This is a genomic window from uncultured Tenacibaculum sp. (genome assembly GCF_947498805.1).
Lineage (GTDB): Bacteria > Bacteroidota > Bacteroidia > Flavobacteriales > Flavobacteriaceae > Polaribacter.
Window position 1 is genome coordinate 1 of the sequence record NZ_CANMLT010000003.1, and the last position, 57,671, is coordinate 57,671.

Here is a 57,671-nt window from a genome sequence, read left to right on the forward strand (position 1 = left end):
CTCCTTAGCTCAGTTGGTTAGAGCATCTGACTGTTAATCAGAGGGTCCTTGGTTCGAGCCCAAGAGGGGGAGCAAAATAAACAAAGGCAACGTGGAAGCCGATAATTTCCACAACATACATATATTGTTCTACATGAACATTCCTCCTTAGCTCAGTTGGTTAGAGCATCTGACTGTTAATCAGAGGGTCCTTGGTTCGAGCCCAAGAGGGGGAGCAAAAAAAGTCTAACTTGTACTAGTTAGACTTTTTTGTTTTTATGATGTAATGACACTTCCTATTATTTGATCTAAATTGGTTTCTTCTTCAAAATCATGCAACCAAGTTGATGTTTCTTCATGATCTAAAAAACTGTTGAGTGCTTCTCGTACCGAAATTCTATTTTCTTGTGGTAATGCTTCTATGACGTCTGTTAAATTACTTAGTAAATGTATTGGAGATGTTTTTTCTTCATATAACTTAAAAGCTACTTTACCTGTAATATCTAAAAATTGTAAATAGTTTGCTTTGGTTGTTATGGGGGTACTGATTCCTAATCTTCCAAAAACTTCTTTTACTGCTCCCGAGGTTTGTCGTCCCCATAAACCATCTATCAAAATTTCTTCATTGTAAATATATTTTAGAGCTAATTGCACATACAACGTTTCAGATTTTGATGTTTGATTAAAGTCAACCGGAACACTAGTATCTACATGCCAATGGTCTTTATGATTAGGGTAATAATAGTTTAATACTATTCCGAAGTGTTTTCTTAAAAAAGACTCTATTCCTAAATACAGTTCTTTCTGATGAATAAAATTCAATGTAACCAAGGTTTCTTCCTGCCAAAAAATTGCATCTAAATCAAATGCTTTTCCATGCTTATGTTGCCCAGGTTTATTTACAAAAATACCTGCCGTTGTAATCAGCTCTGGAATTCCTAACGGACAGTGTTCAAATATTTCTTGTAAGGCATTTTCTAATATCCTTAAAAAACTTTCTTCTATTAAAAACTCTCTTTGCTCTCCTCTTGTTCCATAAGGATGATTGGTTAACCGTGCATAATGTAAAGGGATTCCATTGATATGATCTATTTTTTTCATTGTTTCATTTTTTTTGATTGCTTACCTATATGACAATATTGATTGATTTACCTTCTTTTGCATATTCTCTTTTTACACCTTCTAAAAGGTACTTTCTTTGAATTTCTTCCTTTTTATTAGCTATTGTTTTTAAACAGGCATATTGAATGATGTTTACAATATTTGCTCCCGTAATGCTATATTTCTTTGCTAATTCTTCTATGGAAATTGACGCTTCTAAAGAAATATTGTTCGGTAAATTCTTTTCCCATAAGGCTACACGCTCCTCATAATTTGGTGTTTCAAATTCTATGATATTGTGAAAGCGACGTGTAAATGCGGCATCTATATTGTTTTTAAAGTTTGATGCTAAAATGATGAGCCCGGGATGCGCTTCTATTCTTTGTAATAAATAAGATACTTCTTGATTTGCGTATTTATCATGAGCATCTCTAACATTTGTTCGTTTTCCAAAAATTGAATCTGCTTCATCAAAGAATAAAATCCAATCTTGGTTAATCGATTTATCAAATAGTTTAGAAAGATTTTTTTCGGTTTCTCCGATATATTTTGAAACTACCATAGATAAATCAACTCGATACACATCTTTTCCCGTATGCTTTCCTAATAAGCTTGCTGTTAAAGTTTTTCCCGTTCCTGGCGCGCCACAAAACAATACTCTATATCCTGGTTTTATCTTGTTTTCCATTCCCCAATCATTCATCAACACCATATGATAGTCCAACCAGTTTTCTATTTCTCGTACCTCCTCTAAGGTTTTTGTACTAAGTACTAAATCATCCCAATCCAATCCAGTTGAAATAAGACTTGCCGGAAAATCTTGACTTAGTTGTGGTTTTAATTCTTTACCTGTTAAAAACAAATGTGTGTGCTCTTCACTTAAAATTAATTTCCCACTTAAAAAGGGTTCTCCTTTGGGTACTTTTTCTAAGGATATGATTCCTTTTTTAAACAAAATACTTTTATATAGTAGAAATTCTGTTAAATAGGTTCTGTATTCTATGTCTTTTCCAGCTAAAATATACAGCGCTGTCTCTCCTGTAGGAATAACACCCCTATGGTTCTTTCCTTTTACTCCTCCAAACTCTGGAAAATCTCCTCCATGAGGTAAGAAATCAGATAAAATATCATTTACAAAACTCGGAGAAACATGTGGTAGCAATGCCAACATTAAAACGACTATTTCATCTGGAGAAAATTGATTTTCATAAATAAACTGTGATAGTGCCGAATTATCTAATTGAAATTTAAATTCTTTATCTTGAATTGGTTCTTCACTTAAATCAGACTTTAACCTCAACCTAATTCGATGTTCTAAATAGTTGTAAAAACTTGTTTCTATGATTGTTTCAATTGTATGATTGTTTACTTGCATAACCTGTTATTTTTTTGCCAAGAATTTTTTCTTTGTTTCTTCAAAACCTGCATCTGGTCCAACGGTAATTGATTTATCTGGTTGTACCTTAGTTGTTGGTTTGTTAGCTCTATCGTCGTCTTTTAACTCTGTTTTCACACCATCGGCAAACTCTTTACCTAAACCTGAAGATTTATAATTGATACTTAAAAACTTTGCTGGTACTTGTTTTAAATCCTTGTTTACTGCCGATTGAAGCGTGCTAATTAGCTTATCTTTTGCTCCCTGCATTGCTTTGTTTTTCACAAACTTTACTGTTTTTGGATTATCCTTTTTAAACTCTGTTTCTAACATCTTTTTTAGGTTTTGTGGAGTTGCATCGTCATCAGTTAAAGTGGCCGTAGCTGTTAGGTTATAATTTTCATCACTCTTCTTAAAGTGTGCAGCCATTTGATTCTCCACATTTAACATATCTTTTCTATTATAGTTTGCTGATGATGGGTGAATGTTTAATGCTGAGTTTTTTCCCGAACCTCCAAATTGATCTCCTATAATATGTGCATTATCAAATACGCTTGCACTATCTGTTTTTCCTCTTCCTATTCCTGATTTTTTATTAGAAAGATTTTTCCCTTCTACTTTACGTATTTGTCTTTTATCTTTAATATCTCCTGCCACTTCTTCATAACTAATTTCGATTTCAAATCGTGGTCCTGGTTTCCCATCAGAGGTTAAGGTATCGTAACCCGCATGGTATTTTCCTTTTGTATCACTCTTGAGTTCTATTTCTTTTGGCACAAAATTATCATGTGGAGCAATGTATTTCTTCTCTGCTCCTTCAACTAGTTTTCCACCATCTCCAGTACTTCCATCAACAGGTGTTATTGAAATTGTTTTGAGCCCTTTTACTGCTTTAACTCTTCCTATTTTAATTTCATCTAACTTTTCTGCGCTTTCTTTATTTACTTTTTTCTGAATAATCTTATAGGCAGTTTTTTCTTTTTTATCTCCTTCTAGTTTATATTTATTTGAAGGGCTATCTGGACTAATTAACTTCCAGAAAGTTTTAGACACCGTTCCGTCTTTGTTCACCACTTTTTTGTTTAACCAACTTAGCATTTTTGGTTTTTGCGACATGGTAGCTTCTTCCGCATTTCCTCCTTGAGCACTTCCAGAATCCGTAGCGTTATTAGGTGCAATTTTAATTTTAAAATCTACATCATTATCTTCTTTATCCTTCGCCAAAGGAGTTACCGTAACATCAATATTGATTCCTTTTTTTAATTGAGGTTGATATTTGTTTTCAAAAGCTTTTGCTTCTTTTTTCTTTCGCTTATGAAAAACTTCAAAACTCTCATCTTTCTTCGCTTTAACGCTCAATTTCTTTTTAATATCTCCTGCGATCTTTTTATGCTTGGCCTTGTCTTTTGCGGTTAGTTTCGCTGGCTTCTGGTTCTTATTATCATCCTTGATCTTTTTAGCTTGTCCTTTTTTAGGCTTTTTCTTTCCTAATATTTTATTGAACATCTTCTTCCCTTTAAAGATGATCTTCTTAATAGCCTTATCTATCTTTTTACGAACTTTTTTAATGATTTTTTGAATCTTCCCTGTTAAACCTGTTACTCCTACCAATGCTGCTAGAAAACTGATTAATACCGGAATCGCTTTAGCCAATGCTGTCTCTATTCCTTTAGCCACCGCTTTTACATTTCCAGCTGCCAAAGCTTTGATGCTATCTATAAAGGCTGTTACCAATTCAAAAATTTGCGCAGCCCTTTCTACAAAAAACTTTACAATATCAATGATCATCATTGCGGCTTTTACAAAAGCTCCTGCCGGACTCAGTAGTCCCATAATCCATTTAATTCCGGCCTCTACAACTTTAGTAATAATCATATCTCGAATAGCATCCATAACCATTTCTTTTAGGTTATTGAATTGCTCCTTGATATATTCCCAAAGCCCCATTACTCCATCTTTTTTAACAATTTGGAATATTTCCACTGCCTTTTCCATCCCCGCTACTACAGGCTCTCCTAAATATTTTACGGCTTTTTCTCTAAAATAATCCCAGGTAAGTCCTAACATTTGGGTTACTAAACTGAAAATCCCTGATAAACTGAACAAATTGTCTGGTAATGTGATTCCTACATTTCCTAAAGAACCTGTTAACCATTCTATCAATCCTTTGATCATGTGTTTTTTGATATTGTTTCCAAAATCGACAAAACCTTGTTTTATTCCACTAATTAGATTACTTAAGAAACCGATAGGGTCTGAAATAATTGCTCCTATAGCACTTGTAGCCGCTGCTAAAAGGTTGAGTAGTAAATCTTTTATTTTTAAGATGGTTTTTATGACTCCTGCCAATGCATTCAAAGCAGCACCAATCCACCCTGCACTAACACTTTCTTTTATTTCATCAAATTTTTCTTGTAGAGAATCTACATTTTCCTTGTAAGATTGTGCTAAGTCTGACGCTAATTCTTCTTGCTTTTCATACACAGTATCTTCTAAATCGGCATACTGATCGTTAAAATCACTAAAAGCATCTTCTGCTAATTTCTTTTGTGATTCATCTAAACTATCAAACTTTTCTTTTGATTTTTTCTTTCCTTCAGCAATTGCATCTAGGGCGCCATTTAATCCATCAGCAATAATGATAGATATATCATCTAAAACGGTATTCATTTTAGCAATGAATTTGTTCTTTTCTACTCTAAATAATTTATCAATAGCTTCGGTATCTTCTCCAAAAATCCAATCGTCAATTACGGTCCATCCGTAAATTTCTCCCAATCCGTCCTCTACATTTTTCTCAAATGTTTTTTGAGCGCTTTCTGCTTCTTCACTAAACTTTTTATCTACATCTTCTGATAATTTTTCTAAACTCTCGGTTACTGTTTTTTTAGTTGCTTCATAAATAGCCTCAAACTCTGCATAAATTTTCTCCTGCTCTGTTTTATCATTTGTTTTATTGGTCGTCTGATTTGCCAGTACATCATTCTCCGATAAAACCTTTGCTGCTTGCATTTGATCTAGCCCTTCTTGACTATTGGTAGCTGCAACTTTCTTTGCTACTCCTAATTGTGCTTGTTCTTTTTTACGATACTTAACCGGAGCTAATTTTGCTTCTGTTTGCGCAGTGTTTTTTTCTTCTAAAGCTCCTGTAAATTTTGGTTCATTAGATTTTGCTAATTGCTCATCGGTTACTTCATTTTCAGTCATGTAATCATCTAAGGACTGACTCTCTTTTTCCATAGAGATTTCTTCTGAAGTTTTTGGCTTTGGAATTGCCGCTTTGGCGTCTAATGGTTTCGGTTTTTTTCCAGGATCTGCTGTTGGTAAAGGTTTTGCTTCTAAAGTTGGTTGTCCACTTGCTGGAGCAGGTTTATCTGCCTCACTTTTCATTGGCCCAGCTAGTTTATCACTTTCAGAAGTTACTTGACCAGATATGTTTTCTTTAATCCCTTCAATAGGTTTATCTTCTCTAAACTCTTGTGCTTCGTCTGAATTTTTTGGTAAGTTTTTTTCTAAATCTTCTAAATTTTTCTCTAGAAGTTTTTTGAAGGATTCTGGTGTAAAAGGCTCTCGTTCTTTTTCCTTTTCTGAAGTTTCAGACATCGAAGCCTCATGGGCTTGTTGGTCATTTTTTTTAGCCTGCGTTTCTGGGGCAGCATGCCCTGCTTCCTTTTGCTCTGAAACTTTGGCATCTGGATCTGGGTGCTGTGACTTTTCTTCTTTTACCGCTTCGGTTTTTTTTATTTGTTTTTTAAATGCAGGATCATCTTCTGGTTTCGTAGGTGCTTTTGGTATTTTTTTCTCCGCAGCTTCTATCTTTTCTTTTGGTTCTTTCTTAGCACCTTCCTCCTCTTTTCCTTTCTTCTTATCAGCAGGTGCTCCTTTTACTGGAGTTGGTTTTGTTGCAGCAACATTTTGCCCTCCTTCACCCTTTGCAAGGGTTTTAGCTCCTTCTAGTTGTATTTTTTTTGCTCCTTTGGTTTCTCCTTTCTTTTTACCTAATGCATCCTTTACTATTTCTTCCTTTCCTACTTCTTTTTTATCCTTTTCTTTCCCAACTGTATCTACCGCTTTTTTAATGGTATCATTCTTCGGAGAAAAAAAGGATGATTGTTCTTTCTGAGAAGTTTTCTCTGTATTTTTTGAAAACTCTTTTGAAGCCTCTTCCTTTTTCTTCTCTGGCTTTACCACCTTCATTTCTGGTTGAATAAAAGCGCCTTTGCTCTTGTTTTTAAGAGCTGTATTAGAAGGTTGTGCAGTATTTTTTTTAGCAGTAAACATAGCCGATTATTCTATTTGAAATTCTTTTTTCTTCCCTCCTAAAACACCAGTATTAAATAACATCATAATAATGCTAACTAAAGCGTCTATATATTCTGTTATAGCTACTGTAGTTGAATACTTTGTTTTAGTTTTATCTTCCGCCATTGTTAATTAATTAGGTTCTTACCCTTACATCTCCTTGCAGGATACAATTGTGATTTGTACTTTCTACATTAAAGGTTAAAAAGTAGGTTCCGTTTGACAATCCTGTCCATGTTTTACGAGTAGGTCTTCGTACTGAAAAACGTTTTAATCCATGATCTGAATCGTATAAGGTTCCTACCTCCATTAATCCTATTTTGTAATCTGCATTTCCGCAGTGTGTGGCTCCTCTATCCCATTGTGCATTACAAAACACTGCTACACTTCCGTTGGTTACTTCAAACCTTCTCGATTCAAAATACTGATGTCTCATTGTGATGGTACTGTCAAAACCTCCTGATGCACTTGCTTGTTTTTGAATCATTCCTGTTTGTTGAATGGTATGAGTCAACTCATGAGCTAACAAAGTTTTTCCTTCTTTCGAATTTGGATTGTACTTTCCTTTATTAAAATAAATATCATTTCCATGAGTAAAGGCTTGTGCTCCTATACCAGCGCTCATGTGAGCTGCTTCTGAATCGTTGTGAATTCTTACTCTAGAGAAATCGGCTCCAAATCCGCTCTCCATTTCCGCACTTGTTTGAGTATCCATTTGCTGCCCTCCATTTCCTCTTCGCAGCCTTCCTTCTAAAAAACTACTTGAGCTTTTTTTATTGTTAGAGTTTTCCTTTGCTTGTAATGATTCTTCCTCTTCTTCTTTTTGTTGCACAGCTTCTTCTTCCTCCATTTTCTGTACTTTTTTCTCCTCCTTACAATCACCACATTTCTTTGATTGCACAGCCTCTTCCTCTTCCATCGCTTGTACTGCTTCCTCTTCTTCCATTTTTTGAACAGGTTGTTCTTCTTCCTGTGCTTTTTGTTGCACTTCTTCTTCAGCACCTTCTTTCTTTTGTACAAATGGTGTTATTTCAGACGCCAATGGTTTTTGCTGAACTTCTTCCTCTCCTTTCTTTTGCAACAAACCTGTATCCCCTTTTTTATTCACCACTTTATCAGCCATCTTATCGGCTTCAACTTCATATTTATCTCCGCTTTTCCCCATAGTTAGCTTCGGCTGAAAAAACATATTTTTATCTTCCTTAGCCTTATTGGGTATCTGTGTTTTTGGTTTCTTATCTCTAATAAACATGTTTCTTCATTTTTTTCTTACCAATCTGTAAATATCAAAGTGTTCATCCATGGTAACTTGCATAGACTGTAGTTCCAAGGTAATTTGTCTAGTAATATATCTTGTGTCTTCTTTTCTACGATTATATGAGGGTGTTCTTTAGTTAAATCTATCTTTCCCGTCCTTTGTAAAAACTCATTTCTAAGAAGATCTATCGAAGAGTTTTTTAAAGGCTCCCAATTTTGAAGTACAGCTTTCAGCATTTCTTCAGCTTGTTGCTTTATGCTTTCTGAAAGCTTCACATTTCTTTCAATAGGTTGCTGAATCGGAATATTACAAATGAACTTTTCAAACAATAAATTGCTTTCAAACTGTTGTTCTTTTTTTGTTGCTATATAATGTAGTAAATGAACCGCTTCATTAGGTTTTATAATTTGGTTAGATTCATTTAAAAAACCACATGCAGTAAATAGTTGTTTTAAAAACGGATGCAATAGAATTAAACCTGCATTTTGCACCAAGTATGTTTTAGGTGCTTTTGTTTTTTGAATGGTATGATTTAGAACTTCTTCTATTTTTTTATAGGAATCAGTTCTTTCCAGTCTATTCTCTAATGATGATAATTGCTCCTTATTAGTTTTTACCACTACATCAGTGTCAATATTTTCATTAATATTCTTTTCGGTTTGCTCTTTTTTTCCTGTTGCTACACTATTAGCATCAGTGTTTACTAAAGCTTCTTTCTTAGACTTTTCTTTTCTTAAAGCATCTTCTTGTTCTTTGGAAACTTCTATATTTTCACTAAGGATATCTTCTTCAGTCTCTTTTTCTGTTATAATCTTCTCTATGTGTTTTGATTCTTTGTGTCTTTTTTCTTCCTCTTCTGAAAAAATTTTATTTAAAACTTCTACGTCTTTCTTATCTAACAATTCTTTTGAATCAATATTCGAAGTAAATTCAGCAAACGTTGGATAAACCTTTTGCATAGAATTATTAAAACCTTTTAATTCATCTATAACTGATATTGACGTATTCTTGTTTTCAAAGGCATCAATTTTTAGTTGAATATTCTTTGTTATTTTTTCTATTTCATCAGTTAAATATCCTTTTATAAAAATCTCCCAAACTTCTTCTCTTACAAACGATTTCGCAAACTTAAATTGAGTTATTGCAGATAGTATTTCAGCATAGCCACTTGGCTTTTGATAGACTCCTAAGAACAGGATTTGCAACTCCTCATCTAAAAACTGTTTAATCAATCTTTCTTTTTGATATGGATCTTTAATTGTTTTTAAGAAACGAGCTTCATAACCTTCGGTTTCGGTGAGTTCAAATAAAGTTTTCTTGGTAAACTCTACTTCTTCTTTGGAATTATCCCACCAAGCTGGTCTGCCTTCTTTCAAGAAATAAAAAAATGCATCTGCTTTAGATTTAATCAAAGGTTTTGATTCAATTACAACATTATGTACATCTGGTTGTTCTATCTGGTTTTCTAACTTTTTTAGAATTTGTTCTTTGATTTTTTGCTGAATTCTTTCTTGATTAAAAGAAGAAGTATCATCTCTTTTTAAGTCAACTTCTATATTCAATTTTGAAATCAATTGCACTTCTGTATCACTTTTTAGTCCTGCATTTTCCAGATAGGATGCTATCATTGGAAATATTTCTTGCTGCAAGAAAGTTTCCAATGAATTTTTATACTCATTGGCTACTTTTTTACTCTTTGTATTTACCTCAACAAATACTCTATTTATGATATGTTCTTGTTCTTGCAACATGGATTATTTTAACTTCCAAAAAGTTCGATTGTTTCTGCTCTTGTGTTTTTACCACAATCACTAATTACGGTTAATGAAACTCGTACTATTTCATTATTTACTTTTACAGTAACCGCAGTACGGGTTGTTCTTATAATTTCTTTACCATCGATATTCCAGATATATTCTTTTCCTATTTCTGAAGTATTGGTTAATACCAACGCGCCTGTTTCAATATTAAATTTGTGCGTGAAATTTGCTATGGCCACATCTTTTAAAGTAATTTCTTGAGTTACTGAAGTACCTACAATTTGTACGATTACTTTTCCTGCTCCAGTGACTTCAGATAAGGCTGGGATAAATTCCCATCTATTCGTTTCTTTATTAAAACGTACTCCTTTACCTTTTAACAGCATTCCTTTGAAGTTTGGATCTACCGCTATTGGATATGCCTTTTCATCTTGCCAACAAAACTCAGTATACTTCATCTTAAAGATAAATTCTGGGTACTCAACTTCTTTTGTGATACTCGTTGTAGAAATACATCCGTTTTTACTGGTTACCGTTAACACTACTTTAAAGGCGTTTTCTCCTCCCTCTTTAAGCACAAAACCTGGAATAAATAATTCTGTATCTGATTCTGCTGTTTCTGTTTTCCATGAGTATTTAAGTGATAACGGATCTACATGATCTGGAATTACAGGTTGGAATGCTCCTTCGAATATTAGTTGTCCGCCTTTCCAATAGTAATTAGCTTCTTTTCCTTCAGTTATAGAAATCTGAATTACTTCATGAATTGTTATTTGTGCATTTGTTTCCTGTCCATCTTCTCTAAAAGTTAATACTTGATCGAATGCTTTAAAGGTTACTGCATCAATAACTAGTTCGTTATTTTCAATGGTTACGCCTTCTATTTGTCCTTCTACAGTAATAGTTCCATTGACTCCTGTAAATGGTATTCTGGCTTTCTTTTCTACCATAGTATCAAAGCAATATGACGATATGATTCCTAATTCTGATGGTGTAAATATTTCAAACACTATGGTTTCTATTGCAATCGTTTTGTTACATGGTCCTAAAGAAATTTCTAAACTTGGTGTGATTGTATTCTTTTCACCGATTGGTAACATATAGGTTCTTACCAACTTATTATTTATGGGCTTTTGTATGGTTTTATTACCATCTCCAAAGAAATCCCAACCATACTTAATTTGACTTAGTAATTCATCACTTATTCCTTCAATATTTTCCCAAACCAATGCATAGGTTACTTCTGCCTGTGATTTGTCATCATTGTAATTTATAGATGCAACAGTTACTTTTAAATTGATATCTGGATATACAATTATTTTACAATCAGTTGGTTCATCATTTACTGTGAAATTGATTTCTTTTCCTAAGAAGCTCTTATCAATTTTGGTGACATCTAATTTTGTTTTTCCATCCCCCTCATCTTCAAAAATTCCAGAGACTAATTCTTCTGGAATCAATGCTTTTACAATACCATCTATAGGTCGTTTGGTAAATACCAACGGTTCTATATCTTCTTCTTTTAAACAGATATAATCTACCGGTAAACTCAAAAATGGTGGTTCTTTCGGTACAATGAAATTAATAGGAGCACAATCTGAACAACACATGTATGGTAATGAGAAATCTGCTACTACTGTATTTCTTAAGGTTGCATTGCTAACAACCACCTCATTTTCATCAAAAAATAATTGTTTGTTGGTTCCTAAAATATTTGGATTGAACATTTGTAAATAGTACTCATTCTTTGGAACCAGCTTATCTTTTATCATAATTCGCATTCCAACAGTACCGTCTTTATACATTAAAGTTTCCTTTGCATTTACAACATCAGACAGCCCTGCTCTAGACCAAGTTCTGTTTAAAAATGCTGAAAAATTGCTTACCGTGTCTGCTAAAGTTTTTCCTACTAAAACAACATCCTCTCCAAAGAAATATTTGTTTTTAAAGTCTAAATAACTTCTATCTATAAATGTAAAATGTATGGTGGAACTCTTATCCCATAATTGAATAGCTCCTCCATTTTTGAACTCTTTTCTATTCTTTCCTAACACCCCTTTTTCTGATGTAAAGAAATCATCATTGAAAAATTCAATTTCTTGTTCAGTAACGATTGGTTGTTCTCTAAATCTTAATTCTAAAACAACATTGTCAAAGGTGTTTTTATCTGCTGCATTCTCTGTAACATATACCATTACAAAAGTTCCTCCTGGAATAACTCCTGCTTTATGTTCTAATCCTGGATGATGCTTTACAAACTCCGACAATTGAATCTTTTGTAAAATTTGAAGTTTTCTTTTCTCTATTTCAGCTAATAAAGTTTCTAACTTTTTTCCTGAACAACATACAATTGACAATTGATTCACCAATAAGCCAAGAATCTGTTTAGTGGTTGGTTTTAAGGTTGTGCTATTATATCTTGCTTGTAGTTTTTTAACTTGTTGACATAACTTTTCTATGGTTAGCTTATAGCTTTGAATAATGACATTGCTAACATCTTTTATATTTATTGGAACTTTTTTATCCAATACATAGGCATGAATCAATGTTTCTGTAACATCTGTTAAGATGAATTCACTCAATTCTGGTTCATTGATCCAAGCTTCACTCTCTTTTATTTTTGTGGTTTCTTTTTCTAGTTCTACGATAATATCACTGGCAGATCCTTCTTTCTTTTTATCAAAAACTTTATCTATTAAAAAACCAATACTATCTTCTTCTCTGGTTAGACTTTCTTTAACAATATTGGCTTTATCATACCTATACAATGCTTCTTGATCTAAGATCAATGATTCTTTGGAGATCCCCTTTAATTCTTCCGATAAATTAACCTCCTCATTAAAATCCGCTAATGGACTCGCGATTAACTCTTCCTCTATTAGTTTTTCTTTTCTTGTTATTTTATCTGTTACTATATTCTCTTTCGGATTGCTTAATTTAAATGCAGAAAATGTTTTACTTACTTCAGAAAGAATACAGTTTTGTTCAGTTTTCCATGCACTTAAAAGCATTTTCAAATCGTCAAACTCACATTCATAGTCGTTTATATTTATGTTTTGTTCGGTAGCGTTTATAGAAAGGGCTTTCACATCAAAACTCAATCCATTATCTCTCTTCAGCTTATCTATTTTTGCCAAAGCTTCTCGATACATTTTTCCTTGATGTCCTTCTATTCTATAAAAATCATTTTTGTCAATATTATAGGCTAATGGTTTTTGAATAGGTAAGGCCTTTTTCAAATTACCTTTGTGATAGCTTAAGTTTTGATTGGCTCTATAATTGTCTGTTTTCGTAAAATCCCAGTTTTCTAATAACAATGAAGAAACGTTGTAGTAAAACGGAACCGCTTTTTCACTTAAACAGGTATGTGCTTGCGATGGTGTAATTTCTACTTCCTCGGTTTTCGAAGTTCCTACATAACTATGTGCTATTAAAATGGCTCTATTTAATAGACTAATTACTTTTTGTAAGTTCTTGTTTTCATGACCTACAATAGTCGATTTATAAAAACGGTGTCTTAATTCAGGGTAGACAACCGTACTATCAATCTTTCCTAACATTAAGTGTTTTGGAAATGCTCCAATGTTTGGACAACAAGCTACATTTATATGTAACAATAAGTCTTTGATTTCATTATAAGTATCTATTAAATCTTTAAATAAATCGTATCTATATTGAAAGTCTAAAGGAATGGCTAATGCACTAAAATTAAACAGTGATTTTATTTTTGCCGTGATGGATTGTTTTCCAAATTTAGATAACAACACATCATATCCTAAGATTAAATCTGTTGTGATACTCTCATCTTTTATAACAGTATCAAATTGTTGTTTTATAGAAGTAAATGTTTTGGTATTGTAATCTTTCAACACGACTCTTCTCGCTTCAACTACAGGTAATGTATCGTTAATTTTATACCAATCATGTTCATGAAAAATAGTATCTTTTATGGCGATAGCTTCTAAATCTTCACAACGAACCAACAACACTCTAATATTGTTTATTTGCTCTACTCCTTGATTATCACAATTGATCTTATTACATAGCTCATCTTCTTTTGGATATTGCTCTACATACAATATCACCGCCATTTTTTTGATTTCTTCAAACTTCACTAAATCGGTGAACGAATCGTCTTTATGAACATGTAATTCCCATAGATCAAATTGATTTTTTTCTGAATCTAAAAACCTTGGGTATTTTGCTTTATCATCTTCAAACTTTTTGTAATATCGAAAAGTTTTTGTTTTTAAATTCTCTTCTAACAAGTCGAAAAATTGCACTAAATCTCCATCTGTAGTGACTCCAGTTCCTTGGCTTATTCGAATACTACTTACCGCTTTTTGATCTACTGTAAAAATCGGGTTCATTTGAAAACCGCATGCAATTCCAACTCCGCTTAAACCTAATCTTGACAAACGGTCTTGATCTTCAAAATAATCTATGAATGTATTTAATTGTTTTTCAGTTAATACCTGATTTGCATTAAACTTACTATACTCTGTTGTGATATCTTTTAGTTTAGCTTTCATACCGTTTCATTTTGGTTGTGCTATGTATAACACGCTATTTTTTATACTCTGTTTGGTTGTTTCTTTATGTATTCTTTTTCTACTCCTCGTCCGCTTCTTCTTTATTTTTCTCAAGACGTCCAATACTCGATTGTCCTAAAATTATTCGTCCGTCTAACGCCTCCTCTTCTGCACTACAATCTGTTAATCTACCTGTTGGATAAATTGTATTCAACTCTTGTATTGCCGCTATTAGATTTGGTAATTCGTTTTGTTTTGTTGGTTGTTCTTGTTCTAAACCTGTTTTGGCAAACAAGTATTTCTTATAGGCTTTTTCGAATCTTAAAAGGTCATTTTTATCATCTTTTACAATTCCTTTTCTATCTCCTACCCAACATATTCTTGGCAGTATATGTGATGGCAATTCTTCTCTAATTACATCTTCCATATATCTTCTGAAATCTGTATTCGAAAAGCGATAGGTAAATCCTGGAAGTACAATACTCACTCTATATGAATACGGGTCTATGGTACCACAATCAGCACAATCATCTGCACAAATAGGTAAAAAATGTGTTCCTTCCTTCTCAGCAACATCTGGTCGTAATAATATATGTTCCACTAAAAACATTCCTTCTTCGGTAAATTGACCTTTTAAAAAGGAGATGATCTCAAGAATTGCTTCCTTAATTTCTTCTACACTTTCATAGTACTTATATTGCTTTGCAATGATATAATCGGCACTGTTTTTTGGTTTTTCTGGATTTATTACATCAAAAGAATACTTTATTGGAGTTGCTGGATTAGCAGGTGAAGTTGTATGAATCCTTAGAAAACCTATGATGGTTTTATCTTCTATCTTTACTAAATCTTCAACTTCTTGTGCACTTGTTTGTACAATTTGTAATACTGCAAAATAAAGTTCTTCTACAGCTAGCGAAGTAGTGGCGTAGTTCTCTGTAGCGGATAGTAAAATATTCCCTTCATTATCTCTTATTCTCCATCTGTAAACTGTTTTTCCTCCACTTTCAAAGTCATAAACCTCAACACTTGTTTCGGTTAAGTTTCTTCTTCGTTCATTGGTCATCCCCATTAAACGTGCTACTCTCTTTTGAAAACCTGATACGTTTAAGGTATTCCATAAATCTTCTTTCTTTTGCTTGTAATAGTTAAATGCACTCCCTCTTTCTCTACTGATAGCGATATAGTCTTTTAAAAATGCCTCTTTGTTTCCTAAAACTATTTCATCTGTTGCTTTTCCATAAAGCGCCTTCATTAAAAAAGTATATTCTCCAAAACGTTCTGCAAAACGTGCTATTAAATGGTCTAAAATGGAATTCCTTCTTTCTATATTATTATCAAAATGATGTAGTAATAAATGTGTTAAATCTTCATCATTTGACTGAGGATATTCTGCTACAAGCTCTTTAAAATCTTTTATATCTTTTACTGCTTGGGTAAAATAGGACCGTGTTTCTTCCCCACTTACCGAAAGAATGGTTCTTACTTCAGATAAATGTTTAAAATAGCTGGCTAAAATTTGATCAAAAAAGGTTAAATAAGTTTTAAGCTGTTTTGCTTTTGCTCTTCTTTCATTGGTTACGTGTACCGAAAGTCCTTCTTGTCCAATTCCATAAGTATCTGGAAAATCATTTTGTATGGTGGTATAGTCATGTGAATCTAATGGAGTTCCTTTAGGTAAGGATAACTCTTTCTCTTCTTTATTAATTTTTTGAGATTGCCTTACATCTTCTTTTATATTATCTAAGTACTCAGCAACTCTATTTTCATTGATATTTAAAGGAAGGAATCCTTTGCTAAAATTGAAGGTGCTTTTATCACACAGTACCGGTTTTTTATCTGGATCTATACATACGACCCATTTATTCTGTTGAATTTTATTTGGGTCGCAATGCCCTACAGAAATATCTTTGATAAGCTTTACTCCTTCAATGTTCATAATGATTTTCATGACATCTGAAAGACGAACTTCTTTTCTTAATTCTGCTTCTTTTAATTCTTTATCATCGATAAATCCATTTGACAAAGTAGGTCCGTCAAAAATTTCATCAGTAGTATATCCTTTGTCTAACATATGAGTCACCCCATAGAAATTTAACGAAGGAGATAGGTAATTTTCTATTTCATATAAAATATGCGCTTTGACCTTTTCTTCATCAACTTCTGGAAAAACCTCAACATTGGCACATATAGCAATAGGTTGTTCTTCAACTTTTTTGATTTCTATTAAGTCTTCACATAAATTTCTATTTGCATGATATGCGGTTCTTATAGTACTAAAAATTTCTTCTCCATATCCTTCATCAAGATCTACTAGCAATGTGTACAATCCTTTTAAGGTAAACTTCTTTTGAAACTCTGGTAATAGGTTTTCAAATTCTTTATAAGAGAGTTTGTTGTTTTTACAATCTACATATACTCTTTTAGTATACTTTCGCAACCAACAATTCTTTACTCCTTTTAAATCTATAAAAAGCTTTCTGTAATCTAATTCGTTTATTGGTTTCGTTGGAAAAATTTGTGATGCTTTATAAAACTGAGCTTGTAAAGACAATTTAGCATCTTTTGATGCCAACAAATCTTCTAAAGGAGTGTTGATACGCATTCCTAAATCGGTAATGCCATAACACAACATTTCTAATATGGTAATTCCTGGATCATGCGAATTAAAATCGGTCCATAATTTACCTCCTAAATTTTCTAAGTATGAAATACCTTCTTTTCTTAGAAAATGGAATTCCAAATCATCATTTGTAGAAATATTCTTGGGAATGGTGATATGTTGATTTATAATTGACATGTTAACTTTATTTCTTGTTTGGTTCCTTTACAGGTAGTTAAAACTGTTGTTAGATTGTGATTTTTTGCAGAGACTAAAATGGATTTAGGATCGCTGGGTTCTATTTGATAAATGGTAGCATCTTCATTCATCGTTACATTCTGCAAATAATCTACATAGGGTAGTTTTTCTAAGTAATCAATCAATACGCTTTTATGAAGCATGACGTCAAAAGTTACTTCTTTGGTATCGTCAAATGCCCATGGCGATAAAAACTTGGTGATGTCTGTTTTTAATCTCTCTTTATAAAAACTTTCATCCAATCCTTCATAAAATTTTGCTTCTAAACCAATACGTACCTCCTCGTAATTTGGATTAATTACTTCTGCATTTACATGCAATGTATTTAGTGCATTGATATAGTTTTTTACTCGATTCAATGTTGCTTTACTTACTCTAGGTTGATAGATATCAAATACATTTTTATTTACCGTATCAGGAACTACCACTAGTGTAACATTACCTGCTGCCGTAAAGCTTGTTTTTGAAGTATGATTAAGGCATTTAACTTTATAAATCTCTGGGAACTCTTGAAGTATTAAATGCTCATAATCCCATAGTGTAATTGCTCTATTTTTATGACGTAAACGTTCACTTATTCTTCTATAGAAATTAGTATCAGATTCTTCTGCACTTCCTCCAAAAGCATTATAAGGTTGATTTACCGATTTAATCTGTGGAATTCTAGTTACCATCTTCTTTATGGTTCCACTTGGCAATCCTTCTTTTAAATGACTAACTTCATTATCGTTATTCTCAAATGTTGCAACTACTGCTTGCGAATGTATATTGATTGTTTTACAAACTGCATCAAATGATTTATTCATTTGTGCTTTTATCCAAACATATCCTTCAGGTAAAACTGTATTTGTGGAAGTTGCTTCTCTTGGAATAGAAAACTTAACGATTCCCGATTTTAAAAAATTATCTGTACTGTTAGTAATCGTATTGTTTTCAAGATTTTTCCACTTATTATCACATAAAACGGACCAGCTAATTTTTTCATTGTCTTCAAAACTTTTTGCTTCTGGGTTTTCACTTCCTTCTAAAACTTGTACTAATAGTGAAACACTTTGTTGAACTTCAACATTTTCCAAGCCAATAAACAGATGTCCTCCAATACAATATCTTGGTACTAAAAAAGTTTGAATAATATCTTTATCAAAAATGTCTTTAATCCCTTTTTCTTTTTGCTGATATTCCTTTATTGCATAGTTCTCTTCATGTTGTCCGAAAGGATGTTTATGAAATAGCTGTATACGATTGTCTTCTATGGAAGCTTCCGACACTACCAATTTTTCCTCTGCAATATAATCTACCGTGATACTTTCTACTAAAGGTGTGTAAGGCTCATTTGGAAGATTAATTTCTTTATCATCTGCACTTACTGCTAAAGCATATAACTTAGGATACCTGTTATGTAAAAAAGACGTTTCTATTGATAGTTGTAATCCTTCTGCTTTATCTATTTGATATGAATTACTGGTATTCTTGGTTGCAATTGTAGCCGTGTAAAAGATTTCTTCGGTGTCTCCATCTCCTACCGTTTGTTTTTTAAATAAATCTATAATTTCTCCAGCGGTTTCTTTTCCTGAACCTCCAGAATGCAACATTCTTTTTTCTGCGGTAAAATAAGTTTCATTTCCTACTATCAAATTCGCATTTTGTCCCAATTTCAACGTATCTGCATATGATTGAATAGAGGTGTAACTACTACTTTTTAAATAAGCTTGATACCAAGTTTTAAAATCCTCTGGAGTATTTTTCCATTGTAAATTAACAGTGAAGTCATTCCATTTTTTCGTAAACGCTTCTTGATATCCTACTTTGAAATTTGATCCTTTAATAGGTTGTGTTGTAAACGGATGAAAAGGTTTATTGGGTCTTAATTCCCCATTATCATTTTCAATATGTACGGTTTGTACTCCCTTCACATCTGCTTTTATAGTGATTTCACTCACCGTATTATCAGCTATAAATCGGTAAAAATTATATCCTGTTTCATTGGAGATATCAAAAACGAACTGAACTAAAGGATGGGTAGTATTGTACTTTTGCAATAAGAATTCTTCTTGATAAGGCAGTAAGGCATCTGCATCAAAATCTAATTCAAAAGTGAAACTAATGGTATCTGTTATTGATAAATTTCCATCATTAATAGCATTGATTTTTGTGAGCGTTGGTGTAATCCATTTTTCCTTTCCACTTCCAAAAAGTTGTATTTGTTTTAATACCTCATTTGCTTTGAATGTTTCTTTTGAAAATTGTGCTCCGAATTTTATACTAATGGTTACTGTTCTATGCCCTTCTTGCAATAATAGCATCGGAGATGCAATCGAAAATCCTAATTGAGCATCTTGTAATTCATCTGCATTTTCATTACCTGCTGGATATCCAAAAGGATACCAATAAGGAGCTTCTTCTGGCAGTGGTTCTTTGATACCATCTTTAGTATTTGCTACCTCACTAATCTTTATCTTCTTTAAAGTATCGGTGTTTGAATTGTATACCGTTTTAAGTGCACCAACTGTGGCTTTGTTTACAATTAATTCTTCATTTGTAGTATATACCAACTGATTTCCTAAACCATCTTTTTTCGCATCTAAAGATGTACCCTCTTTAACTTGATGGGTTGAAATCTTTTTAGCCAATTCAAATATGATATGGGCTTGGTCTGGAATTGGAGCTCTCTTATTTACCTGTAGTATTTCTTTGTAATAAAAATCTAAATGGCGCTTGGTTAATTTATTAAATCGTTCTTTAGAGAATTCTAGCAGCTTTAAAAAGCATACAAATAATGCTAGATGTGGTGTTAATTCTGATGTTTTAGTTAGTTCTGATAGTTCTTTAGAAATATGTTCTTTTAACTTATCATAGTTTCTGGTTCCTCTAGCATTTGATGCATCAATTGAAACACTTGTATCTATCAGTTTTTTAAAAAACTCTTTCCAATTTCCTGTTGGGACTTCATGATTATCAGTTGAGAAGTAGTTTAGATTTTTTGAAAAATTATAGGCAAATAATACCCAATCCTCTATAGTAAAATCGTGCAACTCGAAATTATCTGGATTCAAAGCATCAATGAAGCGCTGCTCTTGTCCGGTTCCGTTTCGTTTTAATATGTTTGTAATGATTTTACTCATGTTTTTTAATTTATATCAGTTCCTTCACCTTTATAAAAAGGGAAAACAACATTGGTTCGGCTGTTTGTAGCTCTAATTCTATAATCTATTTTTATTACTAGTTTTCCTTCTAAAGGATCAGTTTCTGAAATGTCTATTTTTATAACATCTATTCTTGGTTCGTGATATAGAATTGCAGTTTCTATTCTTTCTTTAGCTAAGGTTATTAGGGTTCTGTCTAGTTTTTCAAAAAGTAGATCTTCTAAGTTACATCCATAACCAGGTAACATTACGCGTTCTCCTAAGCGGGTACTTAGTAATATTTCTAAACTACTTTTAATGTCCTCTTCTTCAGAGATCATCACAACTTCATTAAGATCTTCTGAAAATTCTGGCGGAAACCCCCAACCTATTCCTAAAAACGATTTTTTATTTTCCATTTTATCCTATTAATACGGTAAACTCTCCTAACACAATGGTTCCTCCATGAGAAGTACTATCTCCCATTCTTGCTGCTGGCATTCCTCCTATAAGTACAGTACCTGAACCTGCTATAATGGTGTCTGGAGGACCTACACAGGTTGCCATATCTCCTACTCTTGCAGCTGGCATTCCTCCTATTAATACTGTAGGTTCTCCGGCTGGTAAAATTGGACCTCCTACATGAGGTACTACTCCTGTTACCATTGGACATACATGCATGTCTGTTACTCTTGCTGCTGGTTGTCCCATTTCTTTAATTTATTTGTACTAATGATCCTTTTAATACTGCTATAGCACTCGTAGATACTTCTGCTCCAGCACTTCCTTCTGCTTTGAATTCGGCATTGGCAGCAATGCTTACATTGGTTCCTTCTATATTCACATCTCCCGATGCTTTTATAGAAATATCGCCTGCACTTTCCATCGAAATACCATCACTATTAATGGTAACTACATTTGAATTGTCATCTTCAATAGTAATAGCTCCTTCATCTTCGTCTAGTGAAATTACTTTCCCTGCAGGTGTTTCTATGGTGATGATTTTCTTATCATCATCAAACAGAACTTTCATTTCACTTCTGGTTATGATTCCTTTTTCGTGATTGTCATCTGCTGCCGTGATTGGTGATGGTTTGGCACTACTATGCAACATTCCTAAAACAATGGCATCATTAGGGTCTTGATTAATGAACCCTACGATTACCTCATCTCCTAATTCTGGACGAAAGAAAATTCCTCTATTCTCTCCTGCATCTGGTGATGCCACTCTACACCAAATTCCTTCTTCTTCATTATTGATTATTGGAATTTGCACAAGAATTCTATCTTCTCCATCTGGATCTTCCTCCAGTTGAGATACGATCCCTACTTGTAGTCCTTGAATGGCTGGTAATAATCCTGAAGCGGGTTTTGCAGATATTTCAAAAGTTTCTGAAAACCATTCGGTACTCAATCCAAATTGCGCATTGCATACCCAGTTTCCTTCCGAAATTACATGTTGAACTCCTGTTACATATATATTCCCGCTAAAACGATCTCCAACTCCTTCTAGTTTTAGAATTGTATTTGGTTTTACTGAAGGAATTCCTTGAAATTTTGCTCTTCCTCGTACTTTTGCTAATTGCTGAAATAACCATTTGGCATCTGCCCAATCCTGGAGTTCTGTATCGGTAACTGCTCCACCATGACGTAGTTCTAAATTTTCTAGTCCGATTACTTCGTTTAAATCACTTGCAGATAAATTTCCATTAAGACTCACGCTAGGATCTTGCCCTTCTACCTCAACCAGTTCTTGATCGGCATGATTCCATCCATAGGCAGCTACTTTTTGTACCTGATGGCGTGCATCAATTTCTGCATCAAAATCAAGTAGTGAACTTCCAAAGGTTACTGTTTCAACTTCCGATTGACCTACATCTGGTTTTGCAATTGTGATAGTTCCATCATCAACAAAACAAAGTTTCCCATTAGCCTGAGCTCTTGAGACTAAGAAATCCCAATCTGAAGCATTGTATTGCACTAATTCTGGATGACTGTGGTTTGTACTTTCTACATCGCTTGACAAGCCATATGTTCCAATAATTTCCTCAAAAATGTCGCTGTCGGTACTTTCGTAATAGTACTTACTTTTTCTACCAACGGTCATTTTTACGGCTTCATCTTTACACTCTACGATTAGTTGCGATGTATTTGCTCTAATTCTTAAGTTATGCTTGATTACAATTCCTTTAAAAATGATTTCCTCATCTGAATGATACCCAGCAGTAATTTCTATTTCCTTTCCTGGAATTAGTAATTCTTCATTGCTTAGTTTAAAATCTCTTGCTGAAGGATCACCGTCTATCAATACTATTTGAGCTGTTGGTATTTTGTTGGTTTCTTTAGAAACGGTAATACTTTTTACCTCATAAAGTTTTGATAACTCTTCTCCTTCTATTAGGACTTTAAAAGTGATTAAATCGGCACTTTTAGAAGTTTGTATGACTCCTGTATTATTCATTTAGGCAAACTTTTGTAATGGTGGAAAAAATAATTCCTGTCCTGGTTGTAATTTTCTGAATTGTGCAATCTTATTGACTCTTGCTACTTCCAAATAGTATTTCGAATCGCCATAAATACGGTGACACATTAGTGGTAATGTATCTCCTGCTTTTACCTTTCGATAATGGGTTAAATCTGGCGATTGATTGTTTTCTCTTGCTACACGAAGATCATCATCAATGGTTCCTTTGACCTTTAGTTTAGCATTGGCTCTCAATGGTGTTCCATCGGGTGCAAACAATCGATATTCTATGGCTAAGTCTACTAATGATCCTTTGAAAAGTAATGCACCCCATTTAATCATTAAATAGTATGGTTTGTGCTCTTCTCCGCTATAATCAAAAACAATTCTTTTAAAAGCTTCTATTTTATCAATGATACCATCTTTATAATTTGGTTCTCCATCGATTACTCCTGAACTATCAAACAATAAATCGAGGTCAAGTTCTTGCGGTGCAATTCTTGTAAACTTTGGCTGTGTAGCACTTGTTCCTTGTCCTTGCTGCTCTGAATACTCTGGTTTATAAGCAACCATATATTTTTCAGGGTTTACCAGTGTGGTAAACTCTCCATCGGCTACTTCGTCATTAAACTTTTCGTCTGTATAGGCTTTTATAACCAGTTTTTTTAATTCTCCTTGACTCATTATCGTTCTTTTTGTCTTTCAAGAATATCCATTACCTCTTCTACACAAGCAGCTACAATTGCCGCTGTATTATCGCTTTTTGCTCCACTTGGTTGCCCTTGTGGTTCTGCTTTTTCGTCTACATTAATTTTAATGTGTAATTCTTTGATGGTAATTGGCATTTTAGGCGACTTTAAAATAATTATAGGTTAACTCTAAGGTTTCTATCACTAGTTTACTTTCTTCAGCATTCAAATCCCCCACATTCCATTTCACTGGATATGCTTTTACAATGTTCCAAGTTTGCAACGGTTGATGGTCTTCTCCGAGTAATTTCACCGTAATATCTACTGGTTTAATCTCAAAATTCTCCAATGCTTTTTTACACCATTTTATCAATTCTGAATCTATGAGCATTCCTCTTTTTAAAACCAAGTTTGGAAACTTAGATCGTACCGGAATCTTATGCTTGAATCTGTTTTCTCCACCCTCAGTGATTTCTTCTGTTTCAAGATCTACTGATAGACCTGAAACAGATTGAAATGACACATCTTTGTCTTTAGTAGAAATTCCTTGAAATTCTACCTTAAAATGAAATCCTACGGGTGGATAGTAACTTTCCATTAGCTTATCATTGTTAATTTTTGATGAACGAATTCTGCCGTTTCAATAGCAATCTCATTTCCATCTGCTTTTAAATCGGTTGGAGTTACTTTAGTAACATAGGCATCTTGCGCTTTCCACGTTACTGCTGGCGCTCCGTTTTCATCTAATAAACTTATGGTTAGGTCTCCTCTAAACTGCTCTCCTCCTTCTTGGAAATAAACAGTTTTAGCCCACTGCTCATAAAATTGCTTGCTTTTATCTACAAAAGTTCCGCGCTTTACCGTGATGTTAGGATATTCGAATAACCCCGGTTGTTTACTCTTATGGTATTCGCTATCTGCTCCTCCACGATACTCTATCATCTTATTTTCAAAAGTTAATCCTGATACTTCTGTACAGTTAAACTTGGTATCTCCAAAGGTTACTTCAAAGGAAAACTTTGGAAGTGGATATAATTGTGCCATGATTTTCTAATTTTTAATTCTTGTTTGGTTAGTTAATTATGCCTCTTGCATTTTGTGAGAGAACTTAAGTATGATAAACTCTGCCGGACGTACTACCGCCATTCCAATTTCAACGATCATATTTCCTTCTAAAATATCTTGTGCTGTCATGGTTTCTCCTAATCCTACACTTACATAAAATGCTTTGTCTGGTGTTGGACCAGCTAAGGCTCCTACTCTCCATTGCTGCGTTAAGAAGTTATCAATCATTGCTTTTACGCGAACCCATGTATTTTTATCATTTGGTTCAAAAACAAATTGCTCCGTAGCTTTTTTAATTGACTCTTCTGCCATGTTAAAGAAGCGTCTTACTGAAACATATCTCCATTCGTTATCGTTTCCTGCTAAGGTTCTAGCTCCCCATACTAAGTTTCCTTTTCCTACAAAAGCACGGATAGCATTTACAGATTTACCTGCTTTGGTATCTACATTTAATCCTTGTTGTGCTTCATGTGAAATTGGAATTGATGGTGACGATACATAGTTTAATCCTACATTGGCTGGTGCTTTCCAAACTCCTCTATCAGAATCAACACGAGCATAAATTCCTGCCATAGTTGCACTAGGAGCTAACTTTACTGGTAACAACCCAATCTCTGATCGAATTTTGTTATATAAAGCATTATTGTCTGCTTTAATATCTGCTAATGTTGGTAAGCTTGTTACGCCTCCTAATCCATCAATTGCTCCTTTTAAAGCGAATAATTCATCTGCTGTTTTTTGCCCATCTAAATCAGTATACACTCCGTTATTGGTCATGTCTACCATATCTACAATTCCTAACAATCCGAAAACGTTTGGTGTTGTAACATTAAAAGTGTTGGTCAATTTCGTTTTGGTATCATCTTGCTGAAGTTTGAACAATCTCGAATGCAAATCGGCTAAAGTTGCTTCCAAATTTCCATCCATCCATGCATTCAAAGCAGTAGTTGTTGCATTTAAACCTACTTCACCTGAAGCTTCAGAATCGTCAATCAAATCATTAATTTCATTGGTAATTGCTTCTAAATACTCTATGATATTTCGTACACTTGCAATAGCATCATTTTTAAAACCTAAGGCTGTATCATTGTCTGCTGCATTGTCAATATTGTCTTCTGCAGCTACGATTGTTGCTAACAACTCTTCTAGTTTTGCTAAATCGATACCATCAATTGCTCCGGCTGCTTTTACAGATAAGCTTTCTTCTAATCCATTTATATCTATTTTAGACTCGTCATATGAGAAATCAATAATGGTATTTAAATATGGGAAGTATGCAGCTCCGTATTTTAAGTAATCTTTTCCTAAAGAAAGTTTACTTCTTAACGCCTCTACTGGATCTACATCATCTACTCCATCATTATACTCTGCATCTCTATAAGTATCAATAATGGTAAAACGGTCTTGTAATTTATTACATTGAGTCAATGCCAATCCGTATAAGCTATAAAAGTCTGCATCTGAAATTAATGAAGTTGCATCTGGAAAAACAATTAGCGTAACTTCATCTACTAACTCAACTGCATCTAACCCTTCTTTTAATCCGTTGAAGCCATTATTAGCAACTTCTTGTAAAATAACAGGATCGTTGTTATTATTAGTTCTTGCTGACGTGTACGTTCCTACTGAAGTAATATAACATGGTCCTCCTCCATTGGCAAAATACATTTGCATATTATAGTACATCTTAAATGGTGATGGTGTGTTTGGTTGCCCAACAATGATTTCTTCATTTGCACTATTTGGATTAGTTACATTGACTTGAATACTTGTTTCTTTTTCTGAAAAACCAAAAAATTCTTCGTACTCTAACATTGAAGTAATTCTCATAGGCTTCAATACTAAATCGTCATTTTCTTTTTTCTTCGCTTTTTCGGTATATCCAATAAATGCTGGAATTGCCGTTTCTACTTGAGCTACCGAAGGCGGAAACTTTACAATTTCTTCTACGTAAACTCCTGGTGTTTTGTAAGCTGACATAATTATTAATTTTAATTTTTGTTATATGAATATTTCTGAATAATAGTTCTGTTGTTCTTTGGTAATACTTTCTACACTAGGATTGGGGAAGAATATGGTTCCTTGCGGTTGGGGAGATACATCGGTTTTACCAATCTCTACCTTTCCATTTTGTGTTAAAGGTTGTTTTTGATTGGTAACCATGATGGTATTTTCTGATGGCTGATTATAGCGCCAAAATGTTTTCTTGTTTTCTATATAAATTTGAAAGTCTATCGTGTCTTTTAATAAACACTGTTTCATTAAGTCAAAGTTTCCAGTTTCTTCATCTTCAGTTGCAACATCTTCTGTGAAGTTTGTATTGTTATCTCCTGAAATCTTCAATTGTACAACTCCAATAATTTTATTGTTTTTAACACTCGCTATCGATTGATTTAAACTTTCTAAAATCTCTGTTTCTTCATCATCTAAAGGCAGTGCATTCTCTATCTTATTTTCAATAGTATCTATAACACTAGCCTCTATATTGGCTATACTAACTCTTTTAGGTGTTTGTGCTTGATCTTGATATTCTTTTTCTAAGTCGTATACCAAGCGTCTTGATTCTTTTTCTGTGAGTAAAAACGAATCCCATGTTTCAATTGAACCATTTGCATCAAAAACATTGGTAATCGATGTAGCATTGTTTGACAGATAATATAGTTGAGGTGAATTCTTCTCAATTACATCTGTATAATTTTCAAAATAACTATCTGCTATACGGATGTAAAAGGTCAATACTAAATCATCTGATAAGTTGATTATCGGGTGAAATCGTTCTACTTCTGTATTTCCTTCTTTACTATTTACTCTTAACGAACTAGTTAAAACTCGAATTCCTTTTAAGTGATTTCGTATTAACAATCGATAGTTTTTCACCAGCTTTTTAGTAAGTACATTCGGAACAATTTCTAAGAAGTGAGCAATGTTATAGTTTCTCTCTGTTTCTCTCTTATCTTCTTCAGACAACTCATCATTTGCATTTGCTGCATGGTATTTCTCTTCTCCTTTATCAAGAAAATAAGCATGTAATACATTTAGATTGAAAAGTGTTTTGTATACCATTTTAGTTATCGATTAATGTATTTTTACTTACTTCTGAAACTACTGATCCTTCTTTGGTAATTACATCTCTCTCTATTTCTAATAAAGTGAGTTTGTATAAGACTGAAGGAGCTTGTTTTCCACCTAATGTTCCCCAGATAAAATTGAGTTCTTCAAAAGTGGGTGTATATAGTTCTACAATGAATTTGAAACTTTTAATATTTTCAACTCCATCTACATTTTCATAATTGGAATTTGCTTGTGTGAATACTTTCTTTCCTTGAAAAAAAGCAATAATCTTTGTTAAACTTTTTAAAGATTCTGTGTAGGTAGATTTGTTTAGGCTAAAAAGTATAAATAGATTTAAAAATACTTTTGGATTTTTATACGTAACCGAAGTTCCATTAACGTAATTATTACGGGTGTTTTTTAAGGCAAATTCTTCTTGAATATTAATTAAAGACAAAGGAATATCTGGAAAATTTCCTTGAGGTGTTCCTTCTGCATTAGCTTCTGCAATATTGGCTAATCCAACGGCATTTTCATCAAGATAAACGTTCAATTCTTCCACAAGAATTTGTAGCATCTCGTAAATCATTATACTAAGTGAGTTTGGTTAGTTGTTAGTTGCTTTTAACGGTTTAACTAAAAGCATTGTAAAATTAGATACTCGAAGTGTTTCTAATCCCATTTAAAAACTCCATTTAAATAACTGATTTTTCTTCTGTTGCTTTAGGAAAAATAGATTTTAGAAAAGGGGAAAAACCCCGTGGTTTAGATTTTAAAATTAAATAACTTAAAAGGCGGTTTTACTGTTTTCTAAGTAAATTAAGGGGTTACACCTACGTGCCAAGAATTTTCAGGAAAAACACGGTGAAGAAAAATACATCACCATCATGTGTAAAATAAAGTCCTGTGGAGCAATCAAACTCAACACATGAGCAAACTTCAAAATAAATAAATCATTTTGGTCATAAATTTCCTCGAAATGACGAATATGAATATTGTTAGAAAAAAAACTTCTAATCTTACTATTTTTGCTCTTACAAGTAAAGAGAATGGATTTACCTATAAAGCTCCAACAAAAATTAGACAATCGAATTGCTCAAAATGCATATAGAAAATTGGGAGATCAGCATACTATAACTGACTTTTCTTCCAATGATTACATTGGCTTTGCAAGTTCTGAAGCTATTTTTGAAAAAACACATGAGTTTTTAACTAAAAACAAAATCAAAACTAACGGAGCTACTGGTTCAAGATTACTTTCTGGAAATCATTCTATGTATACCATCGTTGAAGAGCAATTAAATGCAGTCCATGCTACTGAAGCTTCTTTGATTTTTAATTCTGGTTATGATGCCAACCTAGGTTTTTTCTCCTCTGTACCGCAACGTGGAGATGTTATTTTATATGATGAATTTATCCATGCTTCTATTCGAGATGGAATTCAACTTTCCAATGCAAAATCCTATAAGTTTAAGCATAATAACATAGAACATCTCGAAGAAATGTTACTACGTTTCCAACAAGAAAACTCCTCTGTATTTGTAGTTACAGAATCTGTTTTCTCTATGGATGGTGATACTCCAGACTTAGTATCAATGGCTAAACTTTGTAATACCACTCAAGCTTATTTTATTATAGATGAAGCACATGCTTTAGGAGTCTTTTCAGACGGATTAGTACAAGAACTTAATCTTGTGAATGATGTCTTTGCTCGAATTATAACTTTTGGAAAAGGCTTAGGCTGTCATGGAGCTGCTATTTTAGGAGGTAAGGATCTTATTAACTACTTAGTAAATTTTGCGAGAAGTTTTATTTACACCACAGGACTTTCACCTCATGCATTAGCAACTATACAAACTGCATATACTTATTTAAAGAGTAAAAAAGGAAAAGAATTACAATTTCAGTTAACGGAGAATATCCTATTCTTTAAAAAAGAAACACAACGATTAAACTTAAATTTTATCGAAAGTGATTCTGCAATTCATTGTTGTATCATTTCAGGAAATGAAAAAGTAAAAGAGATAGCCTCTCAATTACAAAAAAATGGGTTTCATGTAAAACCTATTCTTTCTCCAACAGTTCCTAAAAATCAAGAACGTTTACGCTTTTGTTTACATTCCTATAATTCTAAAGAAGAAATTACAAATGTTTTAGAACAACTTGCTACTTTTGTTCTTTAAAAAGAAGTAGCCATGAGAGATGATTATACAGTTTTAGAAGTTTTTGAATACTCAACCGAAGCTCAAGTAATAAAATCTAAATTAGATTCAGAGGGATTTCAAACAATGTTAATGGATGAAAAAACTATTGACACTGACCCTTTATTAAGTCAAGCTATTGGTGGAGTAAAATTACTAGTTCATAACGATGATTTAAATGCTGCTTTAGATGTTTATAACGAAGTAAGAACTTATGAGAAAACATCCAACGGTAGTGATATTCATTGTATAGAATGTAACTCAACTAAAATTTTGGTAGCACCTCCTCAGCGAAAAAACTTTTTCTACATGCTATTTCCTTTTTTTGAAAGTAGAAAATTAATATGTAATGATTGTAAAACAATCTTTAAATGAAAAAATATTTTATCACAGGAATTTCAACAGAAGTAGGTAAAACAGTTGCTTCTGCCATTATAACAGAGGCCTTAGAAGCTGATTATTGGAAACCTATCCAATCTGGCGATTTAGCATATTCAGATACTCATAAAGTTGAAAAATTAATTTCTAATCAAAAAACTGTTTTTCATCCAAATGCATATGGATTACAAACACCAATGAGTCCGCATGCATCTGCAGAAATTGATGGGGTTACTATTGATATTACTAAAATAATAGAACCTTCTACAAAAAACAACTTGGTAATTGAAGGTGCTGGAGGATTGTTAGTTCCGTTAAACGATGAGAATACTTTGTTAGATATTCTTAAGTCAGAGTATAAAATCATTGTGGTTTCTCGCCATTATTTAGGAAGTATCAATCATACTTTATTAACGGTGAACTATTTAAAAGAAAGAGGTTTTGACGTGTCAATTCTCTTCTCAGGAAACGAACACCCTACCACCGAAAGCATTATTAAAAAGATGACCAATGTTCCTATTATTGGACGCATTGATGAAGAACCATATTTTGATAAAAACGTAATTAAAGAGTATGCCAACCTTTTTAAAGACAAATTATAACGTCACCCTGAACTCGTTTCAGGGTCCCATAATATTATGAAAAGAAGTTTTGTTTATATATTAACCAATAAGTACAGAACAACTTTTTATATTGGTGTTACATCAAATCTTTCTAAAAGGTTATTTGAACATCATAATGGAACTGCTTCTAAGTTCACTAAAAAATACAATGTAGTAGCTCTTGTTTATTTTGAAGAATTCTCAGACATTAATCAAGCTATTGCACGAGAAAAACAGTTAAAAAATTGGCGTAAAGAATGGAAAATAAATCTTATTAGAGAAATTAATCCAACATTAAGTACGTTAAAATACTAATTTGATGAGATGCTGAAACAAGTTCAGCATGACGTAAAAGAGAAATTATGAGTTTACAACAACGAGATAAAAAACACTTGTGGCATCCTTTAAAGCAGCACCAAACGCACCCTAATAGTTTAGGTATTGTAAAAGCAAAAGGATGTATACTTACTGATGAAAATGGCAATGAATATATCGATGCTATTTCTTCTTGGTATACTTGTATGTTTGGGCATTGTAATGATTATATTACCAGTCAGGTTTCAAATCAAATGCAAACATTAGATCAAATAATGTTTAGCGATTTTACGCATGAGCCTGCTGTAAAACTATCAGAAGAACTCATTAAAATTCTTCCGAAGAACCAAAACAGGATCTTTTTTAATGATAATGGTTCAACTGCTGTAGAAGCAGGAATTAAAATGGCCTTACAATACCATTTTAACAGAGGTGAAAAAAGAAATTTATTCATTGCTTTAGAAAATGGATTTCATGGAGATACTTTTGGTGCCATGTCTGTTTCTGGACTTTCTGTTTACAACGGTCCGTTTGAAGATTTTTTAATGCATGTAGAAAGAATTCCTGTTCCTAATGGAGAAAACAACCAAGCTATTTTAAAACAAATCAAAGAAATTACTTCTCAACAAAAAATAGCTGGATTTATATACGAACCCTTGATACAAGGAGCAGCAGGAATGAAAATTCATAAAGCTGAAGATCTAAATGTTATTTTACAATTCTGTAAGGAGAACGATATCTTAACCATTGCTGATGAAGTAATGACTGGTTTTGGTAAAACAGGAAATGACTTTGCTTCTAATGAAATCGACACTAAACCCGATATTATTTGTTTGAGTAAAGCCTTAACTGCAGGATTAGTTCCAATGGCAATTACTTCATGTACTGAAGAAATTTACACAGCTTTCTTAAGTTCGGATATTGCAAAAGGATTTTTCCATTGTCATACCTATTCTGCAAATCCTATTGCTTGTCGTGCAGCATTAGCGAGCATCGAATTATTACAATCTGAAGAAATCCAACAAAACATCCAATGGATTTCGAATGCTCATATCAATTTTGCTAAGAGTATTGAGAACCATGCTAAAGTAACCGAAGTACGTTCTAAAGGAGTAATTTTGGCAATTGATTTAAAAACAAATGCTAGTAGATATGGAAGTTTAAGAGATCAACTTTTAAAATCTTTTATGGATGAGGGAGTTTTCTTACGTCCTTTAGGAAATACTATCTACATTCAACCACCATACGTTATTACAGAAGCACAATTAAACAAGTTATATACAACTATTGAAAAGGTACTAAACCAATTATAAAATTATGAATTGTGAATTATGAATCGTTAAATTCATAATTCGCAATTAACTAGATAGCTTCTGGAAGCTTTTCATTTTGCAGTAAATTAATTTCTTCTTGTGTTTCCTTTATACGAACATATAAATCTTCATAAGTCCAAACACCATCTGTTTTAATTCCTCTTACGACTAAGGTACCCTCTCCTTTCTCTCCTCGAATCGGAATTGAAAAATCAACCTCACCATCATTATTCTTTAATGATATATTTCCTGATGGAATACCATATTTTTCAATATCATTTCCTAAATTTTCAATAACATATTCATTTTCCGTAGCTTTCTTCATTGCATACTCTATTGGAGTTGAATTTGTGATCATCTTTGAAACACCAAAAATTGCTGCTCCAATACCAAATACAAAGAGTAAAATAATCCCTAAACAACCAGTTACAGGAATAAACCATAACCAGTTTCTACTAAACCAACTTTTTTGATGTTGTTCGCTCATAATTTTTTATTCACAAGATAACCAATTTATTTTCTTACGAATCCCTTGAGAACTCTTATTTTTGCCAAAATTTTATTGAGTTGAACAAACCTATTTCAATAACATCATTTGCATCTATTTCTGCTTTAGGAAGTGATTCAAAAAATATTTGGAGTAATTACTTACTCCCGCAACACTTTTTATCTAAAAAGAATAATGCTTGGGTAGCTCAACTTTCTTCAGAAGATCAAAAAAAGATTGAAGAAATTAGAGTTTCAGATAATAAATATAAAAACCTAGATGAAACTGTTCTTTACACACTGTTTGTAGCTCGTAAAGCAGTTCAAGAGGCTGGTTGGAATTCAAAAGATAACTTCGGAATTAATATCGGTTCTTCTCGTGGTGCCACTTCTTTATTTGAAAAATACCACAAAGAGTTTTTAAACAAAGGGGTATCATCTACCTTAAGTTCACCTACAACCACTTTAGGAAATATTTCATCTTGGATTGCCCATGACTTACAAAGCAATGGTCCAGAAATTTCGCATTCTATAACTTGTTCTACAGGTTTACATTCTTTATTAAATGGTGTTGCTTGGCTTCAATCTGGATTAACCAATAAATTTCTTGTTGGTGCAAGTGAAGCTTCATTAACCGATTTTACGATTGCTCAAATGCAAGCTTTAAAGGTATATTCTAACGATAATGGAGATGTTCCTTGTAAAGCTTTAGATTTAACAAAGAAAAAAAACACCATGGTGTTGGGAGAAGGTGCTACCACTTTCTGTTTAGAAAGTGGAGTAAAAGAAAATGCTTTAGCCACTATTGAAGGAATAGGGTATGCAACCGAAGTACTTGAACACAATACTTCAGTATCTACCAATGCAGATTGTTTTCAGAAATCGATGAAAATGGCCTTGCAAAATATAAGTCTTGATGAGGTAGATGCAATCGTAATGCATGCTCCTGGAACCATTAAAGGAGATCTTTCTGAAGTAAATGCAATTAAAAAAGTATTTAACGATAAAGTTCCTTTTTTAACCACCAACAAATGGAAATTAGGACATACTTTTGGAGCTTCCGGACTTTTAAGTTTGGAGTTAGCAGTATTGATGTTACAGCATCAAAAAGTTATTGAAGTTCCTTTTGCAGACAAGCAAAAACATCCAAAACAAATTAAAAAAATATTAGTAAACGCTGTAGGATTTGGAGGAAATGCCGTTTCGGTGTTACTATCAAAATAATATCCTTATTTTTACCCCAACAAACAACTTGAATTTATGAGTGAAATAAGACACGATTGGACGAAAGAAGAAATTCTAGAAATATATAACAAACCATTGATGGAGCTTTTATATGAAGCTTCAACTATTCATAGAAAATATCACGACCCAAATACAGTACAAGTAAGTACATTAATCTCTATTAAAACTGGAGGATGTTCTGAAGATTGTGGATATTGCCCGCAAGCAGCGCGTTATCATACCGATATTGAAGGAAACGACTTAATGACAGTAAATCAGGTAAAAGCACAAGCTTTACGTGCTAAATCTGGAGGTTCTTCTAGAGTATGTATGGGAGCTTCATGGAGAAATGTAAAAGACGGACCAGAATTTGATCAAGTATTAGAAATGGTACGTACTATTAACAAATTAGATATGGAGGTTTGTTGTACCTTAGGTATGGTAACAGAAAATCAAGCAAAGCGTTTAGCTGAAGCTGGTTTATATGCCTACAATCATAACATTGATACTTCAGAAGATTATTACGATGATGTAATTTCTACCCGTGCATTTAAAGACAGAGTAGATACTATTGAAAATGTTCGTAAAACAAACGTTACTGTATGTTCAGGAGGAATTATTGGTATGGGAGAGTCTTTAGAAGATAGAGCAGGAATGTTAGAAACCTTAACTCGTTTTTCTCCACATCCAGAATCTGTGCCTATTAATGCATTGGTTGCTGTAGAAGGAACTCCATTAGAAGATCAACCACCGGTAAATATTTTTGAAATGGTACGTATGGTAGCTACTGCTCGTATAGTATTACCAGATTCTCAAGTACGTTTATCAGCTGGTAGAACTCAAATGAGTAGAGAAGGTCAAGCAATGTGTTTCTTTTCAGGAGCAAATTCAATTTTTGCAGGAGATAAATTATTGACAACTCCTAATCCTGATATTAATGAAGACATGAAAATGTTCGAAGACTTAGGTTTAAATCCGCAAAAAGCATTTTATAAGCATGAGCAAAGAGAATCTGTAGAAGCTACTGACTCTCAATACGAAGCTTTAGGAGAAAAACCAAAGTGGACTAGACCAGATCACAAAATTGAAAGAAATGAATTAAAAAAACAAGAAGCAAAAGCTTTGAGAAGTTAATTAATTCAACATCACAATATTTTAAAATAGCCATAAATAATTGATGGCTATTTTTTTATCATTTTTACAAACAACTCCATCCCTTGTCTATTTCCTGTTGAGTTATAACAGGGTTCCATAATATCAATTATAAAGTTCGATTGAAAATAATTTATATACTCTTCTTTACTTCCACCAAATGGAGGATGATCTTCATTTAGCTTGGCATCAAACATTAGTCCTACTAACTTTCCGTTATCAGATAATAATTCTTTCGATTTTTCCGCATACTTTTCCCTTAAACTAGGGTTTATAGCACAAAAGAATGTTTGCTCTATTATTACATCGAAATACGCCTCCAAATCAAAGAAATTAACATGCAACAAATTCTCTTCAGGAAAATCAGGCACTCTCTTTTTTATTCTCTCTAGAGGTTCTTTAGCAATATCTGCAACGAATACATTCATAAATCCATTTTTAAATAAATATTCGGCTTCATATGAATTTCCGCCTCCAGGAATTAATATTCGAATACTTTTATCTTCTAATTGATTAAAATATTCTTTTAAAGGGTTTGAAATTTCACCTAAATCCCAACCAATTTTGTTCTGTTCGTATTTCTTACTCCAAAAATCTTCAGATAAATCTATCATATACTAAATTTAATCTATCAAATTTAAGAATAAGTATCATAACGATTTCTTAACTTTGCTTTTTTTAAACTGATAGCCATGGGATTGAATCTTACTCAAATCGACAGGGTAAAAACAATTACAAAAGAAGATTTTATTAAAAACTACTTTAAACCACAAAAACCAGTGGTTATTGAGCAATTTATTGAAGATTGGCCGGCATACAATAAATGGTCTTTAGAGTATATGAAAGAAGTTGCTGGTGACAAGACAGTTCCTTTATATGACGACAGACCAGTTGATTATAAAGATGGTTTTAACGAACCTCATGCTACCATGAAAATGAGTGAGTATGTAGATTTATTAAAACGAGAGCCTACTAAGTTTAGAATCTTTTTATGGAATATATTAAAAGAAGTACCTCAGTTACAGAAAGATTTTAAATTTCCTGATTTTGGTTTACGTTTAATGAAAGGTTTACCAATGTTGTTTTTTGGTGGTACAGATTCGTACACTTTTATGCACTATGACATTGACTTAGCTAATATTTTTCATTTTCATTTTGAAGGAAAAAAGAAATGTATTTTGTTTGATCAAAAGCAAAATAAATTCTTGTATAAAATTCCACATTCATTAATCACAAGAGAAGATATTGATTTTAATGACCCAGATTTTGAAAAATGGCCAGCATTAAAAAAAGCTCATGGGCATGTTGCAGAATTAGAGCATGGTAATGTATTGTATATGCCTGAAGGTTATTGGCATTATATGCGATATGTAACTCCTGGTTTCTCTATGAGTTTAAGAGCGATTGCACGTAACCCTAAAAACTTAGGGAAAGCAATCTATAATGTTTTTGTTATGAGAACTGTTGATAATGTAATGCGTCGAATAAAAGGTCAGAAGTGGATCGACTGGAAGAATGAACAAGCAATTGTTAGAACGAATAAAGTAAATAATATAGCATAAGAAAAGCGCCAATAGGCGCTTTTTTATTTATAGTTGTTCAAGTTTATAATTTTCCAAATAATCTTTGAAAGAAGTTTTTACTTTTCTTTACAGCTTCTTGAACTTCCTCTTCTGCATCTTCTGCAAAATCGGCAATATGTTCACTAGCTTCTCCTAATACTTCAGAGGCTTTTTCTACCATATCCTCTAAACTTTCTTTTGTTTCTGAGGCTATTTCAGTTGCTTTCTCTTTGATGTTTTGAACAGACTCGTCAGACATTGCATCAGAAATTTTTTCTTTAGCATCTTCTGCAAAATCCACTACATGCTCAGCAGCTTCTCCTGCAATATTACTTGCTTTTTCGGTAACATTGTCCATAACCTCTTTTGCTTTATCCACCCCTTCATTAAGGTTCTCTTCAAAACTTTTCTTTCCTTCTTCCATTGTTAGAAAAATTTAAAACCAACCTCTTTGATTTACTTGATAAGTTTGAACAAATTCTTCATCTGATTTCGTCAAATAAATAATTCCTTCTACTAATCCAATAATCCATGGAATATAAATTAAAAACGCTCCAATTATCACACACATTAAAAGCATAGAAATTAAAGTCGCTCCTAATAATATTAAACCCTCCTTAGTATAACCTAAGACAAATTTATGTACTCCAAAACCTCCTAAAATAATTGCTAAGATTCCTGCTAAAATTCGTTTACTTTCTTGAGTTGGAACTGGATTTCCATTTTCGTTTACTACTTCCATAAGTTAATTTTAAAGTTGATATGGGTTAAATTTATAAAAAAGCTTCGTCTTTTGGCTCCCATAATTCAATTTTATTTCCGTCTAAATCAACTATCCAACCAAATTTACCATAGTCGTATTCTTCAACTTTATCAATAACAGTAACTCCTTGTTCTTTCAATTCTTCAAGTAGTTCTACCAAATTCTCCACTCTATAGTTGAACATAAAGTCTTTTTTAGAAGGTGAAAAATATTCGGTATCTTTTGTAAAAGGGCTCCATTGTGTAGAAGCTTTCTTTCCTTCATTATCTTTCCACCAAAATGTACATCCCCAATCGTCTGTATTAAATCCTAAATGTTGTTTATACCAATCTTTTGTTTCTTGAACGTCGTTTGCTTTAAAGAAAACTCCTCCGATACCTGTTACTCTACCTTTTTTTTTCATCGTTTCTTTACATTAGTTTCATAAATTTCCACCCACTCTTCTACAGTCATTTTAGTACATAGTTCCGCTATCAAATCAAAGGGTATTTCTTCAATTTTCTTAAAACGAATACAGCTTTTACCCATATCAAGTTTTCTTTTAGAATGCTTTGGATATTCTTCTACAAACCAATCTAACAATTCCTTTTTAGCATAAATTCCGCTATGGTATAGATTTATCGAGTTTTTTTGAGAAGCTATATTCATAAATGGAAGTGGTAGACTTGTATCACAATGATACCCCTCTGGATAAATGGAATGTGGTACATAATACCCTATCATTTTATAATTGATACCTTCCTCAAATCCTTTTGGTAAATTCTCTCGAATAACCTTTCGTAATTGTTCCATAACCTCTTTTCGTTCTTCTGGAACCTGAGCAATATATTCTTCTGGTGTATTAGCCTCGTATTGCATAGTGTTTTATTTACGTTGTAAAAATAATGCTGATAATAAAGATATGATAAATCCAATAATAGTTACTAAGACCAACATAAAGAGTGCAGCCATCGTACTTGTCATTTCAATTATTTCATCCTCTCTTCCCTTATCTATGAGCATTTGTTCATAGTTAGCAAAAAAATCAGGATTAATAAATTTTGTATATATAAAATCGGCAATTCCTATTCCTATCCCTACAAATAATGAAATTAAGATTCCGATAGCAAGACCTCTTCCTAACGAAACAACTCCATTATTTATATTATCTCGATAGTGTTTTATTGCAAAAAAGATAAAGGATAGTGACAAAAATATAGAGAGGTATCCTAATATTTCATTTGTGGAATAATCGAAATTATCTATTCCTATCATAAGATGTAGCATAAAGATTATAAACCCGGCTGCTACTCCATATAAACCATACTTTAAAACTGTTGCTTTCATAATTTATAAATTAATATTTTCTACTTTCAAAAGTAGTTTCTTATCAAAATTATTGCCTCATACTAAAGTACCAAAGCACTCATACTTTAGTTCTTAAAGTTATAAAATATTGATTTCTTTTGCTATTTGTACTGCATGTGTTCTTCTTTTAGCATTTAATTTAATGAGTAGATTAGATACATGTGTTTTAATAGTACTTTCAGATAAAAATAACGCAGTTGCAATTTCTTTATTAGAAAGTCCTTTAGCTATTAACTCTAAAACCTCGTATTCTCTTGAGGTAATTTCCAATTCTTTTATTTTAGAAGTGTTTATTTCCTTTTTAAGGTCTTCTTCCGTTTTTCCAATCCTTCTATTAAAATAAATTCCTATAAAAAAAGATAAGACAGCAATCACAGAAATAATCACCTCTGTTCTCATTCCACCCGAAATAATGGAATATTTACTTATTTGAAAAAGTGCTAATAACGCAATTATTAACGCCGAAAAAACAAGAATTGTTTTCTTCATACAGGCAAGTTAACAAAATTTTGCTTTGATTTTATCTACAATAGTTTGCGCCAGTTTCTCTTTACTTTCAACTGTCCAACCCGCAACATGTGGAGATAATATTACATTTTCTGCATTAATTAAATATTGAAATGCCTTTGGCATTTCTTTCTCTGTAAATAAATTTTCAAAGGATTTCTTTTCATACTCCAATACATCCAAACCAGCACCAAGTATCTTACCTGATTCTAAAGCAGCTACTAAATCCTTTGTTACTACAGATTTTCCTCTAGCAGTATTAATCAACCAAAAAGGTTTAGAAAACCTATTGATAAAATCAGCGTTAATCATATTCATTGTTAGCGCTGTTTGTGGGGTATGCAAACTCAAAACATCTGCTTTTTGTTGTAATTCTTCTAATGATACTTGTTTACAGTTTTCATCTTCAACATTAGACTTAATATCATAACATAAAACATCTACATCAAATCCACGAAGTTTTTTTGCAAATGCTTTTCCCATGTTTCCATATCCAATCAAGCCTACAGTTTTCCCATCCAATTCAACACCTCTATTCTCTTCTCTAAGCCATTGTCCACTTCTTACTTCATTATCCGCTTTATTGAGTTTATTAAACAACGACAGTAACATTCCTAAAGCATGTTCACCAACTGCATTTCTATTTCCTTCAGGAGCCGAAATTAATGCAACTCCTTTCTCTGTTGCATAATCACAATCAATATTTTCTAAGCCAGCTCCTACCCTACCTATAAATTTAAGATTAGTGGCCTTATCTAAAAATAGTTTGTCAATGGTAAATCGGCTACGAATTACAATTCCATCATATTGATCTAACTTGGCTTCTATTTCTGTCTTTAATGAGCTATAATCTTCCTCATTTATAAAACCTAACTCTTTAAGTTGATTTATTAATAGCGAGTGATTGGTATCTAGATGTAGTACTTTCATATCTATAAAAAATAAAACCTTCCAAAAAGGAAGGTCAATTTTTAATATTGTTCTTTTTCGTTAGGGAAATCAACCGATTTTACGTCGTCTATGTATTGTTTAAATGCATTGGTCATTTCTCCATACATATCTAAATATCTTCGTAAAAAACGCGGATTAAATTCATGTGTCATTCCTAACATATCATGTGTTACTAATACCTGCCCGTCTACTCCAGGTCCTGCTCCAATTCCAATTACAGGAATTGTTAAACTCTCTGCTACTTCCTTTGCTAATTGAGCTGGAACTTTTTCTAAAACTAAAGCAAAACAACCTAGTTTTTCTAGAAGTTTAGCATCCTCCTTTAATTTTATCGCCTCTTCTTCTTCTTTAGCTCTTACTGTATAAGTTCCGAATTTATAGATAGATTGTGGCGTTAAACCTAAGTGTCCCATTACCGGAATTCCAGCAGTAAGAATTCGAGATATAGATTCTCCTATTTCATCTCCTCCTTCTAATTTTACCGCATGACCTCCTGTTTCTTTCATTATTTTAATAGCAGATTCTAAAGCGTTTTTGGAGTTTCCTTGATACGTCCCAAAAGGTAAATCAACTACAACTAAACAACGATCTATAGCTCTTACTACAGAACTTGCATGATAGATCATTTGATCTAATGTAATTGGTAATGTCGTTTCATGACCTGCCATTACATTTGACGCTGAATCTCCAACTAAAATCACATCTATTCCTGCTCCATCAACAATCTTTGCCATTGTATAATCATAGGCTGTTAACATCGAAATCTTTTCTCCATTTGATTTCATCTCTACCAATGATTTTGTTGTAATCCTTTTATATTGCTTTTTTGCTACAGACATTGTTTTTTATTTTAACGATTGTAAAAATACACAAATATTCATTTATCCCTTTTATTTTTTAACTCGTTAATCTTCTGTTAATCTTTGTTTGATAAATTTTTTAAACGTTTGGTTTTAAATAGTTTTACCACCCAACTAATCATTACATTATGCAAAAAATCATTACTTTTTTAATTGTTGTTGTTTTTACTAGCATTATAAATGCACAAAGTAACAAAGAACAAGAAGCCACTATTAAGCAAACAATTAACACTTTTTTTGATGGACTTCATAAGGGAGATAGCGCAATTGTAAACTCAACTCTTCATAAAAACTTAAAAGTTCAAACAACCTTTACCAATAAAAAAGGGGAGAAACACTTAAAAACAGAAACTAAAGAACAGTTATTAATAAATATTGCTAGCAAAAAACCCGAAAACACCTATTTAGAAAAGCTTTTATCTTGGAATATACATATTGATGGCAACCTAGCTTCAGTATGGACTCCTTATGAGTTTTACTTTAATGGAAATTTTAGTCATTGTGGTGCAAACTCTTTTCAACTATTTAATAACAATGGAAAATGGGAAATTATCTATCTAGTGGACATGAGAAGAAGAGGAAGTTGTAAAGCAGTTAAAAAATAGAATATGAAGAAAGTCTTCTTTTTTATTTTCATTATTTCAGCGCAATTAAATTTTGCTCAAAAACCACAGCTTTTCTTACCAGAATTATTCAGTGGCTTACCGAATGTTAGAGATTTCTCAATGAATAAGGCTCAAGATGAATTTTATTTTACGGTTGAAAGTTACTTGAAAGAATACTCATTTATTGCCTATTCTAAGAAAGTTAATGGTATTTGGCAATCTCCTAAGACAGTTTCTTTTTCAGGACAATATAAAGACCTAGAACCTTTCTTATCTCCTGATGGATTGAAGCTATTCTTTGCTTCCAATAGAAAAGATAATGTATCTACAGAAACGAAGACTGATATGGATATATGGTATGTAACTAGAAAATCAATATCTAGCGAATGGTCAGAACCAATTAATGTTGGAAGTAATGTTAATACCTCTGCTAATGAATTTTACCCATCTGTAACGAATAACGGAGATTTGTTTTTTACAGCTGAATATGAGAACTCTTTAGGTAAGGAAGATATTTATGTAAGCCGGTTTGTAAATGGAAAGTACACTAAGCCGTCTCCTTTGAGCTCAGGTGTAAACTCTGAAAAATATGAATTCAATGCTTTTGTAGCTCCTGATGAAAGTTTTATTATTTTTACTTCCTATGGAAGAGAAGATGATATGGGAAGAGGTGATTTATACATTAGTAAAAAAGGGGAAAACAACCAATGGAAAAAAGCGAAACACCTTTCAAAAATTAACACTAAAAGGTTAGATTACTGTCCGTTTGTTGATTTGAATACTCAAACACTTTATTTCACTTCTAATCCAAGTGAGATTAGCAAATCATTAAAACATAAAATGACATTTAAAAAAATTGTTGATTATATTAATAATACCCCTAATGGTTTAAGTAGAATTTATACATACCCTTTCAGTAAAAAATAATGTATATTTGGCGTGATGAACCAAAATGAAAATTCCTTAGACCCCAATAAGTGGATTGACACTTATGCTGATTACCTTTTTAACTACGCTGTAGTTAGAGTTAACAGTAGTGACATAGCTAAAGATTTAGTGCAAGAAACATTTTTTGCGGGGTTAAAATCTGCAAAAAACTTTGAAGGTAAGTCTACTGAAAGAACATGGCTAGTTTCAATTTTAAAAAGAAAAATTATTGATTACTACCGTAAGATTAATTCTAAAAAAGGTCAGGCTGAAGTAAGAATGAATTTCTATGACAATGGTGATAGTGAAGGAAATTGGATTGAAGAAAGAGTTCCACAATCATGGAAAAATGAAGCTGAAAAGACAATTGAAAACAATGAGCTAAAAAGTCAGTTAGAAGATTGTATCGAAGCTTTACCTCAGAAATATGGTATGGTTTTTAGAATGAAAACAATACAAGAATTTGAAACTGAGGAAATTTGTAAGGAACTAGATATTACCCCGTCAAATTTATGGGTCATAATCCATAGAGCTAGAACCCAACTAAGAAATTGTATGGAAAAGAACTGGTTTAATAAGTAAAAAAACAATGTTTAGAAAATTTTTAATTACGTGTGATGAAGCAACCACCATCTGTGACAAAAGTCAATATGGTGAGGCTACATTTTTAGAAAAAATAAAACTAAACTTTCATCTATTAGTTTGCAAGGTATGTTCAATGTACACGAAACAAAATAGAACTATGTCTAAACTATTTAAGATGAAAGCTTCAGATTGCCAACAAGAAACTCAATGTCTTTCTAATTCAGATAAAGAAGCATTGAAAGAACAGTTAAAGCAATTTAAAATGTAAAACTTTTTTCGGTTTTAGTTTAAAAACCGTTTTTTGATTTTTTGTTAGATTGAAACGGGATTTACATTTCAGTAAATTCCGTTTTTTTATACTTTTGTTTTAAAATTTAATTTATGCATTTTCTACCAGAAGATATTGACCATTATGTTGTAAGTCATTCTCAACAAGAGCCTACAATCTTAAAAGAATTAAGTAGAGAGACTTGGCAAAAAGTATTGAATCCTCGCATGCTTAGTGGTGCTTTTCAAGGTCGTGTTTTATCTATGATTTCTAAGCTTGTTAATCCTAAGAACATTTTGGAAATAGGAACTTATACAGGGTACTCTGCTCTTTGTTTAGCTGAAGGAATGCAGGAAGATGGTATTTTACATACAATTGATAAAAACGAAGAACTTGAAGAACTTCAATATAAATACTTTCAAAAATCAGTTCACAAAGACCAAGTTATTCAGCATGTTGGAAATGCTTTAGAAATTATACCAACAATTGAAACCAAGTTTGATCTGGTTTTTATTGATGCAGATAAATCTAACTACGTAAACTACTTTAACCTTATCATTGGTAAGATGAACAAAGGAGGCATTATTTTATCGGATAATGTTTTATGGAGTGGTAAGGTAGTTGAAGAGCTTGACCCTAAAGATATAGACACTAAAGTATTGTTAGAGTATAATACATTACTTAATCAAGATCCTCGCTTAGAAACCGTTTTATTACCTATTAGAGATGGTTTAACTATAAGTAGAGTAAAGTAACACATATTAAATATGTGTTACTTTCTTTAATTTAAAGAACAGCTTCAAGCTTGCTACCTACTAATTCTTCTTCATACTCATTGATAAAAACATCTATTTCTTCTTTTTCGATGCCCGGTACACAAATAATATGTGCTATTTTTCCTTCCGACGCCAATTGATACTTTTCACACAAAGCAACTGAAGGTTTGTCAAACACAACAGTTAAGGCTTCATTGTTTCTCCAAGCATATACTCCAATTTCTTTTAATCTATTTTCGGTATAAGCAGCAACTTCTTGAGATTTTCTTGCTCTTTCAATAAGTCCTTTTTTTCCGTGTTTTTTTATAAATGACCATAAAAATAATGGTGTTAATCCGTTTCTAGATCCTGTAATTGTAGTATCTAAAGTACCTACATAGGATACAGAATTCACAATACGATTTCTATGTTTACGTTTTGTTAATACGATTCCGCAGGGTATTGGACCACCAATAAACTTATGTCCAGAAATAGAAATACTATCAACTCCTTCTGAAAAATCGAACTTTGGTTTTGGATCTACAAATGGTGCTATACAACCTAAAAATGCTGCATCACAATGAATATAGTAATCCTTTATAGCATACTTCTCTATAATCTCCTTAATATGATCAATATTATCTACAGCCTCTGTCATTGTTGTTCCAATATTTAGAAAAAATATTGCTGGCTTATCTCTATGCAATGTTAACAAGCTTTCTAAGTCATTATAATCCATCTCCCCATTGGACCTACTTCTTACAACGATACTCCTTAAACCAAGTAAGTGTAAATTCTTCTTTACGCTATAATGGGTTGCTTCACTATAATAAACTATAGGATCATTAAAGCTTTCTCTTGCTAAATAAAGACCATATAAATTCCCTTCTGTTCCTCCATTAGTCACATAGCCCCAAACATCCTCTATACTTGATTCTAACGTATCTGCAAAAAACGAAATAACTTCTTTCTCAATATCTTTTGTATCTATAGATAATGTAGAAGGTGATTCTGGATCACCTACATTATTTATACACAAATTTAAAAAAGGAGCAAATTCACTATAATCAAAATCCTTCGCTAAAGGATACCCTAAAAATCTATTTGAATTTTCATTAATTCTATGAAATATTTGATCTATTCTTTCCATCTACTTAATCGTTAAAGTTCATGTACAAAGCTACATAAACAAAATATTATACTGCTTTAAAGCTGTTAATTAAGTAAACAAAACTTATATTTATACTTATAAAAGAAAATATTACTTTTAACAAAACTAAAAATAACCGTCAAAAGAAAAATATACTATGCAAACGTTAGATTCGATAGATCATATACTCATAAAGGAATTGCAAAAGGATTGTAAACAATCTATAAAACAGTTAGCTAATAAGGTGAGTCTTTCTATAACTCCAACACATGAAAGAATAAAGAAAATAGAATCGTCAGGGATTATTAAAAAATATGTTGGTCTTGTAGACTCAAGTATTGTTGGTAAGAATCTAATTGTTTATTGCCAAGTTACTCTTGTGAAGCATCAAGAGAAATACTTTAAACAATTTGAAAAATACGTTGCTGAAATTGATGAAATAATGGAAGTATCTTACATAGCAGGAGACTATGATTTTTTATTAAAAATCTTACTAAGAGATATGGTGGAATATCAAGAGTTTGTAGTGAAAAAAATATCTCAACTAGATATTATTTCAAATCTTAAAAGTTCTTTTATAATAAAACAGGTTAAAAGTACTACTGAGATTAGTTTATAATAATAAATAAGAGATACTACATATTTCTCTTTATAGGCCCTGTAAAGTCATCTATATTATCCTTTACCTCATTTACCTCTTTATTAATGTCTCTCACAAAATCCGTATCTATACCATGGTTATTAGCACTATCGTTTATCTCCTTTTTAATGTCATTAGTTGCATCTTTAATTTGACGCATCCCTTTTCCTAAACCTCGTGCTATTTCAGGTATTTTATTAGCACCAAACAACATTACTACAATTAGTAATATCACAAAAATTTCTGGACCGCTAATAAATAAAAATGTTGTTTTCATTGCTACAAAGATAACTAATTCATTTCACTAAAAACATTCATATACAAAAAAGCCAAACAATATTGTTTGGCTTTTTAAGTATATTCTAAACTGATAATTAATCAGCTAAAATGATTGCTTTGTTATCTTTCATTTCAACCGTACCAGATTTAATATCTAAGGTTAAAACTTTATCATCATCTGCTTGCTTTGAGAAGTGACCACTTAAATCATCAAACTCTAAATGCTCACTCGTATGTGTATGAATCTTTATAGTTCCTTTTCCTAAGATTGAAACAATTGGTGCGTGATTATTCAACATTTGAAAATCACCGTTTATTCCTGGAACTACAACAGAATCTACTTCTGATGAAAATAAAATTGCCTCTGGCGTTACTATTTCTAAAAACATAGTTTATAGTTTTTAAGCTTCAGCTAACATTTTCTCTCCAGCATCAATTGCATCTTGAATTGATCCTCTTAAGTTAAATGCTGCTTCAGGGTATTTATCTAACTCACCATCCATAATCATGTTGAATCCTTTGATAGTATCTTTAATATCTACTAATACTCCCGGAATTCCTGTAAATTGCTCTGCTACGTGGAATGGCTGAGATAAGAAACGTTGTACACGACGTGCACGGTGAACTACTAATTTATCTTCCTCAGATAATTCTTCCATACCTAAGATGGCAATAATATCTTGTAATTCTTTATAACGTTGTAATAACTCTTTTACTCTTTGCGCTGTATTATAGTGCTCATCTCCTAAAATTTCTGGAGTTAAAATTCTAGATGTAGAATCTAATGGATCTACCGCTGGGTAAATACCTAACTCGGCAATCTTACGAGATAATACTGTAGTTGCATCTAAGTGAGCAAACGTTGTTGCCGGTGCAGGGTCAGTTAAATCATCCGCAGGTACGTAAACCGCTTGTACAGATGTAATAGATCCCTTCTTAGTTGAAGTAATACGTTCCTGCATTGCCCCCATTTCAGTTGCTAATGTCGGTTGGTATCCTACTGCTGATGGCATACGACCTAATAAAGCTGATACCTCAGATCCTGCTTGTGTAAAACGGAAGATATTATCAACGAAGAATAATACATCTTTTCCTTGTGCTTCACCAGCTCCATCACGGAAATACTCAGCAATTGTTAAACCAGATAATGCAACACGAGCACGTGCTCCAGGTGGCTCATTCATCTGACCGAATACGAAAGTTGCTTTAGAATCTCTCATTCCAGCTTTATCAACTTTAGATAAATCCCATCCACCTTCTTCCATCGAGTGCATAAAGTCATCACCATACTTAATAATTCCAGATTCTAACATCTCACGTAATAAATCATTTCCTTCACGAGTTCTTTCTCCTACTCCTGCGAAAACAGATAAACCACCGTGTCCTTTTGCGATGTTATTAATTAACTCCTGAATTAATACAGTCTTTCCTACTCCTGCTCCTCCAAATAATCCAATCTTACCTCCTTTTGCGTAAGGCTCAATTAAGTCAATTACTTTAATTCCAGTAAATAATACCTCAGTAGAAGTAGATAACTCTTCAAATTTAGGCGCTTGACGGTGAATAGGAAGACCAGCTTCACCAGTTTTAGGTAAATCTCCTAAACCATCAATAGCTTCACCAGTTACGTTGAATAAACGTCCATAAATATCATTACCGATTGGCATTTGAATTGGGTTACCAGTAGCAATTACTTCCTTCCCTCTTTGTAGTCCGTCAGTTGCGTCCATCGAGATAGTACGTACTGTATCTTCACCAATGTGCTGTTGTACTTCTAATACTAAAGTAGAACCATCAGCTTTTTTAATTTCTAATGAATCATAAATTTTTGGCAATTCAGTATTTTCCGTATTAAACTCAACATCGATTACTGGACCAATAATTTGAGAAACTTTACCTGTTATTGTAGACATTACTATATGTAATTAAAGTTATTTATTTTGTTGTGTGAGCCTTAGCTCCTTTTTTCAAGGTGCAAAGGTAATTTTTTTGATTGAAACTAAAAAAAGTTTACAAGAATTTTTATATAAATAAAGCACAAAAAAAAGCCTCGAATAAATCGAGGCTTCATTTTTATCGTTGTGAATCAAATTATTTTACTAATTTAATCTCTACACGTCTGTTTTGAGCTCTACCAGCTCTAGTTTTGTTATCAGCGATTGGGTAATCTTCACCAAATCCAGCTGAAGTTAAACGGTTACCAGGGATTCCAGCTTTAGCAACTAAGTAATCTAAAACAGCCTTAGCTCTTCTTTCTGATAATCTCTTGTTAGTAGCAGCACGACCTTGGCTATCTGTGTGTCCTTGAATGCTAAAGTTAGCTTTAGGATACTCTTTCATGATAGCAGCAATTAAGTCTAATTTACCAGTTACTCCTGGTCTGAAAGAAGATCTTCCAGAGTTAAAGTAAATAGCTCTTGCGAAATCGTTTAATTTCTTTTCTGCTTCCTTAGTAATGATTACTTCTGGACATCCGTTGTTAGAAGCAACACCAGCTTCTTTAGGACACTTATCATCCTTATCTAAAACACCGTCACCATCAGTATCTGGCCAAGGACATCCTCCGTTAGCAGCAGGACCAGCTTGGTTAGGACACTTATCTTGGTTATCAGCAACACCGTCACCATCAGCATCTGGACATCCGTTCATTGCCTTAGTTCCAGCTTCGTTTGGACAAGCATCATCTTTATCAGCGATTCCATCTCCATCAGCATCTGGACATCCGTTTAAAGCAGCTAAACCAGCAACTTCTGGACAAGCGTCATCAGAATCTTTGATTCCATCTCCGTCTGTATCAGGACAACCGTTGAATTCTTTTAAACCAGCAACTTCTGGACAAGCATCTTCCTTGTCATAGATTCCGTCACCGTCAGTATCTTTTCCTCCGAATTTAAATACTAAACCAAGAGAGTGTTGGAAGTGATCTTGAACTTTATCAGCAAATTCCTTCTTTCCTCCAGTTTGGAAGTTTAAACCTAAGTTGTCATTAAACCATAAGTTAAATCCAACTCCAGCTCCTACCATTCCTTCACCTTCGCTAGCGTAGTTTACATATCCACCACCTAAGTATGCATATGGATCAAACCATGCAGTATCACCAAATAAGTTATTTAAGTCATACTTAACGTTTGCATCGATAGCCCAGTAAAGCTCATCAACATCATTCTTAGCAGAGAAAGTTTTAATTTTGTTGATAGATCCAGCTAATTGTAAAGAAAAACCATCATTTAAGTATCTCTCTACTGTAATTCTAGAAACTGAAGGTAATAGGTTATCTCCCCATTCTCCTGTTCCGATATAATCTTTAGCATAATCTGCAAAGTCTGAAGGTATTCTAAAGTCAACAACGTTAACCCCGAAACCAACTGCCCAAGGATTATCTGAATCCTGTGCGCTTACGTTTGCAACAGTAGCAAACGTGAATAAAGCCATCACAGCTAATTTTAATTGTTTCATTATTAAAAATTTAAATTAAAAGTTCGTTTATATATAACGCAAATGTAAGTTGTTAAAACTTATTTACAAAAACAAATCTACAAAAACTTACCAGAAATGCAAGTTTTTATACAAAGTTCTTTAAATTACATTAAGCTCTTTTCCAACCTTAACAAATGCCTCAATTGCCTTGTCTAAATGCTCTTTTTCATGTGCTGCAGAAAGCTGAACCCTAATACGTGCTTGCTCTTTTGGTACCACAGGATAAAAGAATCCAATAACATAAATCCCTTCTTCTAATAATTTATTAGCCATTACTTGAGACAGCTTTGCATCGTATAACATTACTGGCACAATTGCAGCATCTGCCCCCACTAAATCAAAACCTGCTTTTTCCATTTCAGAACGGAAGTAATTGGTATTCCATTCTAATTTATCTCTTAATGAAGTATCATTTGATAATAAATCAAAAACTTTCAATGAAGCCCCAACAATTGCAGGTGCTAAAGAATTTGAAAATAAATACGGACGTGAACGCTGACGTAAAACCTCTATAATTTCTTTCTTACCAGTAGTATAACCTCCCATGGCTCCACCTAAGGCTTTCCCCAAGGTTCCAGTAATAATATCAATACGCCCCATAACACGTTTTAATTCTAATGTTCCGCGTCCTGTTTCACCAATAAATCCAGCTGCATGACATTCATCAATCATTACCATAGCATCATACTTATCTGCCAAATCACATATTTTATCTAATTCAGCAACAATACCATCCATAGAGAAAACACCATCAGTTACAATAATTTTAAAACGATGGTTATTTTTATTCGCTTCTATTAATTGCTCCTCTAATGCCTGCATATCATTATTTGCATAACGGTATCTTGACGCTTTACACAAACGTACTCCATCAATAATTGAAGCATGGTTTAAACTATCTGAAATAATAGCATCTTCTTTTGTTAATAAAGGTTCAAAGACTCCCCCATTTGCATCAAAAGCTGCAGCATATAATATAGTATCTTCAGTTTGATAAAATTCAGCAATTTTTGCTTCTAATTGTTTATGAATATCTTGAGTTCCACAAATAAATCGAACTGATGACATTCCAAACCCATGTGTATCCATAGTATCTTTTGCCGCTTGAATTACTTCTGGATGATTTGACAACCCCAAATAATTATTAGCGCAAAAATTAATAACCTCTTCTCCTGTAGATATTTTTATAACTGCATCTTGAGACGAAGTAATTATTCTTTCCGTTTTATACAATCCTGCATCTTTGATTTCTTGAATCTCTTTTTGAAGATGCTCTTTTATTGATCCGTACATAGTTGTTTGTTTTGATGTGGTAAAATTACAAGTTTCAATTCTTCTTTTTAAACTTCTTCTATTAAAATTTCTTCATTTATGTAAACCAGTATTTTTTTATCAACAAAAAGATTCATTGATTTAAGTACTTGTTCATATTTTAATAATTGTTGATGATACTTTTTATGTGGTTTTCCAGTTTTATAATCTATAATTACAACTTTGTTATTAGGTCTAAAAACTAGCCTATCTGGAATCACAATTTGCCCATCGACATCAACAATTTCTCTTTCATTAATTATTCTATTATTTATCGTATAGTATTCTTTTAATTGTGGGTGATTTGCAATTTCAACTAACACCTTATTTATAGTGTCTTTTTCTAAAGAAGTTAACACCCCTTGTTTATAATACAAAGACACTACATTCGGAACATCTTCAAAAAACTTAACTTTAGCCATCATTTCATGAATTAAATTACCATATTCTATTGCTTCTCCTTGCTCTGTATTCCAGAGTTTTGAAGCACTTGCCAACATTTGAATATGATGTGATTTCCACGAAGTAGAAATAAATGATTCTTGGAGAATAGTATTGGACTTTATTTCTTCCTGAATACTTTTTCTGTTTACCTCTCCAAAAGAATATTCTAGAACATCATCAGTCCATTCTCCAATTCCTTTCAAATAATTTATAAAAACACCAGAATAAAAATTAGTATTCTCTACTCCTTTCGACGACAGTTTTTTCTCTGTAATAATATGCAACTGTTCTACCGCTCTTGTTAGTGCAACATAAAGTAAATTAAAATTATCAAGTTCCAACTCCTCTCTTTGATGTTGATATATAGAAGCTCCGGTATCGCTTATATAATTTAATTCTTTGGCAAAAGGTACTAGTAACTCATCAAAATTATGAAATGTTTCTTTCGGTAAATCGTTTAACCAAACTTTCGGATTTACTTGTCGATATACATCTAAATCATATGGGAAAATCACAACAGGAAACTCTAGCCCTTTCGATTTATGAATAGTCATTATTTGCACAGCACTTTTACTCTCTGGAGCTACAATACTTAATAGGTGCTTCTTTTCTTCCCAAAACTCTAAAAAATCTGGAATACTAGTTCCTTTTCTTTGCTGTTCTAAAACAACATCTAAAAAAAACTGTACATAGGCGTCTGAAGATTCTACCAATTGAAAACTCCTAATAACCTCTTCTATCTTCTCATAAAATGGAAACTGATGGAAAGTTGCTAAATTAAAAGAAACTCCATAGCGTTCTAAAGCTATAAAAAGCTCTTCATTATTTAAGGATATGTTATTAGATATAAATGCATGTTTATCTTCTTGAACATTAATACTGTCATACAGGTAATACAAAATCTCTAATAATGTTTCTTTATCATTTTGATATTGAATTACACGAAGTAAATTCACAATAAAATTAACCTTAGCACTATTCTGCAATAACAACGTCTCAGACGACACTATTGAAATTCCGTTTTCAGCTAGATAATTTGCTATCTCAACCCCATCTTTTCTTTTACGGGTAAGCACACAAATTTCATTTAAAGAAAATGATTCTTTTAACTTATTAATAGTAGCTAAAACTTGCTTTGGATATTTTATTTTCTCCGCTTCCTTATCTTCTTCTTTTTCTAAAAAATTCAGAGTTACACAACCTCCCTTTTTAGCATTCTCTAACTGTTTATTTCCTTCAACAAAAAGCTCTTTATAATATTCATTTTGAAGAAATTTAGAAGTATGTTGAAAAAATTGATTATTAAAATTTACTACCTCAGAATAACTCCTAAAGTTTCGTTGTAACTCTAGCACTTCTTTATCTGTCTGAAATGGATTCTCTGAATTCTCACTTTCAGACCCCAAGTTAATAAACTGCTCCGCTTTTCCTCCTCTCCATCTATAAATAGCTTGTTTACCATCTCCTACCAATAACAAATTACTGTTTTCTTGGGCCAAAGCATTGTCTATTAACGGGATTAGATTTTTCCACTGTAACACCGAAGTATCTTGCATTTCATCAATAAAATAATGCATAAATCGTTGTCCTATTCGTTCATAGATAAAAGGCGCTGGCTGGTCTTTAATATTATCAGAAATTAACTGATTAAATTCCGCATTTAACCGCAAATTATTCTCTTCCTTTATATGAGTAAGTTCAGCATTTATATTATTCAAGACTGCTAGCGGAATGATACTTTTTAAGGCTAGTTTGTTTAATAAGAACTGCTGATACAATTGTTCAGATTCCGTATACAATCGAAGTAGTTCTGGTAAAATTCCTTCAATCGCCGTTTTAACGTCTTCTGATTTTGATTTAGCATAAAAGGTATTTTCTTCAATACGCTCCCTTAATTTACTTTCATCAAAAAACTTTGCCGACTCTGGTTTCTTTTGAAGTGCAACAAAATGATTTGGCAGCATAGATCTATAAAAATCATTATGTGCTAAACTCATATTTGCAATAGCTTGCAAACCTTCTTCACCAATCTCCTGTAATCGAGACACTATATTCTTTTGATGCTTGCTCAATTTTTCTTGTAATGAAGTAAAATCTTCTATCCCTTTATCTGATAGTTTTCTAAAGTGTTTTACATCATCTTCATTTAATAAAATTTTAGAAAACTCATTCAACTCACGAGAAATATCCCAGGACTTGTCATCATCTGTTTTACTTAGAGAAAACTTTATTAATAGCTTTGTTAATTCTTTATCGGTCCCAATTTTAGAAATAAGCACATCCACAGCTTCATTTAATAAAGAAACTGCATCCATCTCTACTTCAAAGTTTAAAGACAACCCTAAATCATACGCAAAGTTTTTAATTATCTTGTGTGTGAAACTATCAATCGTAGTTATTGAAAAAGCGGCGTAATTTTGAAGTATCGCATTCGTTATCTTTTTACTTCTCTCCTGAACAATAATTCTATCTACAGAAGTTTCTTCTAAAATAACCTCTAACAAATCATTCGTTTCTCCTTCAGAAAAAACCTGCAAATTATGCAACACACGTTCTTTCATTTCTCCGGCAGCTTTGTTGGTAAAAGTAATTGCTAGTATTTTTTGAAAACGATACATATCTTCAGATTCCAATAAAATCTTCAAATATTCTTTTACCAATGTAAAAGTTTTACCACTTCCTGCGGATGCATTATATACTTGAAAAGTTGACGGTTGTTGCACGCTCTTTTAAATTACCAATAGTACGAATTTACACAAAGTTATACTGTTTTTTACCCTCTAAACAAAAAGAAATCTTCTTTCATTGTCTCAATTCCAGTATCATCATTGGTAATGATATAGTTTATAGCTTTTTCTGTAAACAGCTTTCCTTTATTCGTAAGTGATATTATATTGTTATCGATCACTATCATATTATTAGTCTTCGCCAATTCTACAATTGACTTAGCCTTTACTTTATGCCAATTAATATGTTCATTTAAATGATTGATATGCCTTTCATTTTCCTCACTATGATTGTTTAGATGTAATAGAAAGGTTAATAATTGTACTTCTTTTTGTTGTTGTTTGTTTCTATATAACACGGAAATCAACCCTCTATTTGGAGCAAAAAGATAAACTATTAGAAACACCAACCCTAGCATAGTGGTCATAGAACCAGAGATTGAAGCATCTAAGAAGTGAGCTAACCAATACCCTGCAATAGCAGAAAACACTCCAAAAACTACCGATAACGTCAACATCTTCTTTAAGTCATTTGTCAATAAGTATGCTGTGGCCGCTGGCGCAATCATCAATGCTACCACCAAGATAGCTCCAACCGCATCAAACGCTCCAACTGTAGTTATAGACGCCACCCCCATTAATCCGTAATGAATAACTGCTGGTGAAAAACCTAAAGCAGTAGCCAATCCTGCATCAAAAGTACTTACTTTAAGTTCCTTGAAAAACGCCACCAACAACAAGAGTATTATTAGCAAAATTGTTCCAATAACCCATAACGATTTAGGCCCAAGATCTATTCCATTTATCATAAATCTATCAAACGGAGCAAATGCCAATTCTCCTAGTAATACCGCATCTACATCTAAATGAACATCATTTGCATTTTTCGCTATTAAAATTACCCCAATACTAAACAAAGCAGGAAACACTAAGCCTATCGCCGTATCTTCCTTTACTAATCTAGTTTTTTGAATATATTCTACTAGGACTACTGTCAAAATTCCAGACAAAGCCCCCATTACAATTAACAATGGTGAATTTAAATCATGCGTTATAAAAAAGCCTATTACCAACCCTGGTAAAATTGAATGACTAATTGCATCACTAATTAATGCCATTTTACGTAGCACTAAAAAAGTTCCTGGAATAGCACATGCAATAGCTACTAAACTTGCTATTAATTGTATTTCTATTTGTGCACTACTCATCGTTTACTTCTTTTGAATATAGGTTCTGAGCAAACTTATAACCCTCTTCGGTCATTGCCCAATTATTACCGGTTATTATAATATAATGCTTATCTGCAAGTTTGTTTAAAGTCCCCCTAGTATATCCTTGAAAATTATTTAAAATCTTAATTGTATGTGGGTGAGATTTATTTTCATGTGTTTTTACAATTTCAAACATAAAAGCCAATGTTTTATGCAATTTTAAATCGCGTCTGTTTTTAATTAATCGAATCTGACGAAACAATAAACCCCTCGAAGGTGAAAAAATAAAGGAAACAATTACAAACACAGCTGCCACCAGCACAATTACAGGACCAGTAGACAAGTTAGACTGACTTGCACTTATACCAGTACCGACCACCCCTGCTAAAGCGCCAAATATAGCCGCAAGAATAACCATTGTACTCAAACTGTTTGTCCATTGTCTTGCTGCTGCCGCTGGGGCAAGTAACATAGCACTCATCAGTACTACTCCAACTGTTTGTAAACCCAACACTATAGCCAATACAATAAAGCTTGTTATTAATACATCTATAGTTTTGATATTAAACCCCAGTGTTTTTGCATAATCCGCATCAAACAATAATAATTTAAATTCTTTCCAAAAAAGCATCAATACAACTAGGCATATACCTACGACCAATGCCATAAACCAAACATCTTTTTCTAATAAGGTAGCTGCTTGCCCAAATAAGAACTTATCCAATCCTGATTGATTTGCGTTAGGTTGTTTCTGAATAAATGTTAACAGTAGCATTCCAAACCCAAAAAACAACGACAAAATTAATCCTAACGCCGTATCTGTTTTTAGATGCGTATTTTTTACAATTCCTCTAATCCAAAAAGCTCCAATAAGTCCACTTACTAAAGCTCCTATTAATAGCACATTCGTATCCTTTGTTCCAGTAAGTAAAAAAGCTATAGCAATTCCTGGTAATGCAGCATGAGAAATTGCATCTCCTAATAAACTTTGTTTTCTCAACACGGCAAAACTCCCGAGCATACCACAAATAGCCCCTAAAATTGCAGTACCTATAGTTATGGTTCGGAGCGTGTAATCTGAAAAAACAAGTTCTATGTATTCCTTAAAATCTATAATTAGTATGTTTTAATTATTGAGTAATATCTTATTCTTTTAAATTACTGCTGAACACTTACCTTATAATTAATTCCGTAAGTCTTTGTTAAATTATCATCATTAAAGATCTCTTTAACAGGCCCTGTTGCTATTTTCTTTACATTTAAAAAGGTTACCCAATCAAAATATTCTGGAACCGTTTGTAGATCGTGGTGCACCACTATTACTGTCTTACCTGCTTTTCTTAATTCTTTTAAAATATTAATAATTGCTACTTCAGTAGTGGCATCCACCCCTTGAAAAGGTTCATCCATAAAATAAATGGCTGCGTTTTGCACCAATGCCCTAGCCAAGAAAACGCGTTGTTGTTGTCCTCCTGAAAGTTGTGAGATTTGCCTGTTTTTAAAAGGTAGCATCCCTACTTTTTCAAGCGCCTCTAATGCTTGCTTTTTTTCAGATTTTCCTGGTCGTTTTATCCAACCTAAGCTTCCGTAAGTCCCCATCATTACTACATCTAATGCCGTTGTCGGAAAATCCCAATCTACACTACCTTTTTGAGGAACATATGCTACTAATTTCCGCTGCTTTTCATAAGACTCTCCATAGACAGCAATACTTCCTGCAATAGGGTTAATTATTCCTAAAATTGATTTTATAAGAGTTGATTTTCCAGCACCATTAGGTCCAACAATAGCCATAAGTACTCCTTCTGGAATTGCTAGATCAATATCCCAAAGTACAGGCTTATAATTATAAGCCACCGTTAAATCGTCTACAGTAACCGCGTATTTTGTTTCCATATTATTTTAAAGCATCTACTATAGTATTCACATTTGCTATATACATTCCAATATAAGTACCTTCTTTTGTTCCTGCATTCCCCAATGCATCAGAATACAATGTTCCTCCAATAACAACTTCTTGTCCTTTTGACTTTACAGCCTCTTGTAACGCTTCTATAGTACGTTTTGGAACCGA

General features: G+C 32.8%; 53 protein-coding genes and 2 tRNA genes (1 of these 55 running past the window's edge). 15 read left to right on the plus strand and 40 right to left on the minus strand.

Going from position 1 to position 57,671, the window contains the following annotated elements:
* Position 1 precedes the first annotated feature (1 nt).
* Together Q0873_RS05685 and Q0873_RS05690 are read left to right on the plus strand one after the other, a co-directional pair.
* Positions 2-72: transfer RNA gene (locus Q0873_RS05685), tRNA-Asn, on the plus strand.
* A 69-nt stretch (positions 73-141) separates the two neighbouring features.
* A tRNA-Asn gene (locus Q0873_RS05690) sits at positions 142-215 on the plus strand.
* Positions 216-255: 40 nt separating this feature from the next.
* Here the strand turns inward: Q0873_RS05690 and Q0873_RS05695 are convergent.
* From Q0873_RS05695 to Q0873_RS05785, 19 genes are all read right to left on the minus strand, one after another.
* Positions 256-1,080 (minus strand): hypothetical protein, encoded by an 825-nt coding sequence (locus Q0873_RS05695; RefSeq protein ID WP_299104984.1) that lies wholly within the window; start codon positions 1,078-1,080, stop codon positions 256-258.
* A gap of 25 nt (positions 1,081-1,105) precedes the next feature.
* Positions 1,106-2,455 carry an ATP-binding protein gene (locus Q0873_RS05700; RefSeq protein WP_299104985.1) on the minus strand — a complete coding sequence of 450 codons (1,350 nt, stop codon included), beginning with the start codon at positions 2,453-2,455 and terminating at the stop codon, positions 1,106-1,108.
* Positions 2,456-2,461: 6 nt separating this feature from the next.
* Complete coding sequence (locus Q0873_RS05705) at positions 2,462-6,736, minus strand: DNA/RNA non-specific endonuclease (protein ID WP_299104986.1); 4,275 nt, start codon at positions 6,734-6,736, stop codon at positions 2,462-2,464.
* Between the two features lie 6 nt (positions 6,737-6,742).
* A complete protein-coding gene (locus tag Q0873_RS05710) occupies positions 6,743-6,883 on the minus strand; it encodes a hypothetical protein (RefSeq protein ID WP_299104987.1) in 141 nt (46 codons plus the stop codon).
* Positions 6,884-6,893: 10 nt separating this feature from the next.
* Positions 6,894-8,009 carry a DUF4157 domain-containing protein gene (locus tag Q0873_RS05715; RefSeq protein WP_299104989.1) on the minus strand — a complete coding sequence of 372 codons (1,116 nt, stop codon included), beginning with the start codon at positions 8,007-8,009 and terminating at the stop codon, positions 6,894-6,896.
* A gap of 17 nt (positions 8,010-8,026) precedes the next feature.
* Positions 8,027-9,766 (minus strand): contractile injection system tape measure protein, encoded by a 1,740-nt coding sequence (locus Q0873_RS05720; protein ID WP_299104991.1) that lies wholly within the window; start codon positions 9,764-9,766, stop codon positions 8,027-8,029.
* Between the two features lie 8 nt (positions 9,767-9,774).
* Positions 9,775-14,307, minus strand: a complete 4,533-nt coding sequence (locus tag Q0873_RS05725; RefSeq protein WP_299104993.1) for a hypothetical protein — start codon at positions 14,305-14,307, stop codon at positions 9,775-9,777.
* Positions 14,308-14,386: 79 nt separating this feature from the next.
* Complete coding sequence (locus tag Q0873_RS05730; protein WP_299104994.1) at positions 14,387-17,107, minus strand: hypothetical protein; 2,721 nt, start codon at positions 17,105-17,107, stop codon at positions 14,387-14,389.
* On the minus strand, positions 17,095-20,289 hold the full coding sequence (locus Q0873_RS05735; RefSeq protein ID WP_299104996.1) for a baseplate J/gp47 family protein: 3,195 nt from the start codon (positions 20,287-20,289) through the stop codon (positions 17,095-17,097). The genes Q0873_RS05730 and Q0873_RS05735 overlap by 13 nt, the downstream gene beginning before the upstream one ends.
* Before the next feature lie 5 nt (positions 20,290-20,294).
* Positions 20,295-20,708 carry a GPW/gp25 family protein gene (locus tag Q0873_RS05740; RefSeq protein WP_299104997.1) on the minus strand — a complete coding sequence of 138 codons (414 nt, stop codon included), beginning with the start codon at positions 20,706-20,708 and terminating at the stop codon, positions 20,295-20,297.
* 1 nt (position 20,709) lies between these two features.
* Positions 20,710-21,000: a PAAR domain-containing protein gene (locus Q0873_RS05745; RefSeq protein ID WP_299104998.1), complete on the minus strand. Its 291-nt coding sequence runs from the start codon at positions 20,998-21,000 to the stop codon at positions 20,710-20,712.
* Positions 21,001-21,004: 4 nt separating this feature from the next.
* Positions 21,005-22,750 carry a type VI secretion system tip protein VgrG gene (gene vgrG, locus Q0873_RS05750; protein WP_299104999.1) on the minus strand — a complete coding sequence of 582 codons (1,746 nt, stop codon included), beginning with the start codon at positions 22,748-22,750 and terminating at the stop codon, positions 21,005-21,007.
* Entirely contained in the window at positions 22,751-23,437 is a 687-nt protein-coding gene (locus Q0873_RS05755; RefSeq protein ID WP_299105000.1) for a LysM peptidoglycan-binding domain-containing protein, read from the minus strand.
* Complete coding sequence (locus Q0873_RS05760; protein WP_299105002.1) at positions 23,437-23,598, minus strand: DUF5908 family protein; 162 nt, start codon at positions 23,596-23,598, stop codon at positions 23,437-23,439. Before Q0873_RS05760 ends, Q0873_RS05755 begins: the two co-directional genes overlap by 1 nt.
* Position 23,599: 1 nt before the next feature.
* The gene (locus Q0873_RS05765) at positions 23,600-24,040 is read right to left on the minus strand and encodes a phage tail protein (protein ID WP_299105003.1); all 441 of its coding nucleotides are present in this window, start codon (positions 24,038-24,040) and stop codon (positions 23,600-23,602) included.
* The gene (locus tag Q0873_RS05770) at positions 24,040-24,486 is read right to left on the minus strand and encodes a phage tail protein (protein ID WP_299105004.1); all 447 of its coding nucleotides are present in this window, start codon (positions 24,484-24,486) and stop codon (positions 24,040-24,042) included. The genes Q0873_RS05765 and Q0873_RS05770 overlap by 1 nt, the downstream gene beginning before the upstream one ends.
* A 36-nt stretch (positions 24,487-24,522) precedes the next feature.
* Positions 24,523-26,487 carry a phage tail sheath C-terminal domain-containing protein gene (locus tag Q0873_RS05775; protein ID WP_299105005.1) on the minus strand — a complete coding sequence of 655 codons (1,965 nt, stop codon included), beginning with the start codon at positions 26,485-26,487 and terminating at the stop codon, positions 24,523-24,525.
* A 21-nt stretch (positions 26,488-26,508) separates the two neighbouring features.
* Positions 26,509-27,570, minus strand: a complete 1,062-nt coding sequence (locus Q0873_RS05780; protein ID WP_299105007.1) for a hypothetical protein — start codon at positions 27,568-27,570, stop codon at positions 26,509-26,511.
* Between the two features lies 1 nt (position 27,571).
* On the minus strand, positions 27,572-28,135 hold the full coding sequence (locus tag Q0873_RS05785; RefSeq protein WP_299105009.1) for a DUF4255 domain-containing protein: 564 nt from the start codon (positions 28,133-28,135) through the stop codon (positions 27,572-27,574).
* A 472-nt stretch (positions 28,136-28,607) separates the two neighbouring features.
* Here Q0873_RS05785 and Q0873_RS05790 point away from each other — a divergent pair, with 472 nt between their 5' ends.
* From Q0873_RS05790 to bioA, 5 genes are read left to right on the plus strand one after another with little or no spacing between them, the layout of a single operon-like run.
* On the plus strand, positions 28,608-29,741 hold the full coding sequence (locus Q0873_RS05790) for a pyridoxal phosphate-dependent aminotransferase family protein (protein ID WP_299105011.1): 1,134 nt from the start codon (positions 28,608-28,610) through the stop codon (positions 29,739-29,741).
* A 12-nt stretch (positions 29,742-29,753) separates the two neighbouring features.
* The gene (locus Q0873_RS05795; protein WP_299105014.1) at positions 29,754-30,134 is read left to right on the plus strand and encodes a DUF2007 domain-containing protein; all 381 of its coding nucleotides are present in this window, start codon (positions 29,754-29,756) and stop codon (positions 30,132-30,134) included.
* A complete protein-coding gene (bioD, locus tag Q0873_RS05800; protein WP_299105015.1) occupies positions 30,131-30,739 on the plus strand; it encodes a dethiobiotin synthase in 609 nt (202 codons plus the stop codon). Before Q0873_RS05795 ends, bioD begins: the two co-directional genes overlap by 4 nt.
* 36 nt (positions 30,740-30,775) lie before the next feature.
* On the plus strand, positions 30,776-31,054 hold the full coding sequence (locus Q0873_RS05805; RefSeq protein WP_299105017.1) for a GIY-YIG nuclease family protein: 279 nt from the start codon (positions 30,776-30,778) through the stop codon (positions 31,052-31,054).
* Positions 31,055-31,101: 47 nt separating this feature from the next.
* On the plus strand, positions 31,102-32,367 hold the full coding sequence (gene bioA, locus Q0873_RS05810) for an adenosylmethionine--8-amino-7-oxononanoate transaminase (RefSeq protein WP_299105019.1): 1,266 nt from the start codon (positions 31,102-31,104) through the stop codon (positions 32,365-32,367).
* A gap of 49 nt (positions 32,368-32,416) precedes the next feature.
* Here the strand turns inward: bioA and Q0873_RS05815 are convergent, their stop codons facing one another.
* Positions 32,417-32,854 (minus strand): cytochrome c oxidase assembly factor Coa1 family protein, encoded by a 438-nt coding sequence (locus tag Q0873_RS05815; RefSeq protein WP_299105021.1) that lies wholly within the window; start codon positions 32,852-32,854, stop codon positions 32,417-32,419.
* A gap of 80 nt (positions 32,855-32,934) precedes the next feature.
* Here Q0873_RS05815 and Q0873_RS05820 point away from each other — a divergent pair, with 80 nt between their 5' ends.
* Both Q0873_RS05820 and bioB read left to right on the plus strand, forming a co-directional pair.
* Positions 32,935-34,077, plus strand: a complete 1,143-nt coding sequence (locus tag Q0873_RS05820; RefSeq protein WP_299105023.1) for a beta-ketoacyl synthase N-terminal-like domain-containing protein — start codon at positions 32,935-32,937, stop codon at positions 34,075-34,077.
* Positions 34,078-34,113: 36 nt separating this feature from the next.
* On the plus strand, positions 34,114-35,211 hold the full coding sequence (gene bioB, locus Q0873_RS05825) for a biotin synthase BioB (RefSeq protein WP_299105025.1): 1,098 nt from the start codon (positions 34,114-34,116) through the stop codon (positions 35,209-35,211).
* Positions 35,212-35,258: 47 nt separating this feature from the next.
* Here the strand turns inward: bioB and Q0873_RS05830 are convergent, their stop codons facing one another.
* Positions 35,259-35,843: a methyltransferase domain-containing protein gene (locus Q0873_RS05830; protein ID WP_363322541.1), complete on the minus strand. Its 585-nt coding sequence runs from the start codon at positions 35,841-35,843 to the stop codon at positions 35,259-35,261.
* 78 nt (positions 35,844-35,921) lie between these two features.
* On the opposite strand from Q0873_RS05830, the gene Q0873_RS05835 reads away from it, so the two are divergent.
* Positions 35,922-36,791 (plus strand): cupin-like domain-containing protein, encoded by an 870-nt coding sequence (locus tag Q0873_RS05835; RefSeq protein WP_299105027.1) that lies wholly within the window; start codon positions 35,922-35,924, stop codon positions 36,789-36,791.
* A gap of 43 nt (positions 36,792-36,834) precedes the next feature.
* Here Q0873_RS05835 and Q0873_RS05840 read toward each other — a convergent pair whose 3' ends face one another.
* The 8 genes from Q0873_RS05840 to panB form a co-directional block, all read right to left on the minus strand.
* Positions 36,835-37,215, minus strand: a complete 381-nt coding sequence (locus Q0873_RS05840; RefSeq protein WP_299105029.1) for a hypothetical protein — start codon at positions 37,213-37,215, stop codon at positions 36,835-36,837.
* Positions 37,216-37,227: 12 nt separating this feature from the next.
* A complete protein-coding gene (locus Q0873_RS05845) occupies positions 37,228-37,533 on the minus strand; it encodes an NINE protein (RefSeq protein ID WP_299105031.1) in 306 nt (101 codons plus the stop codon).
* A 31-nt stretch (positions 37,534-37,564) separates the two neighbouring features.
* The gene (locus tag Q0873_RS05850) at positions 37,565-37,957 is read right to left on the minus strand and encodes a VOC family protein (RefSeq protein ID WP_299105033.1); all 393 of its coding nucleotides are present in this window, start codon (positions 37,955-37,957) and stop codon (positions 37,565-37,567) included.
* Positions 37,954-38,412 carry a DUF1801 domain-containing protein gene (locus tag Q0873_RS05855; protein ID WP_299105034.1) on the minus strand — a complete coding sequence of 153 codons (459 nt, stop codon included), beginning with the start codon at positions 38,410-38,412 and terminating at the stop codon, positions 37,954-37,956. The genes Q0873_RS05850 and Q0873_RS05855 overlap by 4 nt, the downstream gene beginning before the upstream one ends.
* Before the next feature lie 6 nt (positions 38,413-38,418).
* The gene (locus tag Q0873_RS05860; RefSeq protein WP_299105035.1) at positions 38,419-38,880 is read right to left on the minus strand and encodes a DUF4199 domain-containing protein; all 462 of its coding nucleotides are present in this window, start codon (positions 38,878-38,880) and stop codon (positions 38,419-38,421) included.
* 99 nt (positions 38,881-38,979) lie between these two features.
* Positions 38,980-39,390 carry a response regulator transcription factor gene (locus Q0873_RS05865; RefSeq protein ID WP_299105037.1) on the minus strand — a complete coding sequence of 137 codons (411 nt, stop codon included), beginning with the start codon at positions 39,388-39,390 and terminating at the stop codon, positions 38,980-38,982.
* 9 nt (positions 39,391-39,399) lie between these two features.
* Entirely contained in the window at positions 39,400-40,338 is a 939-nt protein-coding gene (locus Q0873_RS05870) for a 2-hydroxyacid dehydrogenase (RefSeq protein WP_299105039.1), read from the minus strand.
* A 41-nt stretch (positions 40,339-40,379) separates the two neighbouring features.
* Complete coding sequence (panB, locus tag Q0873_RS05875; protein ID WP_299105040.1) at positions 40,380-41,198, minus strand: 3-methyl-2-oxobutanoate hydroxymethyltransferase; 819 nt, start codon at positions 41,196-41,198, stop codon at positions 40,380-40,382.
* 149 nt (positions 41,199-41,347) lie between these two features.
* Here panB and Q0873_RS05880 point away from each other — a divergent pair, with 149 nt between their 5' ends.
* The 4 genes from Q0873_RS05880 to Q0873_RS05900 all read left to right on the plus strand — a co-directional run bounded on the left by Q0873_RS05880 (position 41,348) and on the right by Q0873_RS05900 (position 44,359).
* A complete protein-coding gene (locus tag Q0873_RS05880) occupies positions 41,348-41,824 on the plus strand; it encodes a nuclear transport factor 2 family protein (RefSeq protein ID WP_299105042.1) in 477 nt (158 codons plus the stop codon).
* A 3-nt stretch (positions 41,825-41,827) separates the two neighbouring features.
* Positions 41,828-42,751 carry a hypothetical protein gene (locus Q0873_RS05885; RefSeq protein ID WP_299105045.1) on the plus strand — a complete coding sequence of 308 codons (924 nt, stop codon included), beginning with the start codon at positions 41,828-41,830 and terminating at the stop codon, positions 42,749-42,751.
* A gap of 15 nt (positions 42,752-42,766) precedes the next feature.
* Positions 42,767-43,333, plus strand: coding sequence for a sigma-70 family RNA polymerase sigma factor (locus Q0873_RS05890; RefSeq protein ID WP_299105934.1), 567 nt, complete (start codon positions 42,767-42,769; stop codon positions 43,331-43,333).
* Positions 43,334-43,717: 384 nt separating this feature from the next.
* On the plus strand, positions 43,718-44,359 hold the full coding sequence (locus Q0873_RS05900) for an O-methyltransferase (RefSeq protein WP_299105049.1): 642 nt from the start codon (positions 43,718-43,720) through the stop codon (positions 44,357-44,359).
* Positions 44,360-44,390: 31 nt separating this feature from the next.
* Here Q0873_RS05900 and Q0873_RS05905 read toward each other — a convergent pair whose 3' ends face one another.
* The gene (locus Q0873_RS05905; protein ID WP_299105050.1) at positions 44,391-45,509 is read right to left on the minus strand and encodes a histidine decarboxylase; all 1,119 of its coding nucleotides are present in this window, start codon (positions 45,507-45,509) and stop codon (positions 44,391-44,393) included.
* A gap of 157 nt (positions 45,510-45,666) precedes the next feature.
* Here Q0873_RS05905 and Q0873_RS05910 point away from each other — a divergent pair, with 157 nt between their 5' ends.
* Positions 45,667-46,128 carry an Lrp/AsnC family transcriptional regulator gene (locus tag Q0873_RS05910; RefSeq protein ID WP_299105051.1) on the plus strand — a complete coding sequence of 154 codons (462 nt, stop codon included), beginning with the start codon at positions 45,667-45,669 and terminating at the stop codon, positions 46,126-46,128.
* Between the two features lie 16 nt (positions 46,129-46,144).
* Here the strand turns inward: Q0873_RS05910 and Q0873_RS05915 are convergent, their stop codons facing one another.
* From Q0873_RS05915 to Q0873_RS05960, 10 genes are all read right to left on the minus strand, one after another.
* Positions 46,145-46,426: a twin-arginine translocase TatA/TatE family subunit gene (locus tag Q0873_RS05915; protein WP_299105052.1), complete on the minus strand. Its 282-nt coding sequence runs from the start codon at positions 46,424-46,426 to the stop codon at positions 46,145-46,147.
* Positions 46,427-46,523: 97 nt separating this feature from the next.
* Positions 46,524-46,817 (minus strand): F0F1 ATP synthase subunit epsilon, encoded by a 294-nt coding sequence (locus tag Q0873_RS05920; protein ID WP_299105054.1) that lies wholly within the window; start codon positions 46,815-46,817, stop codon positions 46,524-46,526.
* A 12-nt stretch (positions 46,818-46,829) separates the two neighbouring features.
* Positions 46,830-48,341 carry a F0F1 ATP synthase subunit beta gene (gene atpD / locus Q0873_RS05925; protein ID WP_299105057.1) on the minus strand — a complete coding sequence of 504 codons (1,512 nt, stop codon included), beginning with the start codon at positions 48,339-48,341 and terminating at the stop codon, positions 46,830-46,832.
* A 178-nt stretch (positions 48,342-48,519) separates the two neighbouring features.
* Positions 48,520-49,884, minus strand: a complete 1,365-nt coding sequence (locus Q0873_RS05930; protein WP_299105059.1) for an OmpA family protein — start codon at positions 49,882-49,884, stop codon at positions 48,520-48,522.
* 120 nt (positions 49,885-50,004) lie between these two features.
* A complete protein-coding gene (gene kbl / locus Q0873_RS05935) occupies positions 50,005-51,198 on the minus strand; it encodes a glycine C-acetyltransferase (protein WP_299105060.1) in 1,194 nt (397 codons plus the stop codon).
* Between the two features lie 47 nt (positions 51,199-51,245).
* Positions 51,246-54,383: a UvrD-helicase domain-containing protein gene (locus Q0873_RS05940; protein ID WP_299105062.1), complete on the minus strand. Its 3,138-nt coding sequence runs from the start codon at positions 54,381-54,383 to the stop codon at positions 51,246-51,248.
* A gap of 50 nt (positions 54,384-54,433) precedes the next feature.
* Positions 54,434-55,594: a metal ABC transporter permease gene (locus Q0873_RS05945; RefSeq protein WP_299105064.1), complete on the minus strand. Its 1,161-nt coding sequence runs from the start codon at positions 55,592-55,594 to the stop codon at positions 54,434-54,436.
* Positions 55,587-56,711, minus strand: a complete 1,125-nt coding sequence (locus Q0873_RS05950) for a metal ABC transporter permease (RefSeq protein ID WP_299105935.1) — start codon at positions 56,709-56,711, stop codon at positions 55,587-55,589. The genes Q0873_RS05945 and Q0873_RS05950 overlap by 8 nt, the downstream gene beginning before the upstream one ends.
* Before the next feature lie 44 nt (positions 56,712-56,755).
* Positions 56,756-57,493 (minus strand): metal ABC transporter ATP-binding protein, encoded by a 738-nt coding sequence (locus tag Q0873_RS05955; RefSeq protein WP_299105065.1) that lies wholly within the window; start codon positions 57,491-57,493, stop codon positions 56,756-56,758.
* Position 57,494: 1 nt separating this feature from the next.
* On the minus strand, positions 57,495-57,671 hold the final stretch of the coding sequence (locus tag Q0873_RS05960; protein ID WP_299105067.1) for a zinc ABC transporter substrate-binding protein. 735 nt of this gene lie beyond the right edge of the window; the window shows 177 of its 912 coding nt (coding positions 736-912); its start codon lies off the right edge, out of view; it ends in the stop codon at positions 57,495-57,497.

Coding starts and splice junctions, on each gene's coding strand:
- Q0873_RS05695 (WP_299104984.1), bottom strand. CDS start 1,080: ATGAAAAAAATAGATCATATCAATGGAATCCCTTTACATTATGCACGG.
- Q0873_RS05700 (WP_299104985.1), bottom strand. CDS start 2,455: ATGCAAGTAAACAATCATACAATTGAAACAATCATAGAAACAAGTTTT.
- Q0873_RS05705 (WP_299104986.1), bottom strand. CDS start 6,736: ATGTTTACTGCTAAAAAAAATACTGCACAACCTTCTAATACAGCTCTT.
- Q0873_RS05710 (WP_299104987.1), bottom strand. CDS start 6,883: ATGGCGGAAGATAAAACTAAAACAAAGTATTCAACTACAGTAGCTATA.
- Q0873_RS05715 (WP_299104989.1), bottom strand. CDS start 8,009: ATGTTTATTAGAGATAAGAAACCAAAAACACAGATACCCAATAAGGCT.
- Q0873_RS05720 (WP_299104991.1), bottom strand. CDS start 9,766: ATGTTGCAAGAACAAGAACATATCATAAATAGAGTATTTGTTGAGGTA.
- Q0873_RS05725 (WP_299104993.1), bottom strand. CDS start 14,307: ATGAAAGCTAAACTAAAAGATATCACAACAGAGTATAGTAAGTTTAAT.
- Q0873_RS05730 (WP_299104994.1), bottom strand. CDS start 17,107: ATGTCAATTATAAATCAACATATCACCATTCCCAAGAATATTTCTACA.
- Q0873_RS05735 (WP_299104996.1), bottom strand. CDS start 20,289: ATGAGTAAAATCATTACAAACATATTAAAACGAAACGGAACCGGACAA.
- Q0873_RS05740 (WP_299104997.1), bottom strand. CDS start 20,708: ATGGAAAATAAAAAATCGTTTTTAGGAATAGGTTGGGGGTTTCCGCCA.
- Q0873_RS05745 (WP_299104998.1), bottom strand. CDS start 21,000: ATGGGACAACCAGCAGCAAGAGTAACAGACATGCATGTATGTCCAATG.
- vgrG (WP_299104999.1), bottom strand. CDS start 22,750: ATGAATAATACAGGAGTCATACAAACTTCTAAAAGTGCCGATTTAATC.
- Q0873_RS05755 (WP_299105000.1), bottom strand. CDS start 23,437: ATGAGTCAAGGAGAATTAAAAAAACTGGTTATAAAAGCCTATACAGAC.
- Q0873_RS05760 (WP_299105002.1), bottom strand. CDS start 23,598: ATGCCAATTACCATCAAAGAATTACACATTAAAATTAATGTAGACGAA.
- Q0873_RS05765 (WP_299105003.1), bottom strand. CDS start 24,040: ATGGAAAGTTACTATCCACCCGTAGGATTTCATTTTAAGGTAGAATTT.
- Q0873_RS05770 (WP_299105004.1), bottom strand. CDS start 24,486: ATGGCACAATTATATCCACTTCCAAAGTTTTCCTTTGAAGTAACCTTT.
- Q0873_RS05775 (WP_299105005.1), bottom strand. CDS start 26,487: ATGTCAGCTTACAAAACACCAGGAGTTTACGTAGAAGAAATTGTAAAG.
- Q0873_RS05780 (WP_299105007.1), bottom strand. CDS start 27,570: ATGGTATACAAAACACTTTTCAATCTAAATGTATTACATGCTTATTTT.
- Q0873_RS05785 (WP_299105009.1), bottom strand. CDS start 28,135: ATGCTACAAATTCTTGTGGAAGAATTGAACGTTTATCTTGATGAAAAT.
- Q0873_RS05790 (WP_299105011.1), top strand. CDS start 28,608: ATGGATTTACCTATAAAGCTCCAACAAAAATTAGACAATCGAATTGCT.
- Q0873_RS05795 (WP_299105014.1), top strand. CDS start 29,754: ATGAGAGATGATTATACAGTTTTAGAAGTTTTTGAATACTCAACCGAA.
- bioD (WP_299105015.1), top strand. CDS start 30,131: ATGAAAAAATATTTTATCACAGGAATTTCAACAGAAGTAGGTAAAACA.
- Q0873_RS05805 (WP_299105017.1), top strand. CDS start 30,776: ATGAAAAGAAGTTTTGTTTATATATTAACCAATAAGTACAGAACAACT.
- bioA (WP_299105019.1), top strand. CDS start 31,102: ATGAGTTTACAACAACGAGATAAAAAACACTTGTGGCATCCTTTAAAG.
- Q0873_RS05815 (WP_299105021.1), bottom strand. CDS start 32,854: ATGAGCGAACAACATCAAAAAAGTTGGTTTAGTAGAAACTGGTTATGG.
- bioB (WP_299105025.1), top strand. CDS start 34,114: ATGAGTGAAATAAGACACGATTGGACGAAAGAAGAAATTCTAGAAATA.
- Q0873_RS05830 (WP_363322541.1), bottom strand. CDS start 35,843: ATGATAGATTTATCTGAAGATTTTTGGAGTAAGAAATACGAACAGAAC.
- Q0873_RS05835 (WP_299105027.1), top strand. CDS start 35,922: ATGGGATTGAATCTTACTCAAATCGACAGGGTAAAAACAATTACAAAA.
- Q0873_RS05840 (WP_299105029.1), bottom strand. CDS start 37,215: ATGGAAGAAGGAAAGAAAAGTTTTGAAGAGAACCTTAATGAAGGGGTG.
- Q0873_RS05845 (WP_299105031.1), bottom strand. CDS start 37,533: ATGGAAGTAGTAAACGAAAATGGAAATCCAGTTCCAACTCAAGAAAGT.
- Q0873_RS05850 (WP_299105033.1), bottom strand. CDS start 37,957: ATGAAAAAAAAAGGTAGAGTAACAGGTATCGGAGGAGTTTTCTTTAAA.
- Q0873_RS05855 (WP_299105034.1), bottom strand. CDS start 38,412: ATGCAATACGAGGCTAATACACCAGAAGAATATATTGCTCAGGTTCCA.
- Q0873_RS05860 (WP_299105035.1), bottom strand. CDS start 38,880: ATGAAAGCAACAGTTTTAAAGTATGGTTTATATGGAGTAGCAGCCGGG.
- Q0873_RS05865 (WP_299105037.1), bottom strand. CDS start 39,390: ATGAAGAAAACAATTCTTGTTTTTTCGGCGTTAATAATTGCGTTATTA.
- Q0873_RS05870 (WP_299105039.1), bottom strand. CDS start 40,338: ATGAAAGTACTACATCTAGATACCAATCACTCGCTATTAATAAATCAA.
- panB (WP_299105040.1), bottom strand. CDS start 41,198: ATGTCTGTAGCAAAAAAGCAATATAAAAGGATTACAACAAAATCATTG.
- Q0873_RS05880 (WP_299105042.1), top strand. CDS start 41,348: ATGCAAAAAATCATTACTTTTTTAATTGTTGTTGTTTTTACTAGCATT.
- Q0873_RS05885 (WP_299105045.1), top strand. CDS start 41,828: ATGAAGAAAGTCTTCTTTTTTATTTTCATTATTTCAGCGCAATTAAAT.
- Q0873_RS05890 (WP_299105934.1), top strand. CDS start 42,767: ATGAACCAAAATGAAAATTCCTTAGACCCCAATAAGTGGATTGACACT.
- Q0873_RS05900 (WP_299105049.1), top strand. CDS start 43,718: ATGCATTTTCTACCAGAAGATATTGACCATTATGTTGTAAGTCATTCT.
- Q0873_RS05905 (WP_299105050.1), bottom strand. CDS start 45,509: ATGGAAAGAATAGATCAAATATTTCATAGAATTAATGAAAATTCAAAT.
- Q0873_RS05910 (WP_299105051.1), top strand. CDS start 45,667: ATGCAAACGTTAGATTCGATAGATCATATACTCATAAAGGAATTGCAA.
- Q0873_RS05915 (WP_299105052.1), bottom strand. CDS start 46,426: ATGAAAACAACATTTTTATTTATTAGCGGTCCAGAAATTTTTGTGATA.
- Q0873_RS05920 (WP_299105054.1), bottom strand. CDS start 46,817: ATGTTTTTAGAAATAGTAACGCCAGAGGCAATTTTATTTTCATCAGAA.
- atpD (WP_299105057.1), bottom strand. CDS start 48,341: ATGTCTACAATAACAGGTAAAGTTTCTCAAATTATTGGTCCAGTAATC.
- Q0873_RS05930 (WP_299105059.1), bottom strand. CDS start 49,884: ATGAAACAATTAAAATTAGCTGTGATGGCTTTATTCACGTTTGCTACT.
- kbl (WP_299105060.1), bottom strand. CDS start 51,198: ATGTACGGATCAATAAAAGAGCATCTTCAAAAAGAGATTCAAGAAATC.
- Q0873_RS05945 (WP_299105064.1), bottom strand. CDS start 55,594: ATGAGTAGTGCACAAATAGAAATACAATTAATAGCAAGTTTAGTAGCT.
- Q0873_RS05955 (WP_299105065.1), bottom strand. CDS start 57,493: ATGGAAACAAAATACGCGGTTACTGTAGACGATTTAACGGTGGCTTAT.